General features: G+C 45.5%; 37 protein-coding genes and 1 pseudogene (1 of these 38 running past the window's edge). 12 read left to right on the top strand and 26 right to left on the bottom strand.

Features of this window, described 5'->3' with window-relative positions:
- Positions 1-701: 701 nt before the first annotated feature.
- The 3 genes from NDI35_RS14605 to infC all read right to left on the bottom strand — a co-directional run bounded on the left by NDI35_RS14605 (position 702) and on the right by infC (position 5,038).
- Complete coding sequence (locus NDI35_RS14605; protein WP_015176146.1) at positions 702-1,178, bottom strand: Crp/Fnr family transcriptional regulator; 477 nt, start codon at positions 1,176-1,178, stop codon at positions 702-704.
- A 171-nt stretch (positions 1,179-1,349) separates the two neighbouring features.
- The gene (locus NDI35_RS14610; protein ID WP_445313372.1) at positions 1,350-4,394 is read right to left on the bottom strand and encodes a HEAT repeat domain-containing protein; all 3,045 of its coding nucleotides are present in this window, start codon (positions 4,392-4,394) and stop codon (positions 1,350-1,352) included.
- Positions 4,395-4,501: 107 nt separating this feature from the next.
- Positions 4,502-5,038 carry a translation initiation factor IF-3 gene (infC, locus tag NDI35_RS14615; RefSeq protein WP_006635262.1) on the bottom strand — a complete coding sequence of 179 codons (537 nt, stop codon included), beginning with the start codon at positions 5,036-5,038 and terminating at the stop codon, positions 4,502-4,504.
- Between the two features lie 417 nt (positions 5,039-5,455).
- Here infC and NDI35_RS14620 point away from each other — a divergent pair, with 417 nt between their 5' ends.
- Positions 5,456-6,478 carry an alpha/beta fold hydrolase gene (locus NDI35_RS14620; RefSeq protein ID WP_445313373.1) on the top strand — a complete coding sequence of 341 codons (1,023 nt, stop codon included), beginning with the start codon at positions 5,456-5,458 and terminating at the stop codon, positions 6,476-6,478.
- Positions 6,479-6,957: 479 nt separating this feature from the next.
- Positions 6,958-7,293 carry a hypothetical protein gene (locus NDI35_RS14625; protein WP_445313374.1) on the top strand — a complete coding sequence of 112 codons (336 nt, stop codon included), beginning with the start codon at positions 6,958-6,960 and terminating at the stop codon, positions 7,291-7,293.
- 488 nt (positions 7,294-7,781) lie between these two features.
- Here NDI35_RS14625 and NDI35_RS14630 read toward each other — a convergent pair whose 3' ends face one another.
- The gene (locus NDI35_RS14630; RefSeq protein WP_278187159.1) at positions 7,782-7,913 is read right to left on the bottom strand and encodes a hypothetical protein; all 132 of its coding nucleotides are present in this window, start codon (positions 7,911-7,913) and stop codon (positions 7,782-7,784) included.
- Between NDI35_RS14630 and NDI35_RS14635 the strand changes: the two genes are divergently transcribed.
- From NDI35_RS14635 to NDI35_RS14645, 3 genes are all read left to right on the top strand, one after another.
- Positions 7,902-9,695, top strand: coding sequence for an N-acetylmuramoyl-L-alanine amidase (locus tag NDI35_RS14635; protein WP_445313375.1), 1,794 nt, complete (start codon positions 7,902-7,904; stop codon positions 9,693-9,695). The two genes, NDI35_RS14630 and NDI35_RS14635, sit on opposite strands and share 12 nt — an antisense overlap.
- A 137-nt stretch (positions 9,696-9,832) precedes the next feature.
- Positions 9,833-10,693 (top strand): glutamate racemase, encoded by an 861-nt coding sequence (murI, locus tag NDI35_RS14640; protein WP_333142909.1) that lies wholly within the window; start codon positions 9,833-9,835, stop codon positions 10,691-10,693.
- Positions 10,694-10,873: 180 nt separating this feature from the next.
- Entirely contained in the window at positions 10,874-11,425 is a 552-nt protein-coding gene (locus NDI35_RS14645; RefSeq protein ID WP_445313376.1) for an NYN domain-containing protein, read from the top strand.
- A gap of 573 nt (positions 11,426-11,998) precedes the next feature.
- Here NDI35_RS14645 and NDI35_RS14650 read toward each other — a convergent pair.
- From NDI35_RS14650 to NDI35_RS14660, 3 genes are all read right to left on the bottom strand, one after another.
- Positions 11,999-13,702, bottom strand: coding sequence for an NAD(P)/FAD-dependent oxidoreductase (locus NDI35_RS14650; protein ID WP_445313377.1), 1,704 nt, complete (start codon positions 13,700-13,702; stop codon positions 11,999-12,001).
- Between the two features lie 105 nt (positions 13,703-13,807).
- Positions 13,808-14,149, bottom strand: a complete 342-nt coding sequence (locus tag NDI35_RS14655; RefSeq protein ID WP_445313378.1) for a hypothetical protein — start codon at positions 14,147-14,149, stop codon at positions 13,808-13,810.
- 84 nt (positions 14,150-14,233) lie between these two features.
- Positions 14,234-14,977, bottom strand: a complete 744-nt coding sequence (locus NDI35_RS14660; protein ID WP_445313379.1) for a hypothetical protein — start codon at positions 14,975-14,977, stop codon at positions 14,234-14,236.
- 509 nt (positions 14,978-15,486) lie between these two features.
- Here NDI35_RS14660 and NDI35_RS14665 point away from each other — a divergent pair.
- Positions 15,487-21,375: an ATP-binding sensor histidine kinase gene (locus NDI35_RS14665; RefSeq protein ID WP_445313380.1), complete on the top strand. Its 5,889-nt coding sequence runs from the start codon at positions 15,487-15,489 to the stop codon at positions 21,373-21,375.
- A gap of 121 nt (positions 21,376-21,496) precedes the next feature.
- Here the strand turns inward: NDI35_RS14665 and NDI35_RS14670 are convergent, their stop codons facing one another.
- From NDI35_RS14670 to NDI35_RS14680, 3 genes are all read right to left on the bottom strand, one after another.
- Positions 21,497-22,702: a glycosyltransferase family 2 protein gene (locus tag NDI35_RS14670; RefSeq protein WP_445313381.1), complete on the bottom strand. Its 1,206-nt coding sequence runs from the start codon at positions 22,700-22,702 to the stop codon at positions 21,497-21,499.
- Between the two features lie 532 nt (positions 22,703-23,234).
- A complete protein-coding gene (locus NDI35_RS14675; protein ID WP_445313382.1) occupies positions 23,235-24,866 on the bottom strand; it encodes a polysaccharide biosynthesis protein in 1,632 nt (543 codons plus the stop codon).
- 570 nt (positions 24,867-25,436) lie between these two features.
- On the bottom strand, positions 25,437-26,723 hold the full coding sequence (locus tag NDI35_RS14680) for a type IV pilus twitching motility protein PilT (RefSeq protein ID WP_445313383.1): 1,287 nt from the start codon (positions 26,721-26,723) through the stop codon (positions 25,437-25,439).
- A 289-nt stretch (positions 26,724-27,012) separates the two neighbouring features.
- On the opposite strand from NDI35_RS14680, the gene NDI35_RS14685 reads away from it, so the two are divergent.
- The gene (locus NDI35_RS14685) at positions 27,013-28,182 is read left to right on the top strand and encodes a DUF58 domain-containing protein (RefSeq protein ID WP_445313384.1); all 1,170 of its coding nucleotides are present in this window, start codon (positions 27,013-27,015) and stop codon (positions 28,180-28,182) included.
- A 205-nt stretch (positions 28,183-28,387) separates the two neighbouring features.
- Here NDI35_RS14685 and minE read toward each other — a convergent pair whose 3' ends face one another.
- From minE to minC, 3 genes are all read right to left on the bottom strand, one after another.
- Positions 28,388-28,759 (bottom strand): cell division topological specificity factor MinE, encoded by a 372-nt coding sequence (gene minE, locus NDI35_RS14690; protein ID WP_333069141.1) that lies wholly within the window; start codon positions 28,757-28,759, stop codon positions 28,388-28,390.
- Between the two features lie 216 nt (positions 28,760-28,975).
- A complete protein-coding gene (gene minD / locus NDI35_RS14695) occupies positions 28,976-29,782 on the bottom strand; it encodes a septum site-determining protein MinD (RefSeq protein ID WP_190737982.1) in 807 nt (268 codons plus the stop codon).
- Between the two features lie 309 nt (positions 29,783-30,091).
- Positions 30,092-30,895: a septum site-determining protein MinC gene (minC, locus tag NDI35_RS14700; protein ID WP_172190818.1), complete on the bottom strand. Its 804-nt coding sequence runs from the start codon at positions 30,893-30,895 to the stop codon at positions 30,092-30,094.
- A 315-nt stretch (positions 30,896-31,210) separates the two neighbouring features.
- Here minC and NDI35_RS14705 point away from each other — a divergent pair, with 315 nt between their 5' ends.
- From NDI35_RS14705 to NDI35_RS14715, 3 genes and pseudogenes are all read left to right on the top strand, one after another.
- A complete protein-coding gene (locus tag NDI35_RS14705) occupies positions 31,211-32,140 on the top strand; it encodes an ADP-ribosylglycohydrolase family protein (protein WP_445313385.1) in 930 nt (309 codons plus the stop codon).
- Between the two features lie 102 nt (positions 32,141-32,242).
- A pseudogene (locus NDI35_RS14710) lies at positions 32,243-32,773 on the top strand (hypothetical protein).
- A 280-nt stretch (positions 32,774-33,053) separates the two neighbouring features.
- Positions 33,054-34,784, top strand: a complete 1,731-nt coding sequence (locus NDI35_RS14715) for an NAD(P)H-quinone oxidoreductase subunit 4 (protein WP_445313386.1) — start codon at positions 33,054-33,056, stop codon at positions 34,782-34,784.
- A gap of 67 nt (positions 34,785-34,851) precedes the next feature.
- Here the strand turns inward: NDI35_RS14715 and NDI35_RS14720 are convergent, their stop codons facing one another.
- The 4 genes from NDI35_RS14720 to NDI35_RS14735 form a co-directional block, all read right to left on the bottom strand.
- Positions 34,852-36,474: an NB-ARC domain-containing protein gene (locus NDI35_RS14720; protein WP_445313387.1), complete on the bottom strand. Its 1,623-nt coding sequence runs from the start codon at positions 36,472-36,474 to the stop codon at positions 34,852-34,854.
- 447 nt (positions 36,475-36,921) lie between these two features.
- Entirely contained in the window at positions 36,922-38,886 is a 1,965-nt protein-coding gene (locus NDI35_RS14725; protein ID WP_445313388.1) for an ABC transporter ATP-binding protein/permease, read from the bottom strand.
- Positions 38,887-39,107: 221 nt separating this feature from the next.
- Entirely contained in the window at positions 39,108-39,947 is an 840-nt protein-coding gene (locus tag NDI35_RS14730; protein ID WP_445313389.1) for a DUF1361 domain-containing protein, read from the bottom strand.
- A gap of 261 nt (positions 39,948-40,208) precedes the next feature.
- On the bottom strand, positions 40,209-44,867 hold the full coding sequence (locus tag NDI35_RS14735) for a PAS domain S-box protein (RefSeq protein ID WP_445313390.1): 4,659 nt from the start codon (positions 44,865-44,867) through the stop codon (positions 40,209-40,211).
- 452 nt (positions 44,868-45,319) lie between these two features.
- Between NDI35_RS14735 and NDI35_RS14740 the strand changes: the two genes are divergently transcribed.
- A complete protein-coding gene (locus NDI35_RS14740) occupies positions 45,320-46,687 on the top strand; it encodes a TldD/PmbA family protein (RefSeq protein ID WP_445313391.1) in 1,368 nt (455 codons plus the stop codon).
- 256 nt (positions 46,688-46,943) lie between these two features.
- Here NDI35_RS14740 and NDI35_RS14745 read toward each other — a convergent pair whose 3' ends face one another.
- From NDI35_RS14745 to bioF, 7 genes are all read right to left on the bottom strand, one after another.
- On the bottom strand, positions 46,944-48,335 hold the full coding sequence (locus tag NDI35_RS14745; RefSeq protein ID WP_445313392.1) for a sensor histidine kinase: 1,392 nt from the start codon (positions 48,333-48,335) through the stop codon (positions 46,944-46,946).
- 157 nt (positions 48,336-48,492) lie between these two features.
- Positions 48,493-49,830 (bottom strand): sensor histidine kinase, encoded by a 1,338-nt coding sequence (locus NDI35_RS14750; protein ID WP_445313393.1) that lies wholly within the window; start codon positions 49,828-49,830, stop codon positions 48,493-48,495.
- 152 nt (positions 49,831-49,982) lie between these two features.
- Positions 49,983-50,354, bottom strand: a complete 372-nt coding sequence (locus NDI35_RS14755; protein ID WP_445313394.1) for a response regulator — start codon at positions 50,352-50,354, stop codon at positions 49,983-49,985.
- A 4-nt stretch (positions 50,355-50,358) separates the two neighbouring features.
- On the bottom strand, positions 50,359-53,289 hold the full coding sequence (locus tag NDI35_RS14760; RefSeq protein WP_445313395.1) for an ATP-binding protein: 2,931 nt from the start codon (positions 53,287-53,289) through the stop codon (positions 50,359-50,361).
- A 432-nt stretch (positions 53,290-53,721) separates the two neighbouring features.
- Positions 53,722-53,928, bottom strand: coding sequence for a hypothetical protein (locus NDI35_RS14765; RefSeq protein WP_445313396.1), 207 nt, complete (start codon positions 53,926-53,928; stop codon positions 53,722-53,724).
- Positions 53,929-54,396: 468 nt separating this feature from the next.
- Positions 54,397-54,546, bottom strand: coding sequence for an arginine synthesis PII-interacting regulator PirA (pirA, locus tag NDI35_RS14770; RefSeq protein WP_172185012.1), 150 nt, complete (start codon positions 54,544-54,546; stop codon positions 54,397-54,399).
- Between the two features lie 313 nt (positions 54,547-54,859).
- Positions 54,860-56,032, bottom strand: coding sequence for an 8-amino-7-oxononanoate synthase (gene bioF / locus NDI35_RS14775; protein WP_445313397.1), 1,173 nt, complete (start codon positions 56,030-56,032; stop codon positions 54,860-54,862).
- Positions 56,033-56,098: 66 nt separating this feature from the next.
- On the opposite strand from bioF, the gene NDI35_RS14780 reads away from it, so the two are divergent.
- A complete protein-coding gene (locus tag NDI35_RS14780) occupies positions 56,099-57,034 on the top strand; it encodes an exopolyphosphatase (RefSeq protein WP_445313398.1) in 936 nt (311 codons plus the stop codon).
- Positions 57,035-57,157: 123 nt separating this feature from the next.
- On the opposite strand, the gene NDI35_RS14785 is transcribed toward NDI35_RS14780, so the two are convergent.
- Both NDI35_RS14785 and NDI35_RS14790 read right to left on the bottom strand, forming a co-directional pair.
- Positions 57,158-57,391: a hypothetical protein gene (locus tag NDI35_RS14785; RefSeq protein WP_445313399.1), complete on the bottom strand. Its 234-nt coding sequence runs from the start codon at positions 57,389-57,391 to the stop codon at positions 57,158-57,160.
- Positions 57,392-57,402: 11 nt separating this feature from the next.
- Positions 57,403-57,671 carry the 3' end of a glycosyltransferase family 4 protein gene (locus NDI35_RS14790; RefSeq protein ID WP_445313400.1) on the bottom strand. Its footprint extends 853 nt past the window's final position, so only the last 269 of its 1,122 coding nucleotides appear in the window; its start codon lies off the right edge, out of view; it ends in the stop codon at positions 57,403-57,405.

Consider the following 57,671-nt stretch of genomic DNA (forward strand, 5'->3'; position numbering starts at 1 on the left):
TGGGTAGAATCCATGATGGGCTTAGTTCGCAATAAGCAGTCATTTTATCAGAGGGGACTAAAAGCTATAAAGCTTATAGGGCAACCGCTTTAGCTTCGTTGTCGCCCCCTGAACTGTAAAACCCGAGGATATAACCTATACGGTTGTCAAGGATCACCTAACCAATTAATTTCCTTGATGATTTTAATAGCTTTGGCCATGACGGAGGCCGGGCTACGAGAAAAAACAACTCAGCTTCAAGGACAGAAAAAATATGTGTATCGTCCTCAAGAGAAAGGTAGAAATAGGAGAAGACATAGCACGTTTTGGATGTGTTTATAGGCGTGAAAATTGGTTAATTGCCCATGACTGCTGTCGTGAGTGGCTAGCATCTATGATGAATTTAGTTCGCATTCGCAACAATTAGCAGTCATTTTACCAGAGGGGGTACAGAGCTATAAAGCTGATAAAGCAACAACTTTAGCCTCGTTGTCGCCCCCGGAAGCGGGTCGGCTTAAGCACTGTCGTTATGGTCAGTCGGCACAGAGAATCCTGGAAGGAAACCACTACGGAAATTCAATTCTATCTGAGCAGTTTAGAAGCTCCGGCTAAACGACACAACCAAGAGATTCGTTCTCATTGGACGGTGGAAAATAGTTTACAGAATATAAATTGTGCAGAATTACCGATCAACTAAAAACACAATTCCCACTTCCCCAATTTCATCGCATTTCAGGAACTCTCACAGTCTCTGTAGGAGGCATAATTGCCTCTTTAGCATTCAACTTTTGATTCAACTCCCGAATCCGGCGCGACAGCAAACGAATAATATTCACAGCAATTCCTGGCGTTTCATCAATCGCATCGTATAGCTGCATTTGAGTCAGCATCAAACACTCGGATTGTTCGAGAGTAGAAATAGAAGCCGATCGAGGTTCTGCATCAAACAGCGACATTTCCCCGAAACAAGCCCCCGCTTTCAACTGTGCCAAATCCCGATCGCCTATATGCACGCGCACCGTTCCCGATACCAAAATATAGAGCGATCGACCTTCTTGTCCTTCCGTAAAAATCCTGTGCTTGGAAGGAAACGAAAGTTCATCCATTACCGATGCTAGACGCACGAGAAAATCATCCCGCAGTTCCTTAAAAATCGGAACCTCCCTCACAAACAATAGGCGTTCGACGCTGGTTAACATAATGAGATGCAATGATTAATTTAAACTTAAACAAAGGAAGAGGAATTGGGCATTGGGCATTGGGCATTGGGCATTGGGCATTGGGTATTGGGCATTGGGCATTGGGCATAGTTTCTTTTTGTTCCCTCTTCCCTCTTCCTTCTTCCCTCTTCCTTCTTCCTTCTTCCTTCTTTACCTTTTTCCCCCAGTACCCAACTCTGCCATCATCTCTTCAACTTGAGCGGATACCAAATTATCGGGGTCATTTTGCAGCCTGGGCAACAATTCGACCAAAGCCCGTGGCGAGGCTATTTTCAAATAGGCTAACACTGCTTCGCGGACAAAACCCGTCGGGTGCTGCAGACAGACGAGAGTTTGTTGAGCCGTAAGACTCCAGCGCGCTTCTCTCGCCAAGTGAAAGCAGCAGGCCAAGGCCCAATCCGAAAGGAAGTGGCGCAATTCTAGCAAGCGGCGCAAACGATCGCTAGGGGCTAGAGGTTTGTAAACCATCAATTCCGAGAGGTTGCTCAATTTTTCTCTTTCCGAGTGTTGATCTAACAAATTGATGAGCGATCGCTTCCTAGCTATATCCACAGTATTATCGAGAATTTCCAATCCCCTAGCAACCAAAGAAGGTTGGCCAGAAGCGATGTTGAAAGCAGCGGCTTGTACCGTGTCCAGCGGATAAAGAAACTTCATCAGCAAAAAACACCGCTCCCTAGCATCAGCTTCCAACCCCGCCAGAGCCCGCTGCAACAATTGAGCCGTATCGTTCCCCGGTTCCCGGGCGCTGTGGGCATCTCGCTCTGAGAAATTGCCGTAGCTTGTTACCCCAGACAAATCTACCAGACCTGCATAAATTTGACCGATAAACATCAACTCCTGTTCGATAAGAGTTTCCAAGCCGCTACGGCCGATGCGGTCTAGAACCCCTTCTATCCCCGCTTCCGAAGGCATTTTTAACAGAATGCGGAGGATATTGCGCCTCGTCGTTCCCCAAGCCGTCATCAAATTGCTCACCAAAATGTCGATCGCCTCCGCAGTCCCAATTTGACCCAGAGCCGTCCAAGCTTGCAACCTGACCAAATCCGACTTGTGGATATCCTCAGCCAAATACACGAGCAAAGGAATGGCGTCGTTGTGAAGTTTGACTATAGCTTGCAAAGCCGCTTCCCTAGTCGATTTGTAACCAAGTCCGCGCAGCAGCGAAGGATAATATTCTTCCGAATGAGTAGATGAAATCACGTCTAGCAGCGCGCAGCGCACTCGCAGAGATTCATCTTGCAACAGATTGGGGATATGCAGCCGCAGTCCTTGCAAATAATCAGCTTCTCCCAGAGCCCGAGTCCCCATAACACGTTCCCGCTCTTGCTTGTGTGTCAGCATTTGCCGCAGCGTATTAGTAGCCTCTGCCTTTTGCTGGCGATCGCCCCTTCTCATAATTAAAGCAGCCGCCGTACCCCGCACCACCGGATCGACCGTCGGCTGCAAGTAAGGCCGCAAGCTCTCAATATTCGGTTCAGCTTCCGTCAGCCAGATGTAGCGCAAAGCCAAGGCCAGAACCTCCGGTGGCAATGATTGCTGCGAAAGTGTGCGGACAGATTCTAAATATGCGGGGTTCGGGTGTTGCAGCATCGTTTCCAAGCTCTGGCGCTGCAAACCAGGGGACAGCGTATCGAGGAGGGGAGCCAGAACTTCTCCGACATTTTTGGGGTCTATTTGCGTCAAGAGTTCTATGCAAGAGCGCTTTTCATCTTCCCCCCCCGGCTTTTGTAGAGTTTCCACCACTGCGCGCTTGAGCGCTTTGAGGTCAACGTCTGTGACGCCCAAGCGCCCCCGCTCCGCACTTTTGACCAACAAGCCCACGTATTGAGAGCGGATCAGCCATACGACAAACACCCACAACAGTGCCAATATTACGATCGCGCCAATAAATATCAAGCTTTGCTGGTCGTGAAATACACTTTCGTCTTCCTGGGGGAGTATCTTGCCTGTCACCCACAGCATAATCAGGATGCCTACTCCTGTAGCTCCGCAGGACAAAGGTTCGCCCACACCGTTGACCAAAGTTTGAATTCCCGATCGAATATTGTCGGGAATCGGTTGAAATAACACCGGGCTAACGGTTTCCAAAAGCGTGTAGTGAAGCAGTTCGTCTAAAAATCTCAGCAATATCAGCCCGATAAACACAGATACTAGCTGGCCCAGAGATGCTCCTATGGTCAGCACCCCGAGTATAGCGATGCCCGCCGGCAAAATCATCGCCGTCACAAATACACCGATTCTTTCCACCAACCTGCTCGAAGCGAACCACTGAGTCGCCACTTGAAACAGACCTTGTATGCCTTCATAAATGCCCAGGAAGCTAGCGATCCAGCTAGCTCCGTCCCCAGGGTTTTGGTATTCTAACTGGCTGTAGAATTGGAAATCTACCAGCACGTAGACGACTTCTGCGAGGATAAAGAAACTGACTAGAGGTACGGCGTATTTTTGGAGCGGGCCTGTAACTTTGCGGGCGGTAAATTCTTCTTGGTCGTCGTCTTCGTCGTCATCGGTCCAGTGAGCCGTTTCCGGGAATGCTTGGCTGTATTTTTCCGTGAGGTAGTAGAGCAACACCGAGCCTGTCGCCACCATCAACCCCGATATGAGGGTAACGTTTTTGAGTCCGACTACGTACAGCAAAACAGGCAGAGAAAATCCGCTGACTACTCCAGCTACTAAATAGCCGCTACTGACTAGCGGATAGGTGCGCTTGATTTCTCTAATATTAAACAGTTGATTGGAAGTGATAGAAGTATTAAGGTCGTTGAGGACATAGCAAGCTTCTACCCACAGCCACATCAAAAAAATAGTAATAAAAGCGATGCTGACGCCAGCTATCTTAATATTTTCGTAGCCGATGCCGAATCGAAACAAAAATAGCGGTATCGACATCATTGCCAGAACAACCACTACGGTGCGCCTTAGCGGCAGGATTTTTTGCAGCCACGAGTAGACAAATCCCAAGCCAGAACCGATAAACGCGCTGGCTATGTAAATCCAGGGCATTTTGTCTGCACCAAATTCATCTAGAAAAAGACCTACTGTGCTGAGTTCCAGCCAGATCAGCCCGACGGAGGTTAGAGTGTAGACTAGGAACATCAGTACGGTTCGCTCTACTTCTTCCGATCGCAGGTTGAGCGATCGTAGCACTCCTTGTCTTACTCCCGCCGAACCGCTGATTTGAAAATTTTCCATGCAGCGTTGATTTCCCTGTGTGGTAGCTTATTCCTGACTAACTTCGGAAGTCATCAGCTATCAGTCACCAGTTTATGACTGATGACTGCTTACTAATGACTATCTATTTATACTTTCTTCGGCGATAGCAGCATCATCATACTGCGTCCTTCTTTTTTGGGGGCTTGCTGCACTTCTGCGATTTCCTGCAAATCTGTGGCCATGCGCTTAAGCAAGTCCTCTGCTAGGTTGCTGTGTTGGATTTCCCGACCTCTGAACATGATCGTGGCTTTTACTTTGTCCCCAGATTTGATAAAGCGGTCTGCTAGTTTGAGGCGCACTTGGTAGTCGTGTTCTTCAATTTTGTAGCGCATCTTCACTTCTTTAACATCCGCAGTGTGCTGCTTCCGCTTTGCTTCTCGCGCTTTCTTTTCCTGCTCGAATTTGTACTTCCCATAGTCCATTACCCGGCATACGGGCGGGTCAGCTTTGTCGCTGACAAGTACGAGATCGAGTTCTTTTTCTTCTGCCAGGCGCAGCGCTTCTGCAGGCGTCAATATCCCTAGTTGCGCGCCGTCGGTATCGATTACCCGGATTTTGGGGTATCGAATATTTTCGTTGATCTGGGGTAGGTTGCGATTTTGTCTTCTTTCAATCACAGGCATGAATGGTTTTACAAGCAGTAGTTTAATAGCGAAGCTTCTTGATAGTTACAGGTTTGAGCGGTCAATATTTCACGATTGACGATCGAACTGTTTTATAAGGTGTTACCCTTACCGGACGTACTACCGCGCCCTGTCTCCCCTCCGCTAAAGCCTTGGGGAATATTTGGACGATCGTAAATGAATTCTTACAATACTTGCTATTCTACTCAGTCTGGCTGAGTTTCTGCCTAGTTTTATTTTAACTTCACACACGATCGCCCGCCCGAAGGTCAAAGTGATGACAAAACCGTCAAAAATTCAGGGTAAAAGCTTAAGGATGAGGTAAAACGGCTTTTCTCAGCCCATCTCCCCCGGTCTGGCAAGTCCCCCAAGTCGTCTGATTTGCCTTGTAGAATAGGTATAAGCAAGTGTAAATTTATGTTGCGAGCTGAGGCAAAATTGACAAATTCTCTGCTGTGGCACCAACGGGTGGGAACTCAACGAGACTGGATGTGGCGGGGTTGGCAAACTCGCTACACTTATTTGCGGCCCGATGGGGTACGAAATCAAGGCGGGCTGGAATTTCAAGATTCTGCGGCCGAACCAAAGGCCCCGCGCGCATCGGGAACGCCGATTATTTTACTCCACGGGTTTGGAGCTTCGATCGGTCACTGGCGACAAAATCTCGCCCAACTCGCCGAAAACCAAACCGTTTACGCCTTGGATTTGTTAGGGTTTGGCGCTTCCCAAAAAGCTCCGATCGACTACTCTGTGTCTTTGTGGGTCGATCAAGTTTATGATTTTTGGGTGAATTTTATCAGAGAGCCGGTAGTCTTGGCAGGAAACTCGATCGGCTCCCTGATTTGTCTGGCCGTGGCCGCGGCTCACCCGGATATGGTGGCCGGCACGGTGATGATTAGCCTCCCAGACCCCTCTGTGCGAGCCGAGGCGGTGCCCCGATGGCTGCTACCGGCGATCGAAGCTGTTGAAAGTTTGTTTGTTTCTCCGATCGTACTCAGGCCTCTGTTTTATTTAGCCCGCAAGCCTTCCTTTGTCCGCCGCTGGGTTGGCTTTGCCTACTCCAACCCCGAAGCTGTTACCGACGAATTAGTGGAAATTCTAGCAGGGCCAGCGGCCGATCGGGGAGCAGCCCGCGCCTTCTGCGCCTTATTTAAAGCTGTAGGCAGTTCAAAATTTTGCCCCAGTGTCAAGATTGTGATGCGAAATTTAACGATCCCCATGCTGTTAATTTGGGGCAAACAAGACCGGATGATTCCCCCTCGGTTCGCCCGACCCCACCAATTTGTCGAATGCAATCCCAAATATGTAGAGCTAGTAGAATTAGACAATGCGGGTCACTGTCCCCAGGATGAATGCCCGGAACAAGTAAATCAAGCAATTTTGAACTGGATGAGCCGGAATTTTGTACCTATGGGCGAAAGCAAATTGCAGCACTGTTGATTAGACATGGGGCCCTGGATTACTAAGGTAAAAAAATAACTTCCAGGTATCGATCCCGCTCCAAAATAAATTTGCTAGAACTCGATCCCCCTGGTGGTATGGTATAGCAGATGTTGAAGGCGATAGCGACGAAGCGGATCTGGTAAAAAGAAGTCCTGCAAGAAGGCGCAATCAACCGCTTAAATTTCAAAAATTAAGAACGTTCTTACCGTCAGGGCGGTTGCTATATTACAAAACTTCCCTATCTTGAGAGTCAGTCGATTTGAGGTTCAAGATTGACTCTCCAGCCGCTATCTAGAGGCTTGAGCTAACCTAAACCACTTGTTTGCTGTGAACGACTCCTGCTCGAAAGTAAGTCTCCGTCTTTCTGTGATGTCATGTATCTACTGTTATTGATGGCCCCTTTTTTTAGAAGCTCAGAGATTGACACAATCACCAAGATAGTGTATCTTCTCTAACTGGTAGTACACATCCAAGTTATGCAGTTAGTCGAAAGGCAAGTCATTAAACCAAATCACAGGTTTTACCCAGAAGCCGATCGATTGTCCTTGCTGTCCAACAAACTTTACAACTGCGATAACTATATCTACGGTCAAAACTTTTTCTCAGGTCAACCAACCAATGCTCTGGGTGTCGATCGTTCACTCCAAAAGAGTCTAAAGGACAAAGCATTTCCCGCCCAAGAAACACACAAAACTCTCCCGTTACTGCTGAAAACATGGACTAGCTATCATAGTGTCAAATTGTGTCAAATTGGCGGGCGCGATCCCGATCGCCCCACTAAGTTTCAAGCAGCAACGAAAATCCCTGATTAAAAAATTCAGAAAAAAAGATAGCAGGGGCGATATGTAGTTGTATTTAACTGTCAATGTGTTAGCAAAAAAGCTTTTCCCAAAGAATATGTCAGTTTGTCTGGGAGTAACATTTGGCCACCTGGAAAAGTTACCTAAATCTTGAAAATCCGGATTGTTCGCGAGGTAAGTTGTTAAGTTATTGAGGTAGTTTAGGAAAAGTTAGAACAAAACGCAAGTGTAAAGCGGATTATAACCCTTGCCGTAACGAGCTTCGCCAACATTCAAGAGCTATGAAACCCCTCCCTGGAAGAACGGTAAAATTGCTACCTTCTAACTTGTACCTTCTAGCTTCAAGAAACACCTTGTTTCTTGCTCCTAAAAATCAATACCTTCCCTTGTGCCAACAATCTTTCAGTCTGCTTATAACCGATCGCCCCCAAGTATAGGGGAAAGTTCAAAAATGCCGGTATCTGGCATTTTGGAGCCTCTTAACGCATAAAAAAGTCAATTTAGCCAACAACTGACGGCCCCCGTGCCCCCGGTCTGCTGGCGGCTAACTGCTGAAAGCCGATCGGGCAAGCAGCGCCCTTCCAGCTTTTGGCAGTAACGCAAACGAGGAAAAAACTGTCGTGAAATTCCACTGGCTACTACCGAGTTTCTTAAGTGTATTTTTGCTCGCCGGAGCCGCCGAAGCAGCTAGACTGCAATCTTGGCGGTTTGATGCTTCAGAGAACCGGCTTTACATTACAACAGACGGGGGAGTACAACCCAAGGCTCAACTGATTTTCAACCCGATGCGGTTGGTAATCGACTTACCGGGGACGAGTCTGGGTCGTCCCTCGGTCAGCAAACCCCTCTCAGGGGCGATCGAATCGGTGCGGGTAGGGCAGTTTGACAACGATACGACCAGAATTGTGGTCGAGATCAGAGACGGGTTTACTATAGACCCTCAGCAAGTAAAATTCCGGGGGATTTCTCCGAGCGAGTGGACAGTGGATTTGCCAACGCCGGTGCGGGGAGAAACTCAAAATCCGATTTCAGATCCGGGGGGAGAAAGGTTATCGGTTGAATCTTCAGCACCCCAAGCCCAGTCGGCAGAGGCGACTGTAGTTCAGAACGTTCAGGCGACGGCGGACGGTTTTTTAGTCCGCACAGTGGGCGGTCGCCCCCAAATTAATTTTCAACAAAGTCGGGCTGGGGACATCGCCACCCTCGATATTGAAGGAGCTAGTGTAGCTCCTGGCCTAAGCAGCCAACAGCCTCAAACCAACGGTCAGCACGGGGTTGACAAGATTGAAGTCCGGCAACTACCAACAGACCCGCCCGTTACCCGCGTGACTTTGCGGATGAAGAATTCTAATACTCAGTGGCGGGCTTCTGTGAGCAATTTGGGCGGGGTTGTGCTATTGCCTGGAGGTGCAGTACGACAGCCCTCGGTTTCCCGTCGCGTGACTGTAGATCCTCCGGCTAGACAAGCTCAAGGAAATTTAGCGAGAGTTCAGTCAATTGATTTAGCCAGTAACGGCACGCAACTGGTGGTGAGAACTGACCGCCAAGTCTCCTATACCAGCGGCTGGGACCAGGGGTCGAGAGCTTACTGGATCAGGATCGCCTCTGGTGTCCTAACGGGGGAAATTCCTCAGCTCGATGCCAACAGTCCTGTATCGTTTACAGCCAGCCAAGAAGACTCGGAGACTGTGGTGATTTGGGTGCAGCCGCGATCAGGGGTAGAGGTAGGCAGGGTGACGAGGCCGAGTCCGCAGTTGCTTTCTTTGCAGTTGCGATCGAATGCTAGCGCGCAGCAACCTTTGACTCGCACTCCCAATTTGTCGCCTTTGCCGAGAAGGACTTTCGGAAACGACGATTTGCCCCAAGCTTCTAACCGCCGGGCCGTAGTAGCGATCGATCCTGGTCACGGCGGCCGCGATCCGGGGGCAGTCGGGATTCAGGGCATTCAGGAGAAGGAAATTGTTTTGGATATCTCGTTTCAGGTGGCGAGGCTGCTGGAACAGCAGGGCGTGCAGGTGGTGATGACTCGGACTGACGACAGCGAAATCGACCTGGAACCGAGAGTTTCTTTGGCGGAACGGGTGAATGCTACTTTGTTTGTAAGCATTCACGCTAATGCGATTAATATGAGTCGGCCGGATATTAGCGGGATTGAGACTTATTATTTCAATAACGGTCAAGATTTGGCGAGGGTGATTCACGCCAGTATTTTGGAGGGGACGGGGGCGACTGACCGCCGGGTGCGACAGGCGAGATTTTATGTTTTGAGAAAGACTTCTATGCCTTCTGTTTTGCTGGAGGTGGGTTTTGTCACGGGTGCTGAAGATGCTGCTAGGCTTTCTGACCCAGCTTACCGCAGTCAAATGGCGGCTTCGATCGCTCGCGGCATTTTGCTTTATCTTCAACAAAGATAATATATTGCCGGAGGGATTGGTAATTCGGCATTGGTAATTGGTAATTGGTAATTGGTAATTTTTCCTGATGACTGATGACTGAGGGCTGATGGCTGGTGCCTGCTGACTATTGACAACCGACTATTGACAATTAACAAATGACAACAGACTCTGGACAACAAAGAATCGGTATTTTTGACAGCGGCGTGGGCGGTTTGACTGTTTTGACCCAGTTGTACCGACAATTGCCCAACGAATCGATACTTTATTTTGGAGATACGGCGCGGCTGCCTTACGGCACTCGCACGCCGTCAGAAATTGTGGAGTTTGTCCGCGAAATTATGGCCTGGTTGGTGGAACAGGATGTGAAAATGGTCATTATGGCCTGCAACACCAGTTCTGCTTTGGCGATGGAGATGGTGCAGGCTGAATTTGATATCCCGGTGCTGGGAGTAATTCTGCCGGGGGCGCAGGCTGCGGTGCAGCAAGGCAAGCGGATCGGGGTCATCGCAACTCCTGCTACGGCTGCTAGCAATGCTTATCGAAATGCGATTTTGGAGATGGACGATTCTTGCCTGGTGTGGCAGGTTAGCTGTCCGGCTTTTGTGCCGCTGGTGGAGCAAAACCGGATTCACGACCCTTATACTTGTGAGGTGGCTCGGGAATATTTGGCTCCTTTGATTCAGCAGCGCATCGATACGCTGATTTACGGCTGCACTCATTATCCGCTGTTGGCTCCTGTGCTTCGCTCGCTTTTGCCTGCTGGGGTGACATTGATCGATCCTGCGGTACGGGTGGTGGCTGCTGCAGCCAGAGAATTGGAGCTTTTGGGGCTGCGGAATCCTGGTACTGCGCTACCGACTCGTTTTTGCGTGAGCGGGCCCCCGCAGCAGTTTGCGGAGTTGTCGGTGCAGTGGCTCGGTTGTACTCCTGCTGTTGAGAAAATATCCCTGCCGACAGTTGTACGTAGCGAAGCGGGGCGTAAGCCATCGCCCGTATCGTTGGAATCTGCCGAATAAGCCGGAAAATTTATCCGTTAATCTAACCCCCCAAAACTCAGGTAAATCTGGGTCTGGGGGGTTTAATTATTGCGATGTAACCTAGCAATTACACATCAATAGGTAATATTATTGAACAAAAGCTTTGATGAACAATGCAAATAATGTCCTATACGTGCTGGAGCTCTTCAGCCTTGAACCATGTCACCCTATGTATCACAAGCAGTTTTACTTGTAGACGGCTATAACATAATTGGACTTTGGCCTCGACTTCGAGAGAAGCGCGATCGCGACGAACTCGAAACAGCTCGCCGCGAGTTGATTGAGGTTTTAGTTAACTACAGCGCCGTTCAAGATTTTGAGGCCAGGCTGGTGTTTGACGCGCACTATCGAGATACTCCCGGCGTTAAAGAAATTATTACTAAAAATTTATCGGTGCACTACACTGACTTCGGTCAGACAGCAGATACTTATATTGAAAAATCTTGTGCTAGTTTGCGCTACGAGTTGCGGGTCAAAGGCAAAGGCCGCATGATTGTCGCCACCTCAGACCGAGCGCAGCAATTGACCGTAGTTGGCTACGGTGCCGAATGGATGTCCGCCGAACAACTAGCGGCTGACGTAGAATCCACTGCCCGCCGCAGCGAGCGCCAGCACAAATCCCGCAAACACAACTCCAGTCGCTTTCTCGCCAATTCCCTCGATCCCGAATCCCAGCAGCGCCTCGCCAAGTTGAGAATGGGGCTGCATTAGCTGCTGAAACCCTCTTGCTGTATGACAAAAAAAAAGTTTGTCAAAGGCCTTGCCAAATCGAGTAAGTTCAGCTATTGTTAGTAAATGTGGGTAACAAAAACCCCCAATCCTCGGTAGCTCAGTGGCAGAGCGGTCGGCTGTAATGAATCCAAGCCTTTGGAATTAACCAAAAGCCCTAGTGACATAGCAGCTCTATCCGGTAACGGATACTGAAAAATCGGGTGAATTCAAGGAAACCGCAGCACTTCGGGTGGCGGCAATCTTGAGCCAAGTCTGGCGAAAGGCAGCGGTTACGATCGCAAGTAGCCGGAAAGGTGCAGAGACTAGAGATGAGGAGCCTAACCAATAAATCTCATAGCGCCTGACATCCGACGACAGATCACAAACATGATTTGTAGGGATGATGAAATAGTCCGCCCCCTTCGGAAACGTTGGGATAAGTGTAACCGATTGGTCGTAGGTTCAAATCCTACCCGGGGAGTTAGTAAAAGTCTGAAGCTGGAAAATTCCAGCTTCAGACTTTTTGTTTTTTAAGATTTGAGATTGTTTGGAGTCAACCTTTCTGGTAGCGCCTTAATTCACATCGCTGTGAGTGTGAATTAACTCACCTTCCATAGGTATGGAAATATTCAACTTAGACAACTCCGGGTTTAATACCGCCTTGACAATACCAGAACTCACCATCACCTCCAAACAACCAAGGGCTTGATGAAGAGCTACTCGAGCGTGTTGCACAGAAAAACGCTCTCCAAACACCAGTACCAACTGCCGATAAATTTGTTCAATGTACTGAGTGCGGCTCAAAATGTCAATCAGCAAACCGTATAAACCTGTAATAGGCAAGCGCTGACCGTTCTTCACATAACACTTGATCTTGCTAATTTTACCAGCATCATAAACAGCTACAAACTCAACTTCCGCATCCAATAAATCTAACTGAAATACATTGTAGGCCGAAAGTAGCCAGGGAACCTCCTGCTGTGAGAAGCGTTGCATCACCTGTTTCATAGAACCCAAATCAAATCCAGCAATCACAGCTTGACCCAAAATATCATTCGTGAATCCGCCTTGAGCCAACCACTGAAAAGCTTTTTCCGGGCTTAAATTCAACCCAGAATCCCGCGCGATTTCCCTAGAATGCTCTTGTAAATCAGTGAATTGACCGTTAGCAGCGTACCAGTAATCGGCGAAGCGAATATGCTGTTGCACTCGGCGTCGTTGATTCCCATCGTATTGAGTTTTCAGCCAGTTAGCCTCGTGCTTCTGCTGCTCTAGTTCCAAAATTGTGTAAGCCACTTCACGGGCACCAGTGTGAGCTAAAGTCATGCCAGCAGCTAAAATTGGATCAGCAAAACCTGCCGCTTCTCCCACCAAAAACCAGTTTTCTCCTACTGTTCTATCAGCCAAAAATGACCAATCTTTTGTAGTTTCAATCTTTCCGGTACTGGTAGCATTAGCGATTAACTTGCTGATGCGGGGTTCGCTGTTGAGTGCTTGAGAGTATATATCCTCTGGCCGCTGTTTCATCTGCTTGTAATGTTCCGCAGGGCAAATAAAGCCGATACTGGTGCGAGTGGGGCCCAAGGGAATAAACCAAATCCAGCCGTGACTCAAACTCATTACCTGTACGCGGGTGCCACCAACGCCAATTTCATCTGCCCATTCAGCGTTTGTCCAGTAATCCCAGATAGCGATATTTTGCAACCGCGTCGGGCAGTGTGTTTCAATGCCTAACACTCGCCGCAACACGCCGATGTGGCCGGAGGCGTCGATGTAGTAGCGGGCAGTTATTTGTTCTTGCCGCAGGTGCAGGGCGGTAATGCGATCGCCCTCTGTATCTACTTTAACAACGGGCGTTTCTTCTCTTACTAAGCATCCCACTTCTTCCGCGTGACGCAGCAAAATTTCATCATATTTTGCTCGATCGACTTGGAAAGCAGTTTGCCGTCTCTGCCCCTCAAATTTAGCAGGACGCTGCTCATCTTTAAACTGTTCAGGCTTGATAAAATTAAAATCCCAAGGATGCGGATCTGTTCCCCAGCGATAGGTAGCACCGATTTTAATTGGAAAGTCGGCTGCTTCTACTTTGTCCCAACATCCCATTTCTTGAAGCACATCACTAATTTGAGGTAATTGACTTTCCCCAACATGATCGCGAGGAAATTTTTCTTTTTCTAGGATTAGAACACTCAGATTGGGATTATATTTCTTGATCAGAGTGCCAGCAGTGGTTCCAGCGGGGCCGCCGCCGACAATAACAACGTCGTAATGGCTCATATCAAATAGAGATAGTAGATGCTACTTTTGGACATTGAAGAGACAAATGTATGACTGTTCAGCCTCGTCGGAACCAGCGAGGCTGAAATTTGTTTGCAAGAGGTTTTATCCGACTGCTAGTTTTTCCTCTTCCGGTATGTGAGAAGTGTGGGAAATATCCAAATTCTCAGTCCAAGTATGAGCAATATCCAAATTCTCAGTCCAAGTATGAGCAATATCCAAATTCTCAGTCCAAGTATGAGCAATATCCAAATTCTCAGTCCAAGTATGAGCAATATCCAAATTCTCAGTCCAAGTATGAGCAATATCCAAATTCTCAGTCCAAGTATGAGCAATATCCAAATTCTCAGTCCAAGTATGAGCAATATCCAAATTCTCAGTCCAAGTATGAATAAGAGTCGGTTCTAGCTCATTGATTGGATTTGAATTGCTATTCAATTCTGACATGATTTCTCTCCTTCTAAGTAATAAATTTGATCTAATTCTAAGATGGATATGGTTCTAAAACTTGAAAACTTTACATCTCGTAAGCTACGCAGCTTTTAAAGGTTGCAAAATATCGCGGGGTTTGGCAAAAGGTTGCTCAAAGCTATGGGTTTTTGCATAAACCAGAAGCTCATCCGTCAGTTCCGTGAAAACTTCAAACAAGTTATCAACTATCTTAACAGCCTCTTGACGGGTTTCCTCTGACAGTTGTATGTTTTTAATCAATTGATCTACTTCCGGCGTTCCTGTAGTATGACCTGTTTCCACTGCTAAATGAAAACAGCCAAAATAAAGAAACTCCTTTTGAGTAATTGTTCGTAATTCTTGAGCAATAGGTGCCGCCGTTGAGAAGAACACATTACCAGTTGCTTCTATCACTTCCAGAATGGCTAGCTTAGTAATAGGACTAGCCCCAAAAGCGGCTCGAAAAATTTGATGTGATACCCAACGCGCTCCCTTTGTTTCTTCATTCCACAGAAAATTCAAAGCATCGCTAAACTTCACAGATATGTCAATACCCAGTGTTTCCAAATCTTGCAAAAACCACAACCAGTGATGATCGTCCTCATAAGTATGATTGTTGACTATTGCCTGAAGTGGATCGTTGGTTGGTTCTTCTCGGAACACATACTTGTTAAATTCACCAAAACTCATCACGAAAGGAGAAACACAGGGAGCAAAAGCGAGGCGTTGTCTGGGGTCTATACTTGTGTCTCGCATAAACTCAAATAGCCCAGATTTAGCAAATTCTTGCTTCTTGTTTTCAATCAATGCTAGGACTTCTTCCATTGCGATGCACCTAATGATGAAAAGATGCTAGCAAGTTCATCACTCTGCATTTGTGATCTAAATCATGCTGGTTTATGATGCACGTCATATTAGATTGTATTATCGATCGCCTAAACCAGCGTTTTCCAGCCCCGGGTGTCCCATTTTTTCTTGGTGACAAGGCTCAAATATTTAGCTAAATTTTGAAGTTATAAGGATTTGTCTGTCATGTGTGCGATCGACATCACAGAATTTGTTACAATATTGTAATCAACTCAGTGATGTGTCCGACCGTACATGATTAAGTCAAAGTTCCAACCAGATGTTCTGCTGTCCGCCCCTCCATGCCATTTCAAAGTTTAGGCATCTCCCTATCTAAAAAATCCCTGACTAATTACTGGTATTTTAAAATAGATTCAGTATTAAAAAATACCCCATATATAAAAACACTTAAGTACCGTACGCCCGATAGTCGCTCGAAATCAAGCAAAATGTTTACCCAAAATTTAGTCATAGATAGAATAAAACCCATGAATGCAATTCCCGGTTACAGAATCACAGAAATTGTTCAACTTGGTGTCAAGTCGATTATTTATCGCGGAGTCCGGGAATCGGATAGAGCGTCAGTCATTATTAAAACACTCAATACCGAGTACCCCACAAGAGAAGAAATTACTCGTTTGAGACATGAATACAAAATTAGCTCGAATCTCCCAGTTGAAGGGATTGTCAAACCCCATAGCTTAGAAAAATATAACAACAGTTTCGCTCTGATCTTAGAAGATTGTGGCGGTCAATCTCTCAAGCACCATCAAGCGGGTAAAAGCATTAAACTTCCGAAGTTTTTGCCACTGGCTATTCAACTGGTTCAGACTCTCGGAGAAGTGCATCAAAACCAGATTATTCATAAAGATATAAAACCCTCAAATATTATCATCACACCAGATTTGGAAAAAGTAAAAATCACTGATTTTAGTATGGCAACGCGCCTATCTAGAGAGATTCACCAAAATAGCAATACCACCGCGCTAGAAGGTACTCTAGCCTATATATCGCCAGAGCAAACTGGTCGAATGAACCGCGACCTCGACTACCGAACTGACTTTTATTCTCTAGGCATCACGTTTTATGAAATGCTTACAGGAGAGTTACCCTTTAATTCAACCGACCCCTTAGAATTAATTCACAGCCACATTGCTGTGACGCCAGTTCCTCCCCATCAGTTAAAAAAGGAAGTCCCCCTGGTAGTTTCATCTATTGTGATGAAACTATTAGCTAAAAATGCCGAAGACCGATATCAAAGTGCCTTTGGAGTAAAATCCGACCTGGAAAATTGTCTAACCCAGCTACAAACTACTGACAAAATAGTAAATTTTATTCCAGGGACACTTGACAAATCAGGTCAATTTTTGATTCCCCAAAAACTCTACGGTCGCACACAAGAAGTCGCTGATTTGATGGCATCTTTCGAGCGAGTCAGTTGGGGACAAACGGAGATGGTGTTGGTAAGCGGTTACTCAGGTATCGGTAAAACCTCAGTTGTCAGTGAAATTAAAAAACCAATTGTACGGCAGCGGGGTTATTTTATTGCTGGCAAATTTGACCAGTTTAAGCGGGATATTCCTTATGCTGCAATAACTCAAGCGTTTGAGTCATTGATGCAGCAGTTATTCACAAAAAGCTCAGAAGATTTGGGACTTTGGAAAGAAAAGCTTTTGTCAAGGCTGGGTAATAACGGTGCAATTATTATTGATGTTGTTCCTTCTCTCGAACTAATCATTGGTTCGCAGCCGGCTGTTCCACAATTGGGGCCGACAGAATCTCAAAATAGCTTTAATCGATTGTTCAAAGAATTCTTGAAGGTGTTTGCCCAAGCAGAACACCCCTTAGTTCTATTTCTGGATGATTTGCAATGGGCAGATTTAGCTTCCTTAAAATTGATTCAGGAACTGGTAACAGACTTGGAGAGCCGATATTTTTTACTAATAGGGGCCTATCGAGATAACGAAGTAAATTCGACTCATCCTTTAGTTCAAACTGTAGAAAAAATTCAAGAGACTGCTGCTGCTGTGCATCACATTATCCTCCCATGTTTAGAGTTGAGCAGCGTCAGTGAGCTAGTTGGGGATACTTTGGGTAATCCAACCGAAAACTTAAAGTGTTTGACAGAGTTAATTTTTAATAAAACGGGCGGAAATCCATTTTTTATAACTCAACTGCTCTCAACTATTCACTCAGAACAACTGTTAGTTTTTGATTTCACTGTTGGTGCATGGCAGTGGGATATAACGGAAATTGAAGCGGCTGGCATTGCAGATTACAATGTCGTTGAATTAGTTGCTCGGAATCTTCAACAATTGCCGGAGCCGACGCAGCAAGTATTAAAATTAGCTGCTTGTATGGGCAACCATTTTAATTTAGACAATTTGGCAAGTGTTACGGAAAAATCCGGCTCGGAAACGGCGGCAGATTTATGGGATGCGCTTCAAGCTGGTTTAATTTTGCCAATGAGCGATGCTTACAAAATCCCCCTGGTTGAGGACATCGACTCCGGGTGGCCAGGGCATGGGGATGGAGTTGCGAGTCGCGCTCAATACGCAATATCTTACAGGTTTTTGCACGATCGCGTACAACAAGCCGCCTATTCTCTGATCCCTGACTGTGATAAAAAACAAACCCACTTAAAAGTCGGCACCCTGCTACTGCATTCAACTCCAGCATCGGATATAGCAGAAAATATATTTGATATTGTCAACCAACTCAATATCGGGGTGGAATTCATTACCAATCAAGAAAAGCGAGATGAACTAGCTAACTTTAATCTTATAGCGGGCAAAAAAGCTAAGAGTTCTGCCGCCTATGAAGCAGCGTTCAAATATTTTAATGTAGGTCGAGAACTTCTACCCGACCGAGCTTGGCATAGTCACTATGATTTAATCATGGAACTCCATGCCGAAGCGCTGGAGTCCTCCTATATAAATACCGATTTTGATGGGGCTTTTCAGCTCTCAGAGATTATTATAGCACGCGCCCAAAATTTGCTCAATAAAATAAAAGTTTACGAGCTAAAAGTTTTTTTCTACTTCAATCAAAATCAATCCCAAACTTCCATAGATATAGCTATCGAAGCTTTAAAAATGCTGGGAGTCTATATCCCTAAGAAACCAACTAAGTTAAATATTTTTCTAGAGTTGATACGGACAAAACTAGCTTTAAGAAATCATCAGATTGAGGATTTATTAAAACTGCCACCAATGACTGACGCTAATAAAATTGTGGCTCTACGGATTTTAACGAATATGAGTCCGGCCGCTTTTGTAGCAGCACCCGAAATATTCCCGCTGATCATATTTAAAATGGTTACTCTTTCTCTTAAATACGGGAATGCGCCACTGTCTAGTTTTGGGTATGCAAACTATGGTGTGATCCACTGTGGAGTGTTAGGTGATATGGATTCTGGATACCGATACGGTCAAATGGCTCAGGCACTTTTAGAGCGATTCCACACCAAGTTGCGCCACTCTCAAATTTCACTACCTTTTAATGCTATGATTCGTCACTGGTCTGAGGGTTGCAGAGCAAGTTGTACAGGTTTAATTGAGGGTATTGAGAGCGGACTAGAAACCGGAGATATCAACAATGCTTGTTACTGTGCCAGTTTTTACAGCAATTATATATTTTTGAGTGGCGAACCTTTGAACTCCGTGGAGACGAAGCAGAGTCAATATATTCAAATGTTGGTGAATTATCAGAATAAATTCATGATGAACCATAGCAGAGTGGGGGCGCAAGTTGTTTTAAATTTACAAGGTAAAACAGCTAATCCTTGCCTGTTAGTTGGCGAAAGATTTAATGAAGAGATGATGCTCCCAACCTTAAGAGAGAGTAAAAATAACCTGGTAATATTTGTAATATATTTGTCGAAATTATGGCTAAATTATGTATTTAAAAATTATGTAGAAGCCGTAGAAAATGCCAGGACAGCCTCAAGTTACTCTGAGGCTGCAATGAGCATGATGTATATTCCGCTCCACAATTTTTACTATTCCCTAGCGCTGCTAGCGTTGTATCCCACCCTTACCAAAAATGAACAGAAAAAACATTTAAAACAAGTGACTTCACTGCAAAAAAAAATGAAGCATTGGGCTGTGAGTTCTCCGGGAAATTATCAGCATAAATATGACTTAGTAGAGGCGGAGAAAGCGCGAGTATTGAGAGAATATGAAAAAGCTGCTCTGTATTATGACCGAGCGGTGAAAGGAGCATCGAAGAATGAATACATCCACGAAGAAGCTCTAGCCAATGAACTAGCTGCAGAATTTTATCTAGCTAACGGTCGAAATAAAGTGGCTCAGACTTATCTGATAGATGCTTACTACGGCTATATTCACTGGGGAGCAACCGCCAAGGTAAAACATTTGGAGTCACAGTATCCGATCTCTTTAGCCCCTACATCGATGGGAAAAGCCAGCGCCGAGCGAACTATTACTAATACTAATTGTAGCACGAGCAGCAGTCACAGCAGTTTATTAGATTTGACAACGGTTGTTAAAGCATCTCAAGCGCTAGCTAGTGAAATTGTGTTGGACAAGTTGTTAGAAAAGTTAATGAAAATGGCGATCGAGAATGCTGGTGCCCAAAAAGGTTTTCTTCTGATGCCCCAGGAAGGAAAATTGCGGATTAAAGCAGCGGCATCCGTGGAGTATTCGGATGTTGCAGTTGAACAATGCCCTAGAGTATCTCCTGCAGAGGTTTTGCCAATAACGGTGATTAATTATGTTGAAAAAACGCACTTAGATGTAGTTTTAAGTCAGGCTGCTAGAGAAGGTCTATTTACAGACGACCCCTATATTAAAAGGCAGCAAGTGAAATCTGCGCTTTGTACTCCTATTCTGAATCAAAGCAAACTCGTAGGTCTCCTTTATCTGGAAAATAATTTAGCTACTGAAGCGTTTTCTCCAACTAGGTTGGAGGTTTTGAAAATTCTTTCTTCCCAAGCTGCTATTTCTCTAGAAAATGCGGTACTTGTTGCTAATTTGTCGGAGGCTAAGGAACAGTTGGAGGATTATTCGCGGACCTTGGAGGTGAGAGTAGAAGAGCGCACGCAGGAATTAAAGACTAAAGAAGCTAAGCTGCAAGAAGCTCAAAAACTGGCGCACCTCGGCAACTGGGAATTTGATTTGGAGGGGGATAAATTAACTTGGTCTGAGGAAGTATTCCGAATTTTTGGCCTTGACCCTAAACTACCAGAACCCACTCTTTTGGAACACAAGAAGCAAATTCATCCAGATGACCTAAAGTTGTGGTTAGAGGCAGTAGAGCAGATTAGTCGGTTAGGAAATCCTTGCGAGTATGAGATGAGAATTTTGCGCGCTAATGGAGCTGTCAGATATATTTATGTTAAGGCGCAAGCTATTTTGGATGGCGGTAAGGTGATTAAGTTATTTGGGACCATACAGGACATTACGGATCGCAAGTTAGCGGAGGATGCTTTGCGACTGTCTGAGGGGCAATTGAGAGAAAAAGCGACACAATTAGAAGTTACTTTGTCCGAATTACGCTCGACGCAGACTCAACTAATTCAAACGGAAAAAATGTCTTCTTTGGGGCAGTTAGTGGCGGGGGTTGCTCACGAAATCAATAATCCGATTAATTTCATTTATGGCAATGTTCTCCATGCTAACGATTATAGCTCGGATTTGCTGGGATTGATTGAGCTTTATCAGGAGTCTTACCCGAATGCTAATCCTGACATTGTTGCTAAAACAGAAGATATTGACCTCGCTTTTATTCAAGAAGATTTACCCAAAATTCTCAAATCAATGCAGGTTGGGGTCGATCGCGTTCGCAATATTGTGCTGTCGCTGCGGAATTTCTCACGCCTCGATGAAGCCGAGATGAAACCAGTGGATATTCACTCCGGGATTGATTCGACTCTGCTAATTTTGCAGCACAGGTTGAAAAAGGATGCACTCGGACATGGCGTTGAGGTAGTTAAAGAGTACGGTCAACTGCCGAAGGTAAATTGTTATGCTTCTGGGTTAAATCAGGTGTTTATGAATATTTTGAGCAATGCAATTGATGCAGTGGAGTTAGCAGTTGGGCGACCGGAGACAACTGCAAAACTAGAAAATCCTTTATCTCCAATCTTTGAGCGAAAGATTAAGATTCGGACTGAGGTATGCGACAAAAACTTGGTGAGAATTTATATTGCTGATAATGGTCGGGGGATGACGGAGGAAGTACGATCGCGAATATTTGACCCTTTCTTTACTACAAAAGCGGTGGGCCAAGGTACCGGTTTAGGGTTGAGTATCAGTTATCAGATTGTAGTAGAGAAACACGGCGGGAAGTTAATGTGCTTTTCCGCGCCCGGTGAGGGGGCTGAGTTTGTGATTGAAATTCCCGTGAAGCAGTGAAGTTTTTTTTATAAGATTTTTTTAACCGCAGATGAACGCCGATGAACGTAGCTCCAATTCTATCTGCGTTCATCTGTATTTCTCGGCTGATATCTGCGGTTAAAACTTCTCAATCTAAATATTAAACATCGCGTTCTGTTCGCACCCATTTGGTTTGCCGTTTCAGGAGAAAACCTAGATACAAAGGGATTTTCCAAAGGATGTAAAAAGGTACAGATAAAAGAGTTGAGCCAGAAATATTGGCACGGCCGAATTTTGCCCAAGCGCCGACAATTGAAAGTAAAATCAGCAATCCTTGTACTGCTAACAAGACGGCTGGAATTGGGGATGTTCCCAAAATTGCTGCTAGTAAGGAGGCGGCAAAAGCAGCTAGCCAGATAGCGACTAAAAGCGATAGGGGAGGTACGGATAAGTCGAGGGCGATCGCCAATAAGTCAAAACGTTTTTGCTCCACTGAAGCTGCTGTCAGGCGGGGAGTTTGAGTTAACAATGTCTGTATGTGACCGTGTTCCCATCTGGTTCTTTGACTTTTAGCTGCTTGCTGCTGCTGTGGCAAACACCCGGTGACGTTGGCTTCGGGGCAGAATACTGTTGGGTGTCCGGCGATCGCCAAATCCAAACTCATCTGCATATCTTCAACAATATTGCTGCTAGCTAGGGAAACCGCTCGAATTATCGACCAGGGAAAAGCCATGCCAGTACCTGTTAGTAATGATGGGAATCCTAACTTTTTTAATCCACTGGGACGGACTAAGTTTTTCACAAGAAAGGCTAAAGCAGAAATGGAATCTTTCGGAGTAGGATTTGGTGGCTGTTCCATGAGATAAGTTGCTTGCACTGGTCTTTGTTCAGCAACTGCAACCCTGGCTAATTTTTCTATAGAGTCTGGCTGACAGATGCAGTCTGCGTCAACCATGATGACTACTTCGGGGGGGTCGGATTCGATCGACTGCAAGCCAAAATCCAGTGCGTATCCTTTGCCCTTGCGTTGTGTGTCTTGGCGCTCGATCGCACTTGCACCGCAGTTCCGGGCGATTTCTGCCGTGGCGTCCGTGCAGTTGTCAGCAATCACTAACAGGCGGTCTTGAGGTGTTAGCTGTGGCAATATGGTGGAGATGGTGGCGGCAATTCCTGCTGCTTCGTTGTAAGCGGGAATTAAAACTGCTACTTTGGGGCGGGGCGCTTTGGTTTCCGCTGTGGGGTCGAAGCCGGAGAAGAAAGCTGCACTGCATTCTAGAAATAGAACTGCAACGGGAATTAGAAGGATCAGGGCGATCGCCAATAGCACAACATCAATCAATAAGAACAGTAGCTGATTAATTTCCACAATTCTAGTACCTTAATTTAATTTTATTGTTTGCGTTCATTGAGTTTATTTAATCTAATTGCACCTTTGTTAACTCACAGCGCCACTCTATCTCAATTATTATTATATCATGCCCGCAAAAAATCACCAGTTTCACCTTTTTTGTGAGGACTTAACTCCTCCTAAAACTACTAGGACGATCGTCCTCACTACAAATTAATTTGATGGTGGTTGTTCGAGCCGACATAATATTATATCATGTCGCTTCTGACAATGTTAAGTCTATCAATTTAATTAAATTTAAAACAAGCCCACATTGGAGAAACCTGGTTTCTAAAAGAAACCAGGTTTCGGGGTGTTCTGTTTTTAATCAACTAAACACTTAGCCGATGTTTAACATCTAATCCGGTTCCATCGGAATAATAAAATCGAGTGAACAGTCAACCGTCAACAGTCAACAATCATTTCGCTCGTGCAACCGGAATTGATATAACTCATCTCCTGTGGGTGGGCAGTCACCCAGCAATCTCCAAACTCAAAACTTATGTTCAAGCTACGCTGCATCGGGGATAGCAACAGGTTCAGATTTTTTGCTGGTGAACTGTGCGGGGGGTGCAAATTCTCTTAGATATCTCGACAGCGATCGCAAATATCCCACTTCTGCTTGAATCAACTCCAGGGTAGAAAGACTCTCAACTAAGTCATCAAACTCATCTGCCGTAACTCCAGCGCTGTGCAAGACTTCTTGGTTAAGCCGCCCGCAGATTCCTTGCAGGAGGAGTTGGATAATCTCGCTATAGTCAGTGATTTCCGTTCCGTAACCTTGCAATTTCTTGGGATTGATTCCCCATTGCAAAATCTTCAACAACTCTTCAGGGGCACTCCACGCAAAAGAGGAAGCAATCACTTCTTTTTCCGCTGCGACAAGAGCGTGCTTGATTTGCACTTCGGGGAAATCTGGATCGATGATTAAGCTTTCCAGCTTCGACACTTGTTTATCTAACACAGGCAAAGAAAAAGGAGCTAATTCTACACTCACCATGTCGCCAGTATCGTTAATACTTCTAAAAGGATCTTCCAACACATTAATTAGGAGATGAATGTCTGTAGGTTTTTTCCAGTCAAACTGTCCAAGAAAAAACGGTTCTTCGTATCCCGGCAAAAGTCCTTGAAAATAAATCGGCAGATTTTTGCCTGATTCAAGAATTTTATAAAGAGCTACTTCCAAGGTTTCTGTTGGCCAACCGAGATTACTCACGGCAACAAATTTCAGTTTTCCGGGAACGGACACAATCAGAGAATTCAGCAATAAATGTACGGCTTCAATAAGATTTTGAGCAGTTACGTAGCGGTGGGGAGCGTGAACGTTGACAGTTTTACCTTGCTCTACTTTTTTGGACATTTGCTCGCAGAACAAGCTATTTTCCAACATATGAGTAAAGCGAACCATCCCGTAAGTCACATCTCCTTCTTGAGCTGCTTTGGCAAATTGCCATTCGGCAAACTTCTTCGAGGCTGCGTAAACTTCGGTTGTAAAATATCGAGATGTTTTGCCTGTGGAAGAAAAGATGCAGTGTTCTACGCCGTATTCTTCGCAGAGTTGGATGACGTGTTTACATCCTAACAGGCTGGTTGTAACTGTTTCTCGGATTTTGATTTCAGCTAGTCCGGGTTGGCGCTGGGCTGCTAGGTGAAAAACAATTTCTGGTTTTTCTACCTCAAATATGTGTCTGAGCGCGTCGAGGTTGCGAATGTCAACGGCATAGAAAGTTACAGCACCTTCTTTGGTAAAAAGCGGGAGATTTTCTTCGGGGTTGTGACATCGGGCGTTGTCTGCGGAAATGATTTTAGTTGCGCCTAATTCGAGGAGTTTTGCGATCAAGAAACGACCGACACATCCTTCTCCTCCGGTGATGAAGATGGTTTTTCCTTTGATTTGGCTGCTGACTGCGGATGCGTATAGGTGAATAGTGCGACCGCGCACGTCGCTAAAAGGTTCGCTTTCTAATTGTCCGTCGGCTTGATAGGCTGCGATTAGCTGTGCGGTGAGAGTTTGGAGAGCCGCGAGGATTTCAGGATCTTGGGGTTCCGGGGAACCGGGCGGAACTAGCTGCTGGATGCGCTCAATTATTTCCGCTTTGCTGGCACCTTCAAACAGTTCTCTTTGGTTATATGCACTCTTCACTTTTTTTGCTCCTTTAAATTCTAGAAATACCGTTGCTGATAAGCGCGTTGTTAAACAAATTTTCGAGGGACAGAATCTTTAAAAGTCTGCTTGGTTTTAGGATTTTTTCGACGGAAAGCTACTTAATTGGAAAAACACGGCATCGGCTCTGCTTGTAGTTTTATTAAGCGCTTTTGTAACCTGCTTACTTCTGCGATCGGCAAATATCGGCAAAGTCGGAATGTTCTCTGTCCAAAATTTGTCACTACAACTATATACTTAAATGGCTGAGTGTTGGCAATACTCCGAACATATCTTTACTATTTCTTTGCAATAACCTACGAGTTTTCACGCAATTTTAAAGTTTATGTAAAGTAGGCTCTACGTTTAAAAAACTTAACAATACACTCGACATTATTGATTATAGCATTTTACTTTTTAATTAAAATGTATTTTTGGTTACTAAATATAGTTTAATTTTAAGTAAAAATACGCACAAAAGCCTTAATCAAATATTTCCGCCTGCTAAAAATCTTGTTACTTGATGGGTGGGGTAGTCCTGCAGTGCCTACCCCTGTATGTGTGCTGCTACTAGGCGCGAACGGTGCGTTCTTTTTTGCTGCCTTCAAAGCCACGAGCGTCGGCAACATCGTAGCCTCCTGTCCGCAAACGGCGGTCTAAATCGCTGGCTTCGGGAGAAATTTTTGCTGCTTCTTCGATCGTCACTCTGCCTTCAAGCACCAGTTTGTAAAGACCCTGGTTGATAATCTGCATTCCTTCGTAAGTATCATGTTCCATTAATCGGACAGCTTCATCATCAGCACCTTTCATCAAGTAATCGTGCATGGCAGGTGTATTCACCAAAATATCGTGAACTGCTACCCGACGGTTGTCAACTGTTGGCAGCAAAAGTTGGGCAATTACCGCTACTAAAGAATCGCAAATTTGAATCCGCATCGCCTGTTGTTCCTCGGGCGGGTAGAGGTTCAACAACCGATTAATAGCGTTAATGGCGCTGCGAGTGTGGAGAGTTCCCAATACTAAGTGACCAGTTTGAGCTGCTTGCAACGCTGTATTGATGGTAACGCGATCGCGCATTTCCCCAATCAGAATTACATCGGGATCTTCCCGCAAAACAGCCCGCAAAGCCTGCTGAAACTCGTGGGTATGCAAGCCGACTTCCCGCTGGCTGACTAAGCATTTTTTAGAGGGGTGAATGAATTCGATCGGGTCTTCAATTGTAACTACGTGCTTTTGCTCCATCTGGTTGAGGTGGTCGATCATCGCAGCTACGGTTGTCGATTTCCCCGAACCGGTAGGCCCTGTAACCAATATTAATCCCTGCGATCGCAAAATGATACTTTTGAAAACTTCTGGCAACCTCAAGGAATCGATAGTAGGTATTTCCAAACTAATCAACCGCAATACCATCGCACCGCCGCTGAGGGAATCAAAACAGTTTAGCCGACACCGCACGAAGCCAGGGTAAAAAATTGCTGAATCTAATTCCTTGGTAGTTGCAAACTGTTTTCGCTGTTCGGGGGTGAGAATTTCGGCTAGGTACTGTTCAAAAATTTCTGGCGTTACTTTGGGGTGGGCGGTTGCTACTTGCATCGCGCCACGAATCCGAAATCGAGGTACTTGGCCGACTCGAATGTGAATGTCGGAAGCCGAGACGCTATGGGCATCTCTGACCATTTGTTCGATCGTACTGACGGGTGTCTCGACAGGCCGCTGCTGCTGGGCAGGGGGGGGCGCACTCGGCGCAGGTGCAGGAGGTGGCGCGGGAGTTGCTGCCAAGGGCGGCGGCGGCGGCGGTGTTCGTCGGCGGGCTTGAGCCTCTGGTTGAACGGGTGTAGGATTGTTTAATGGGTTCATTTTTTTGTCTCCAGTCAGTCTATTTTAGATTTTAGATTTTAGATTTTAGATTTTAGATTTACTCCACAGATTAATCTAGGAGCAGGAACTAGAGTCTAAAATTTGGGGATCGACCCTGACTGAGTGTCGGGGGCTTGTGTCCGTTTTTGGGCGGGGTCAATGTAGATTTATTGCGAAAAAATGCCCGATTTCTAATCTTATCGCTCGCAGCTAATTCGGTGTTAAATGCTGAGAATATTTTACAATTAGGCTTGATGGGGCGATCGAGTAATTAACAATTTAAACTCCTATGAACATCGGTCACAAAATCGCTGACTGGCTCGAAAATCGTGCTGTTACCCCTGCCTACGCGGGTTGGCTGCTCTTGGGGATGACGGTTTTCTTTTTTGGGTCGGCGACTAATACAATGTCTGGGTGGCTGTACGTGCTCAGCGGTGGGGGTTTGGCGCTGTTGGGGGTAGCGGCGGTTTTGCCTGGAAAATCGCTCCGTTCCTTGGAAGTCCGTCGCCGCCCGATCGAACCGGTCAGTGCGGGCGATCAAATCACCGTTGAACTAGAAATCGAAAATCGCGCCCGCGAACCTAAGACTCTGTTGCAAGTGGTAGACATCTTGCCATTTGTATTGGGAGAACCCGTCGTCCGCCCGATCGAAGTCATAGAGCCTAACAGTATATACAGGGATACATACTATTTAGAAGTGCGGCAGCGCGGGGTCTATCGGTGGCAAGAGGTAAACTTGAGGACGGCGGCACCTTTAGGGTTGTTTTGGTGCCGACGCAGCCGCCCAGTCAAAGCGGTGGCGGTTGTGTATCCACAAGTTTTGCCGTTGAGCACTTGTCCTTTGATCGATCGCATCGGTCAAGAAGACAGTCCGCAATTTTACAATCGCAGTCGATCGCAAGCTGCTACCGAAGGCCTCACCCGCAACCTGAGACCTTACCGCCACGGAGATCCCACCCGCCTGATTCACTGGCGCACCAGCGCCCGCTACGGAGAACTGCGGGTGAGAGAGTTAGAAGTTGCAGCCGGCGGTCAAGAAATTATTATTGCTCTCGACAGCGCTGCGACGTGGCAGCCAGAAGAATTTGAACGAGCCGTGACAGTAGCTGCGTCTCTTTACTTCTATGCTAGCAAGCGCCTGTTAAACGTCAAACTTTGGACTGCCGGGACTGGACTCGTATCGGGGAACCGGGTAGTTTTGGAAACTTTAGCGGCGGTTAATGCTGGGGAAGATGCGGTTGAGGGTCGGTCGAAACTGCCGATAATTTGGCTGACTCAAAACTCTGCAAGTTTAAGCACTCTTTCCGTAGGAAGCCGCTGGGTACTCTGGCCGAGTGCGACTGCTGAAACAGGCGAAAAAATGTTAGTCAAACAGGATTTACCTGGTTTGAAAATTCGCTCTGACCGACCGTTAGAACTTCAGTTACAAGATACTCTGGAAAGAGCGATTAGTTATTAAGATAGTCCCCGCAAGCTTTTCTGGAAAGAGCGATTAGTTATAAAGATTAACTTCATGAGTTTTTAGGTATCAGAAACTTTTTCTCTTTTAAATCACATATTTTGGGCGGCCTAAGAGTGCCCACCACAATATTTTAATTCTAGAGAGATAGTTTAATTTAAATGGCGATCAAACTCTTTGCCTGACAATAAAATCTCAATCCCTATCACTCTCTCGTGTCGGGCAGAGTTTCGACTACATACTCCGGTACATATTCTGGTCGATTTTCGGATCTATTTGGGGGCAAATTCTGGGGCAAATTCTCCGGTGGATGTTCCAGTCTGACGCGCCGGATCGGGAGATTTGCAATCAGTGCTGTGGCCCGCTGGTCACTCTCCAGCGAGAACTCAGACCCGGTGGTATCGATTTCCACGTAGCGAGACACCACCTCTAGAATTTCTCGGCGCATCGACTCAACCATTTCTGGGCTGAGTTCTGAGCGGTCGTGGGCTAGAACCAGTTTGAGGCGCCGTTTTACCTCGTCGCGGCTGTTGTCAGGGGTGCGCGGGAAAAGTCGTTCGAGAAGTGTGTGTATCATGGGTCGGGCTGGTTTGTCAAGGGTTAGGCATAGAAAAGGTCATACCATTTTCGATTTTCGATTTTCGATTTTCGATTGGGGAATTACTGATTCCCGTCTGGTTTGGAGCTGGTTTACAGTTTCATTCTTTTTGGGAACTGGTGTCACTGGGGGAAAATTTGGGCTAGTTTTTGTGATGCGGTCGCTGCTGTTAAAGATCGATCGCCAATAACCACATCACATAATTTTAGTATTTAAGAACTTGCGGAGGCGAGTAAAGAAGTTTTCCCGACGGGGATTGAGATCTAGAAAATCAACTTTTTCGCCTTCTAAGCGGCGGGCAATATTGTCGAAGGCAGTTCCAGCTAAAGAGGCCGTTTCCGACAATACTAATGGTTCGCCTCGGTTGGTGGAAACGATGACGCGCTCGTCGTCGGGAACGACGCCTAACAGCGAAATGGCGAGGATTTCCCGCACGTCTTGCACCGACATCATATCATTTGCCAGCACCATTGCGGGTCTGATCCGGTTGACGATCAGGTTGATTTTCTTGACGTTGTTGGCTTCCAGCAGGCCGATGACTCGATCGGCATCGCGGACAGCAGCGATTTCGGGAGTGGTGACAATTATCCCTTCTTGAGCCGGGGCGATCGCATTTTGAAAACCTTGTTCAATTCCAGCAGGAGAGTCGATCAAAATATAGTCGTATTTTGCTCCCAACATCCCCACAAGCTGCTTCATTTGCTCAGCGCTGATGGCATCTTTCATCCGAGTTTGGGCAGCCGGCAACAGCACCAAGCGCGGCTGCCGCTTGTCTTTCACCAAAGCTTGCTCTAATCTGCACTCTCCAGCGAGAACTTCTAATGCCGTGTAAACAATCCGATTTTCTAAGCCCAGCAGCAAGTCTAAATTTCTGAGACCGAAATCGGCATCAATTACGGCAACGTTTCGTCCCCGCTTAGCTAAAGCCATGCCGAGATTGGCTGTGGAGGTCGTTTTTCCTACCCCGCCTTTCCCTGATGTAACAACAATAATGCGAGCCATAAGCGATTTTAGATTTATTGGGAATTGGTGATTGGGAATTAGTAATTGGGAATTAGTAATTGGGAATTGGTAATTGATAATTGGCAATTATTCTTTGGGAATTTTGCAGTAATCTGTTATTCAGTGAATTAACTCAACACTCAATATTCTCCTTGTTCTACTAATTATCTATGAATTTGCACTGATTTAAAAAATCGTCTTTTAGTGACTGATTTACCCAAGGCAAAAATGATCGAGTGCAGGCTTAAAGAGAAATAGTATTAACAATTACCCATTAACAATGACCAATTACCAATTACCAATTATTGATTACTCATTACCCCCAACTAACTGCGATTTGTCAAAATCAGAGGCTCTACCGATCCGAATCCCTTGAGGCGTCACGTAGGCGACTTCCGGGAAAAACTGAGCGGGTGAGGTTTCAGGGCCTCTGGCAACATACTTAGCAATCCTAATCACCATCGGCTCCATCTGCAAGGTCATAATCACGCTTTTGGTGTTGCCACCGGCACCGGCGTGCACGACTCCCCGCAAACGGCCCCAAACTAGGATATCGCCTCCGGCTATGACTGATCCGCCTGGATTTACGTCTCCCAAAAGTACGACGGTGCCCGGATGGCGAATTTCTACGCCCGATCGCACTGTCATCTGCAAATATAAAGGTTCCGCCAGCGATTGCGGTTTTTCAGCGGCGGCTTTATTCAGGGAAGAAACCGGAGGCTGCTGTTCTACACAATAGCCTGCCGTAGCTGCGGCAACGGCGGTTTGGCGGCGACTGGTGTGGACTCGTTTGAGTTGCAGTTCCACTTCCGAGAGGGCAGAGGCTATCTCTTGCAGTTGGCGGATATCTAAAAGTCGATCGTTCCCCATCAATTGTACTTCTGCGTTAGGCTGCCAAAAGCGTTCTCCTGCATTCAGCCTGACTTTTAGCTGCTGCCAAAGTTCAGTCCAAGTCGAGGCCGTGGCTGTTGCGGGTTCGCTGTTGGTTTCTGGGGGGAGTAGCAACAGTAGCTGTCCATCTTCTGTCTTGAGTCGGACTTGCAACTCTAAGCTGACTTCGGGTGTTGATTGAGGGGCGGCAGCAGCGGCTGCGGCGGAGGCATCGGGTGTCATGGGACAGTTTGATCTCGGGTAGGGACAGGTTAACATCAATATTAGCCTGACTCGTCTTTTGCCTCAGCATTTGGGGAAAAAGTCTTGTTTTTTTATTTTTAACGGCAGCTAGGGCAATTCTATTTCGTTTGTGAACAAGATTTTGTTTTAATGAACCGCAGAGGGCGCAGAGAACACAGAGAAAGAGAATTAAGAGAAGAGAGAATGAGAGAATTTGACAAGTTTGGCATCGATTGTTATACAGGCAGGTAAGATGCAGAGAGAAATGGTTTTGAATTCACTAGCGCTTACTAATTATTAATTTTCAATTACGTTATGCAGCAAATAGAACATTATCGCGGCAGTCTTCTCGGTTTAGCAGTTGGCGATGCTCTCGGAACAACTTTAGAGTTCTGTCGCCCCGGAACGTTTGCGCCTATTAACGATATGGTTGGCGGCGGCCCGTTTCGACTGCAACCGGGCGAGTGGACGGACGATACTTCGATGGCGCTTTGTTTGGCTGAAAGTTTGATTGAGAAACAAGGTTTCGATCCAGTCCATCAGTTAGAAACATATTTGCGGTGGAGTACAGACGGACATTTGAGCAGCACTGGTGAATGTTTTGATATTGGCAATACGGTTCAACAAGCACTTTGGGAGTTTAAAAATACAGGAAAACCTTTCTGTGGTTCTACGGATGCTGGGACTGCTGGAAATGGTTCGATTATGCGCTTGGCTCCCGTGCCTTTGTTTTATGCTAAAAATCCTTTGGAAGTAATAGAAAAATCTGGACAAAGTTCGAGAACTACTCACGGTGCTGCTACTTGTGTGGATGCTTGCCGCTATTTTGGTGCTTTAATTTCGGGGGCCGTGAATGGAGTTGCTAAAGATGTGTTGCTTTCGGAAAGATATTGTCCGATTTCTGGATATTGGGCAGAAAATCCGTTGGTGGCAGAGATTGATGAGATTGCGGCGGGTTCTTTTAAACTGCGACAACCTCCTGAAATTAAGGGTACGGGTTATGTTGTCAAGTCTTTGGAGGCGGCGCTGTGGGCTTTTTACAACAGTGATTCTTTTGCTGAAGGCTGTTTGTTGGCTGTGAATTTGGGCGACGATGCGGATACTACTGGTGCGGTTTACGGACAATTGGCGGGGGCTTTTTACGGAGAATCTGGTATACCGGAAAAATGGATCTCGCAATTAGTCGATCGCACTTTAATTGCATCTTTTGGCGATCGGCTTTTGACTCTATCTAGATCACTCTGAATACTTTTATCAGTTTTCCACCTTCTTTGTTTTTACAATAACTAGCAACTTGAGTTAATATAGATAAATTTAGACAAACATTTCTGGTTGAGGGTTAATACAATGGTACTCGAAGCCCCGTCTATCAAAGCCAAACAAACCGTCACCGGGGAACCCCTACCAGCTAACTTCGTATTACCCGACGCTCCTGTCGAAAATATTTAACAACCTTCTCTCGCCGCTGGTCTCACCGATGCACTGGGAACCGCAGGATGTATCCAGCCAGAAATGCTGATTGCCTCTAATTTAGGGCTAGTCGCCACAGTCAATAAAAAGATTGTTGTCAAAGCTCCAGACTGGTTTTATGTGCCGCAAGTGCATCCTCTAGCAGAGGGGGTAATTCGCCGTAGTTATACTCCTAATACTGATGGTGCTAATGTGGCGATCGTGATGGAGTTTCTCTCGGAAGCATAGCAAACCATGAACTGGCTGCCCTGGTGGGATGAGCGAGGTAATTTGTTGCTGTGGAGTTCAGAACAAGCTGAGCAAGAAAGGCAAAGGGCTGAGCAACAAAGGCAAAGGGCTCAACAACAAAGTCAAAGGGCTGAACGATTGGCGGCTAAGTTGCGCGAATTGGGAGTTGATCCAGATTGAAAGCTAATTTACGATCGCCCTTAATACACAGAACTTATCCAACCCTCTACCAGAATAGGCGCAACCACAGGCAGATTGCGCCTACAAAACGCTATATTTTTTTGTGCGTAAGCCCTGAATCGAAAATCAAAAATCAAAAATCCATTGACGTGTGTAGCAATTCGTGATATTATCCTCCGCATTTATCTCGATATAAAAAATATTTATGAATAAATCTTAAGTTTTAATTAAACTTAGTATTATAATTTTGGTAACTTCCAACTAAGTATTTATTCTCAATATGGTAGCGGATCAATTTCCTTGGCTGACCGCAATTGTCATCCTACCCCTGCTAGCTTCCCTCGCCATCCCTTTTCTGCCCGATACAGACGGCAAAACCATTCGCTGGTATGCCCTAGGCGTAGGTATTGCAGATTTTGTATTAATGTGCTGGGTGTTTTGGACTCATTACGATCCAAGCATCTCTACTTTCCAAATCGTAGAGCAATATTCCTGGATACCTTCTTTAGGCCTCAACTGGTCTGTTTCCGTGGACGGACTGTCAGTTCCGTTGGTACTTTTGGCGGGATTGGTGACGACACTATCAATCTTTGCAGCCTGGGAAGTCGATCGCAAGCCACGACTCTTTTACTTCCTGATGCTGGTGATGTACTCCGCACAAATAGGAGTGTTCGTCGCCCAAGACATCATGCTGCTGTTCATTGTCTGGGAACTAGAACTAATTCCGGTGTACCTGCTAATCTCGATTTGGGGCGGACAAAACCGCCGCTACGCAGCTACCAAATTCTTGATTTACACCGCGGGCGCTTCCATCTTTATATTGATAGCTGCCTTAGCAATGGCATTCTACGGCGGAGGCACCCCCACCTTCGACATGGTAGAACTAGGCTTGAAGGACTACCCCCTAGGTTTAGAATTATTCCTTTATGCCGGATTGTTAATTGCCTTCGGTGTGAAACTGGCGATTTTCCCCTTCCACACTTGGCTACCTGATGCCCACGGTGAAGCATCTTCTCCCGTGTCGATGATTCTGGCCGGCGTATTGCTGAAAATGGGCGGATACGGACTGATTCGTCTGAATTTGGAACTTCTTCCCCAAGCACACGTTTACTTTGCACCGATTATGGCGGTGCTCGGCGTGGTCAACATTATCTACGGCGCGCTGAATTCCTTCGGCCAATCGAACATGAAGCGCCGCCTAGCAAATTCGTCGATTTCTCACATGGGATTCGTGTTGTTGGGTATTGCTTCCTTCACGGATTTGGGAATCAACGGGGCGCTGTTGCAAATGATTTCCCACGGTTTAATCGCCTCAGTATTGTTTTTCCTGGCTGGCGTTACTTACGATCGCACCCATACAATGATCATGGACGAGATGGGCGAGATTGGGAAAGTCATGCCGAAAGTGTTTGCCTTGTTTACCGCAGGCGCGATGGCATCTTTGGCACTCCCCGGAATGAGCGGTTTTGCTAGCGAACTCTCAGTGTTTGTGGGCGTCGCAACTAGCGATATGTACAGCGGTTCTTTCCGGGCGGTGACAGTGTTCCTGGCGGCAGTGGGACTGATTTTGACGCCGATTTATTTGCTCTCGATGCTGCGGCAGTTATTTTACAACTGTGGGAGACTAGCGGCTTGCGACCTTGAGGATCTAAATTTGCAGAATCAGAGAAACAATCTGGATGAAGCGGTTTGTTTTGGTAATAGTTGCGTTTTGCCTGGTGATGCACCGTTTATTGATGCTAAACCTCGGGAAGTGGCGATCGCATTTTGCTTTTTGATACCGATTGTCGGCATTGGTTTTTATCCCAACATGGCGATGCAAGTCTACGATGCCAAGACTGTCGCAGTCAACGCAGAAGTCCGCCAATCTTACATCCAAATTGCTCAACAAAATCCTCGGATTTATGCGAATCAACTTTTGGTTCCCAAAATTGCCCAAGCTCAAAAATCGCCTGCTTTGGGTAAAATTACAGGATCTGAATCTGCATCGGTTTTGGGCATTGTCAAATAATTTTATCGAATTCTGTTTTTGTTGAAAATTCGGCGATCGCTTTTATCAAAGGGCGATCGCTTTTTTCTTATCGCTGAATTTCTGAAATAATCTGCGCCAGATTCTCCCTAGCATATCCCACCTCAAGAATCGATTTATCCTCCAGATCAGAGGCAACTTTCTTCAAGATATTTAGCGGTTCTTCAAAGCCTGTCGTCTTCACAAACAACACTTGCAACCGATTTTTTACTAATGCTAAAATAGAGCTAATTGGCTCGCATTTATCCCCTTTCCGTTTAGCAATGTTGATACTCAATTTGTGAGTTTTTAACAGCCGCATTCTTTCTATTCCTTGGGTCTTAACCGTCTCCAAAACCTCCCCTCGAATCTGATCGACTAATCTGTCGGTCACATATTGCACGATCAAAGGCTGAAGCATAAAAACAGTTTCCCCGCCCTCACTAATTTTGTCAATCAGCGAGCGACGACCCAGAGAATCGAGATTTTTCAGCAAATCTGAAAGCGATGAATTGACCAACATCTGCTCTCGTAAAGTCGCCAGGGCAATCGGGCTTTGAGCAATAGCAATCCAGTAGGCAATCTCTTGTTCTGAACTCGACATTCTATCGAACTGCTGCGCCAGCAAATTGCTGATATGTTCTTCAATAAATAACGCCGTTGCTTCCAAAAGCTTTAAAACATTTCCCTCGAAAAACTCGTTAATTGTTGTCGCTACAATCTTTAATGCTAACAGATTGCCTCCGTACCTGGATAACAAGATTTCCAACTCTTGATCTTGAGGCGACAAACCTTTTTCTTGGAAAATTTCCCGCGCTATTTCCTCGGAAATAGCAGGTTTTAAAGACCGCACTTTTTCTCCCGCCAGCAAAGCCAGTTCTGTAGGTTCTTCCGAACTAACTAGCAGTAAACAGCTATTGTGATTGACCTCACACAGCCGCACAATTAAATCTCGATATCCTTCGCAGCCTTCCCGGTAGTGTCCCGCTAATTCTTCTGGTCTGAGAATCGCTTCAAAATCGTCTAAAATTACCAGACAGCGGTGTTTCCGCAGATACTCGACCAATCGCGAAATTTTGCTGTTGAGGTCGATGGGCACATCGGGTTTTTGTTGGTTAGAAAAAAGTTGAATTAAGCTTCCTAGGAAGTCGGATGGTGCTGGTGTCGATCGCAGCGATCGCCAAATCACAACATCAAACTCATTCTGTACCTGTTTTGCCAACTGCACCGACAGAGTTGTTTTGCCGCTACCAGCCAAACCCAGCAGCGCTACCAGGCGACAATTATCTGATACAATCCACTGCTTTAAAGTAGTTAATTCTTCAGTCCGTCCGTAAAAAACCGAAACATCCGGTGCTTGGCCCCAATCTTCCTGTCGGTGTCCAATCGCCACCTTCAATAGAGAGCCTTTACCTCGACTAAAATCGCTCGTTCCCTGATCGGTGTGGTATGAAAACAGCAACTGATGCCTCAATTCCGAAAGCTTTCCAGGGCCGTTCCCCCCGATCTGAAACTTTTTGTAAACTTCGCCGAGTCTTTTGCGAACGGCGATGTCGCTAATGCCAAGCTTTGTGGCGATCGTCGCTGTAGATTGGCCGTCGAGAGCCATAAACACAGTTTCTAATTCGGCATCTGTGACACCGCGCTGTTTGGCGATCGTTTGCACAAAGTTTTGAGGAATCGGAGTAGTCAAGGTAGGAATCTCGCCTATACTAAAAATCTATCTTCTATTATATTGTGTGAGTTCTCGTGGGAGAGCAATTGAATCGCATCTACAAACGTTCAGCTTGCTTTTTGTTTTTTGGGCATTGTTAGATATTTATACCCAATTATCGATTGTGATATAAGTTGGAAAAAATGCAACTCTCAGTCAGTGATCCAAACCCATACACCATCAGTCATTCCCAATTATTCAATTAATCTATTATTTAATTATTTAATTATTTAATCTAAAATGGTATGAGGAACGGGGAGTTTATCGCCATACATTGTTGCTGTTTCCTACCCGTATAACCTATTGTAGGATGGGTAGAGACACGGCGATTAATTTATAGCACCAAACCATCAAGCTCCAACCGCACCACAACCCACCGCGAACCAACAACGGGGTAAATTCACAATTCCTGAAAGCAGTGCTGTATCAGCTAAAAACCTTCATACTAGCGCGGTAATCTTCCGTCGAAACCAGCCGCCAACCCCCATCGCCCAAAAGTTCCAAAACCTGCTGGTGATATTGCAACAAACTCATTCTGTGGCCTACACTCACAAAAGTAGTTTTAGTGGCTTTTAATTGCTCGTATAAATGTTGCTCGTTTTTCAAATCCAAAGCACTTGTTGCCTCATCCAAAATAGCATATCGCGGTTCCGTTAACAACAATCTAGCAAAAGCTAAACGCTGCTGTTCTCCCAGCGACAAAATTTCAGCCCAATCTAAATCCGCATCAAAACCGCCCAATCTGTCCGGCAAATCTGCTAAGTTTACTGATGCCAAAACCTGGCGCAATTTTTCCTCATCAACCTCGCTGCTGGTATTGGGATACAAAAGTTGCGATCGCAAACTACCCAAAATCATATAAGGACGCTGCGGCAAAAATAGCATTTCCCCTAATTCCGGCCGCGCCAAACGCCCCGTTCCCGCGTCCCACAAACCCGCAAGTGCCCGCAGCAAAGAACTCTTCCCAGCACCGCTTTGACCCGCAATTAACAGTCCTTCCCCTGGCGACACGGCTACCGACACATCGCTAATTAAAGTCTTTTGATGTTTGGGAGTATCTAAAGTAACGTGTTCCAGTGTCAATTGCGAACTTATAACTGTATCGATTGTTCTGAAGTCTAGTTTTACAGCACTTTTTTCATCTCTTAGAGCCTCATTAAATGTGGCTAAACGATTAATCCCCGCTGCAAAAAAACTCAAGCTTTCAATCCTATATACAACCAAAGAAAATGCTTCTGAAACCTGACGAAAAGCAAATTCAGCTTGAGTGATATCGCCGTATCTTATCTCACCAGCAAAGTATAGAGAAGCCAGGAATAAAGAGGGGATAATATAAGTTGCATATCTATAGCTAACTCTAAAATATCCCAGATTCCGCTGCCAACCAATTAGGAAATTAAAGTTCCGAACTGCTGCTAAAAATCGGTGTTTTACCTGAACCGATTCCTGTGCTTCTCCCCGGTAAAAAGCAATTGATTCTGCATTATCCCGAATGTGAACCAATCCATAGCGAAAGTCAGCCTCTGTGGAGAGCTGATTGAAGTTCAAAAATATCAACCTTTTGCCAAAAAGTATCATGACTGTCGTGCCAAAGACAGCGTAAATAATTAGTCCGATCGAAAGACCTTTGGAAATAGACCACAGAATGCCTGTAAAAGAAATAATATCGATAACTGCCTCCAATATCAGCAGCAAAAACTCTAAACTTGTCCTAGTGAAAGATTTGATATCTTCAGCAATCCGCTGGTCGGGATTGTCGATTTTCTTCGGAGAATTGATTTCGTAATAAGCGCGGTTTTGAAAATAACTCCCCAGGAAACTATCAGTCATCCACTCTCGCCAGTATAATCCCAGTTTATCTTGGGTATACTCGTAAATAACAACTATCGGGGTAGCGATAATAAAAACTCCAGCATAAACCCACATAAACCGCCAAAAAGTAATCTGATCTTTTTCAGCCAGCGCTGTCGTGAAAAAATTACTAATATAGCTAATAATTACGTTAATTCCGCTAACAGACAGCGACAAAAATACCAGCAGAGCTAACATGCTCCACTGTTTCCAGCGCGGTATCAACTTGCTTCTAAAAAAGACAAAAGCAGCTAGCGGGAGGATTAGCATTAAACCAACGATCGCAATTTTCGGTGAGTAGATAATTCCTTTGACTAAAGTAGCTAAACCAGCCGCAACTCCATTAAAAGCCTCTGGAAATAAGACTTGAGTACCCAAACATACAGCGCTGACGAACACAAACATCGCAGCGAAGAGAAATATCAACAACAGCGCTACTAATCCTAAAAAGATTCTGCCTCCTCCAGGCTCTACAGGATAAAAGTAAGGTTGAGCAATCGCAATAAATCTCTGCCACAACTGACGGTCAAATCGATTCATCTTTGCTGTTTACAAAACTACTTTGACTGTTCTAACATATCAAGTATTGTGACAAAATGCAGCAGTAATTTATTTGGGAGTTTGGCGAAAAAATTTGTCTCACCCACAGACGGAAACTTGTTTTCCGAGTGAACGGGTGGGAAGAAAAAATTGAGGAGATTAGTTCAAGCTCTTAGATTCATCTGTTGAATCAATTCTTTAATCTCAAATCTCAAATCGCTCTAGCTGGAAGAAGTTGCGCTATCGCGGGTCAAGTCCGACTGCAATCTACTGCTGTAAAATCGTTGGCTAATCCCTAAAATTACTTGTTTCATTAGCCAATACAAAACAGCAATTACTACAAAAGTGACAGCCATTACTAAAACCGGACGCTTGCCAATCAAATCGTTCATTACGCTGTTAACCAGCGCATCGGGGTTAGTCAGAATGTCCCAAGTGTTGAAGCGGATAAATCGCCCTAAATAAATTCCGATCGCCGAAAGTGCGTGTATAGTTATCTCCGTTGCCAGGATAAATCTACTCAAACCCTGTTGCTTCAAATAGTAGCCCAAATTCATCACCGACAGCACGTAAGCCCCAAACCCGGCTAGCATAAACGCTAGATACTGCGGGATCAAAGCTAGAGTCACAATCCACACCGAGTTACCCTCTTTAATCTGGCGGATCAGGTGAATGATATCAGTTAAAACGTAGGGTGCATTGGGTAAAAATGCGATAAACCAGAAAAAACCGCCCCACCACCGGAGAGAGCGAACTCCGCGCTGCCGCAGTACCCAGATGTCTACAGCCATCAGTGCCAGTGTAATCGCGATCGCCCCCAAAACGTAAGTTTTGCCCACATCTTGCACTATGTGCCTCAGATAGGCAAAAACAGGGCGCGTACTGGACAAAAAAGTAGCGCCCAGGAGAAAGCCCGTACCCCACAGCAGCCAGCGCGATCGAGGTTTGCGGAACAGCCAAAAACTCAGGGCCAGCGGTACTAAACCCAAAAACAAATTCCAAGACATCCAGCGGACATTGTGTCCCATTGCTTGCAGGGCTTCCAGGATTAATCCCATCATGTCAATTTTTATACAATTAAAGGTTTGATGCAGCACCGCTTCGTTAGCAGCTTCAGTCTATTTTAGTCGTTAACTTGTAGGGTGCGTCAGCCTCTGGCTCCGGGCGCTGCGCCTGAAAATCAGGATCTGCTGATGCACCGTACCACTGTGGAGTCAATCTAAAATCTAAAATCTAAAATCGACTGACGCACCATACCACTGCGGAGTCAATCTAAAATCTAAAATCTAAAATCTAAAATCTAAAATCGACTGACGCCCCTACTATTTATACACTTTGTCGATCGGAATCTCAATCTTAAAAGTTGTTCCGCATCCTATGGACGAAATACAGTCAATCTTGCCCTTGTGCTTTTCCACAACAATCGAGTGCGCGATAGACATTCCCAACCCCGTACCTTTCCCCACAGCTTTTGTAGTAAAAAACGGGTTAAAAATGCGATCGACTATCCCCTCGGGAATGCCCGTACCGTTGTCGGAAATTTCTACTCTAACAGTGTTCTGGGGGGTTACACCCGTGGAAATAGCAATCCGTCCACTCTTTGTCTCTGATTGTGGAACCGATAACTGGTGATATCGTTCTTCAATAGCATCAATTCCATTAGCAATAATATTCATAAACACCTGATTCAGTTGGCTCGCATAGCACTCCACCAGTGGCAGTTTTCCAAACTCCTTAATTACTTCAATTTCCGGGTGGTTGTCCCGACTCTTCAAGCGGTGCTGCAAAATTAACAAAGTGCTTTCAATCCCCACGTGAATATCGACCGGCTTCATTGCGGATTCATCCAGCCGCGAGAAATTTCTGAGGGACAACACAATTTGCCTGATGCGCTCGGTTCCTACCTGCATTGAACCCACAAGTTTTCTTAAATCCTCTGCCATGAAGTCCAAATCAATCTCTTGAATGCGATCGACAATTTTTGAATTTGGTTCGGGATACTCGTGTTCGTAAAGAGTCACCAGATCGAGCAACTCTTTAGTATACTGGTTGAGATAATCAATGTTAGCGTGAATGAAGTTAACGGGATTATTAATTTCGTGAGCGATGCCGGCAACTAATTGCCCCAAAGAAGACATTTTTTCAGTTTGAATGAGCTGAGTTTGAGTAGAGCGCAAGTCCAGCAGCGCTGACTCTAAATCTCGAGCTTTTTCTCTTTCTCGTTCCTCGCTTTGTCGCAGTGCTTCCTCTGCTTGCTTGCGAGTCGTAATATCCTGGGAAACTCCAATTATTACCTTAGTCTGACCATCCGCATTCCTACTAAAAATAGTATCCCGACTTTGCAGCCACAACAATTGACCGTCGGCTGCCTGTACCCGGTACTCAATTTCCCTAGTTTCGCCATCTTCAATTCCTGCAAAGCTCGCGTGATGTTTCAGAATTTTAGGCAAATCTTCGGGGTGTATTAACTGAGGCATGAGTGACGAATCCATCGCTGTAATTTCGTCGCTGGTATAGCCCAAAAGCGCTAACATTGAAGTATTAGTGTAGATATTCCGCTGTTCTTCCAAGTCGTAGAGATACAAAATACCGGGAGTAGCTGATGCTACTTTTTGAATGAACTGCTGGCTTTCTTGCAAAGCTAATTCAGCTTGTTTGCGATCGGTAACATCAACGGCGATGCCGTCCCAAAGAATATCGCCGTTGTCTTTAGCTTCAGGACGCGAATTTATCTGAAACCAACGAATGTTGCCGGAAGGTAGCACCATCCGTCCTTCCCACTGCCAAGGTTGCAGAGTTAGGGCTGAAATAGCACCAGATTCCTCATAATTTTGGCTGTCTTCGGGATGAATCAAATCTGTTACCAAAGCCGCATTTTTCAGAACATCTTCTGGTTCTAACTCAAAAAGTTCTCGGCAAGCAGCACTTATGTAAGGAAAACAGAAAGAGCCATCTGGACACAACAAAAATTGATAAATGATTCCCGGCAAATTAGCGGACAGCTTTTGGAATCTTGCCTCGCTTTCCCGCAGTGCTTCCTCTGCTTGTTTGCGCTCCGTAATGTCAGTAATTGAACCCACCATGCGGACGGGTTTTCCAGATGCCTCCCACAAAGCTTGTCCCCGACTCAATATCCATTTGTAAGCGCTGTTGTAGCACCAGCAGCGGTATTCGACGATGTAATGTGGCGTTTTCTTGTTTAAATGGTCTTGGAGAGCTTGCATTACTAAGGCTAAATCGTCGGGATGCGTGCCCCTGTTCAATTCGTCAAAGTAATCGAGAATCGGGCTGTGTTCGTCGTATCCGGTGATTTCCTTAAATCTATCGGACAGGAATAGTTCCCCTGTTTGCAAGTTCCAGTCCCAAATGCCGTCGTTGTTGCCTTTGAGTGCTAACTGCCAGCGTTCTTCAGTTTGCATCAATTGAGCTGTTCTCTGTTTGACTCTATTTTCTAGTTCTTGATTGAGTTGTTTGAGACTTTCTTCTGCCTGGTTGCGTTCGATCGCAATTCCTGCTAAGTGTATGATTGCTTCTATCAATTGCAGCTCAAAAAAATGGGGATGGCGCGGTTGGGAATAATACATTCCAAAAGTTCCCAAAACTTGACCCTGAGATGAGAAAATAGGAGTAGACAAGCAAGCTCTAAGTCCAAAACTCAAGGCTAAATCTCGATAATTTTTCCACAAAGGATCGCTGGCAATATCTGTAACGAGCACCTGTTGGCGGCTAAAGGCAGCAGTGCCACAGGAACCGACATCCGGGCCGATGGCTATGCCATGAATAGCAGCATTGTAACTGTCGGGCAAATTGGGCGCGGCTCCGTGCAGTAAATGTTCGCCATCTGGAGCTAGAAGCAATATCGAACCCATGACATCTCTAGATTGCTGTTCGATAATTTTAACTAAAGTATTTAAAGTCTCGCCAAGAGTTGCGCCCTTAGCAATCATTTCTAAAATTTGTTTCTGACCGGTTAACCAATTTTCAGCTTGCTTGCGCTCCGTAATGTCGCGAGCCACCCACAGAACCGTTTTTTCTTTCATTGGCGAAATGGTAGCAGCAAACCACTTTTGTACGCTGGCAATTTCCAGGTTATATTCAAAAGTACAGGTTTGATTTGTAGCGAGGGCGGTGCGAATTTGCTCCATAAAAAAATCTGCCATTTCTGGAGCGAATAAATCGCTAATTTTTTGACCGACAAGTTCAGCAGGTGGTTTATATAAAAGTCCGGGATTTGTCGGGGCAATTTTCAGATAGCGTCCTTCAATATCAATCACAAAAATTACATCGCTCATTGCCGCAAACAAAGTCCGGAGTTCTGCTTCGGAAGCTTGCAGGGCAATTTCAGCCTGTTTGCGATCGCTAATGTCGCGCCCCACTCCTTGACACTCAATCAAGCTGCCCGTACTGTCAAAAATCCCCCGATTGGTCCACTGGTGCCAGCGAGTTTCCCCTGTTTCTAGAACGACCCGGTGTTCACAGGTAACGACGGGGTTTTCTAGGCTTAGAGAACTGAAACTGCGGCTGAGAATTTCTTGGTCTTCGGCCGGCATTAAGGGCATAAAAGTATGGCCCTCCAAATCCGATCGCGATTTATTGAAATAGCGGCAGTAGGCATCGTTGACAAAAGTCAAAACTCCGCTCGGCAAGAAACGGCAAATCAGTTCGGTTTGGTCTTCAATAATTGCCCGATAGCGAGATTCGCTATTAAGCAGCGCGGCTTCTGCTAAGACGCGATCGCTAATATCCGTCCCGATACAAAGCAGTCCTGCCAAATTTCCCTTCGCATCTAGTAAAGGTTTATTTGTCCACGCTATCCAGACTCTTTCTCCATTGCTGCGGATGTTTTCATTTTCGTTTTGGAAGGATTTTTCCGGCTGTGCCAAACAGTCTCGGATCATTGCCACCAGGTCACTTTCGGATAAATCTGTTTTCGGTATAATTGTGCCGATCGCACTTTTGCCGATAATTTCTGCTTCTGAATACCCGAAAAAAGTTTCAGCAAACTCGTTAAAAAAAGTAATCTTGCCTTCACTGTCTAACTGCACAATCATGCTGTTAGCATTCTCAACTAATTGCCGGTACTTAACTTCGCTCGATCGCAGCTTCACAGGGCCATACACCCAGCTAAACGCCACAACCCCGCTGAAAACAGCCAGCAAGGCGCCTCCAAAGATCAGCCACCCCCGAAACGGCGAATTCGCAGGCCATCCTCCCGCCGGAATTGCTGCCAACTGCCAGGAACCGTGCGGCAAAGTCACTTCCAGCAGCACGGGATTGTGCTGAAAAATTGACCCGTCACCGAAAAACACAGGGCCGGATGCTCCCTTCCCGTCTTTGCCCCGCAGAGCGTATTGCAGCTTCGCTGAGGAGTCATTGAGTCCTGCTTCCTCAATCAGGGAATTTTTGTCGATGATCAAACCTGTCAAGCCCCAGTAAACACCTGTTTCAGGCTCGGCGCCGGAGGGTGTGAGAAAAATCGGCGATCGGCTGATAAACGTCTCGTCCCCCTCCAATAATTTCACGGGCCCGGCTAGCAAAGTTTTTCTGGTGTAGATAACCTCTTTGACCATTTGCCGCTGTTCGGGTAGCGCCGTCAAGTCAACCCCGATCAGCGCTTCATTTCCCTCCCGTGGGTAAATGTAAGCGATCGTCGTGCCTTTAACTAAAGTTATGGCGCGGATGCCCGGTTGCTGTGCCACCAGAATTCTCGCCGTCGCTGTAAACTCAGCTTCGGTGATGTTTGGGTTGTTGGAAAGGTAAGCCCCCAAACCCCGCGTCAAAAATACGCGGGAATTCAAAGCGCCTTCCAGCTTAGAACGGACTGTGCTGAGGCGATCGAGGGTGCTAGCGCGGTTGTAGTGAAAAAAGCGTCGCTGTTCTGAGCGATCTAAAAGTCCAACTCCGACCAAAATTGCTATTGATGCCGAAATTGCTGCTAAATACGGTGAAATTTGGAATTTTTTCACCTTAAAGTATTCCATCTGTCGGCGGTTAAGGTATATTTTTTAGATCTTTAGATAGATTTAGTTTAGTTTGATTTCTCTAAGCCAATGCCAGATTTTCGGCATACCGGGCTTGTCCCAAGCGGGCGGGAGTTTGTTGTGTTCTAGGACGCCCGCCGAGCGTCGGCGATCGGCAAGCCTCTCATCATCAATTCTATGGAAAAAGTTTTAAATCTACAATCGACTCACCGAAAGAAATGTGGTCATAAGCCCCCGGATTCATTCTTTCGCAGGCTCAGGACGGATCAATCTAAAATCTAAAATCTAAAATCTAAAATTGGTTGACTCGTTTTTGCTCGGGTAGGGCGCGCCATGCTCCCGCACCACAGCGGTGGGGGAACGCGCACCCGAAAGACGGGAGTTATTAGCTAAAATAGGTTTAGCAATAATTTTTTTCAGCGCTACGCCGAATCATTCATAGGGGCAATTTGATGCAAGAACAGTTGATGGAAGCGATCGCACCTTACCGCGATCGCGTAGATTATCTAGAAGTTCGCCTCGAACAAAGCGAGTCAACTGCGATTAGTTTTCGCGGCCCTCAGTTAGATGCTGTCAACCGCAGTTTTAGTCTCGCCGGCGGCATCCGCGCCTGTCACAAAGGTGGCTGGAGTTTTGTAACTTTTAACGGTTTAGATGAATTAAAAGACCGCATTGAAGAAGCTGTAGTGCAGTCTCGCTTGGTTGGCAGCGAAAAAACTCTACTAGCAGATGTCACCCCGATTCAAGATTATGTAGCGGTGGAATTGGGCCGCGACCCGCGCTCTATTACTCTAGCCGAAAAGCGGAAATTGCTCGAATCTTACAATCAGTTGCTGTTAGATCATGACCCGCGAATTCAGACGACAATGGCAGGTTACAGCGACAGATTCGGTATTACTTATTTTGTGAATTCTCAAGGTACTTGCATCGCTCAAGAGCGCTTGGACGTGACCGGGCGTTTCGGAGCGATCGCCCGCGGGGAGGGCGGTGTCGTCCGCCAAGGGTTTGAGTCTATTCACTCGCGATCGGATTACGATGTCTTGACAAACATTGAAGATCGTGTTAAAAGTGCGGCAGTTCGAGCTGTGGGCCAACTAGAGGCAAAATCGGTGAAAGGCGGCCAGTATCCGGTGATTTTAGACCCTTATTTGTCGGGGGTTTTTATTCACGAAGCTTTCGGTCATTTGTCGGAAGCAGACGGCATTTACGAAAACCCGAAAATGCAGGAATTGTTGACTTTGGGCAAGCCTGTGGCGATCGAACAATTGAATGTAATTGACGACGCAACTGTGCCGGGATTGCCGGGAACTTTGAAATACGACGACGAAGGTGTGCCGGCTCAGTGCAAGCATTTAATTAAAAATGGAGTTTTAGCGGCTCGGATGCACAATCGCGAGACTGCGGGCAAAATGGGCGAAAGTCCGACGGGAAATGCCCGGGCTCTGAGCGCTACTTTTATGCCTTTGGTGCGGATGACTAATACTGCGATCGAGTCTGGCGAACATTCTTTTGACGAAATGGTTGCCGACATTGACGAAGGAGTTTATGCAGTGCGGATGTTGGGAGGACAAACCAACGGCGAAATGTTTACCTTTGCGGCGGCTCAAGGGTTCATGATTCGCGACGGCAAATTGGCTGAACCGGTGAGCGATGTCACTTTAAGCGGCAATGTATTTCAGACGTTAAAGGATATTGAGTCTATAGGAAACGACTCGGTTTATGCCTACGGCGGTTGCGGTAAAGGCGGTCAGAGCGGTCTACCCGTAAGCGTCGGCGGCCCCCATTTGCGGATTAAAAATGTCGTCGTCGGAGGAAGATAATCATTAGTCATTAGTCGTTAATTATTAGTTCAAAACTTACGCAACTGGCACATGGTGAAGGCGTGCTCGCGCCCTCACGCCTCACCTTAACCAGTCCGGGACACTGACAAGTTGACAAACCACTCAAAATCTACTATTGAGGGCTTCAGCTAGGTCGTTCGGTGTTTGGGGGACTTCAGAAATTACAGAGAAATTGGGGAAGTGCGATCGCGATTATAGACTTTACCAGACTTTGTTGATTTTTTTTTAATTCCCCTTAAGTTGCCTTCATCTCTATCCGATTATTCTGCCTAATCGGAATCTCAATCACAAATTCTGCACCTCGATCTGGCTGCGAAAAACACTTCAAATCTCCGCCGTGCTTCTCCACCACAATCTGATAGCTGATCGATAATCCCAAGCCCGTGCCATCACCCAGAGGTTTAGTTGTAAAAAAAGGATTAAACAGCCGATTTATTACATCGCTTGTCATTCCCGGGCCATTATCTTTAAAACAGATTCTTACCCAATCGCGATTCAGCAGAGAAGTAGCAATCGTAATCGTCCTAGGCTCGTTTTTAATTGGGTCAGGGCTGAGTTTTTTATCATAGTGATTCAAGGCATAAATGGCATTGCTTAGCAAATTCATAAATACCTGATTCAACTGACAGGCATAACATTCTATTTGTGGCAAATCTCCGTATTCTTTAATAACTTGAATAGACGAAGAATTCGGCTTAGCCTTGAGCTGACTCTGCAAAATTACTAGAGAGCTGTCGATTCCCTCGTGAATATTAACGGGTTTCATCTCAGCTTCGTCTAGGCGCGAGAAGTTCCGCAACGTCAGCACAATCTGACGAATACGTTCTGCCCCCAATTTCATCGAAGACAGCATTTTAGGCATATCCTCTTTGATAAATTCCAGCTCTATTTTCTCAATTAAAGCTTCGATTTCAGGGTAGTTATGGGCATCGTGCTCCTGGTAAAGTGTGATTAAACTCAATAGCTGATGAGTGTAATCATTGACATAACTTAAGTTGCCATAGATGAAGTTAACAGGATTATTAATTTCGTGGGCAATACCGGAAATTAGTTGTCCTAAGCTAGACATTTTCTCAGTCTGAATAAGCTGAGATTGGGTGCGCTGTAAATTTTGCAGTGCCAGTTCTAGTTGGATGGCTTTTTCTCGCTCTCGCGCTTCCGATTGCCGCAATTTCTCCTCTCTTTCTTGGCGGAAGCGCTCGTTTTCCTTTAGCTGCTGCACATGGCATAAAGTTTTGTTAATGGTAATTTCTAAATCCTGAAAATTTAAAGGCTTAATCAAAAAGTCAAAGGCCCCGCCATTCATCGCCTTTCTGATATTCCCCAAGTCGCCATAAGCAGATATAACTACTGTTTTGACCATAGTAACTAGCTCGTTAAGTTTCGCTAGCAAAGCCATACCATCCATGACTGGCATATTAATGTCTGTCAGGATAATATCTATATCCGGCTGCTCTCGCAACGTTGAAAGCGCTTCTACGCCATTGTGTGCAAAAAAAACTTGGTATTCTCCTGTGCGGATCTTTTGTCTAAATTTCTGGCAAATTAAAGATTCTAAATCAGGCTCGTCATCCACAAATAATATTTTAGCTGGCATATTGCGAGCCAGTGCGGTCGTAGGTGACATTTTTTGAACTCCTGGGATTCATTAACTTATCCGCCGAGTAATTTTTATCTACTTTACGTCCTATTATAGATTATTTCAGGAGTAATGAAAAGACTGGTTTCTGCAATGGCAAACCGGATGGCTAGAATAGGCTCTGAGTTTGGTAAAAGTCGATAGATTAGCTAAGGTTGAGTGTCGCCCTCGTTTGTCTGATTGGAATTTCAATCCAGAACTCTGTTCCCTGCCCCACCTCTGAAAAACACTTCAATGCGCCCCCATGCTTCTCCTGTACAATTTGGTAGCTGATATAGAGACCCAAACCAGTACCCTCACCTACAGGCTTAGTAGTAAAAAATGGTTCAAAAATACGGTCTTTCACCTCGGCGGTCATTCCCGGCCCATTGTCCAGAATTTGAATGACGACACGGGATTGTTCCTCTAGCAGAAAAGTGCGAATAGTAATGGCCAGCGGGCAAGCGCGGATGTCCTCTAGTGACCGTTGTTTGTTGTACTCCTTCAAAGCATCAATCGCATTAGAAAGGATGTTGATAAACACCTGGTTTACTTCTGCAGCATAGCATTCGACTAAAGGCAGAGCGCTGTAGTCCTCGATCACTTGAATCTCTGGACGCGCTGCCCTTGTGTGAAGTCGATTCTGCAAAATCATCAGGCTGCTTTTTATCCCCTCGTGAATGTCAACAGGCTTTATGTGAGCTTCATCCAACCTTGAGAAGTTACGCAAAGACAAAACAACCTTCTGAATGCGGTCAACACCCCCTTTCATTGAAGCCAGAATTGCGGGTAAATCTGCTATCAGAAATTCCAAATCTATGGCTTCGATTTCAGTTTGAATCTCCGAACAGGGAGGAGTGTACTGCTGCTGATAGAGATGCAGCAGATGCAGTAGGTCTTGGATATAATCACTGACGTGGCTGATATTGCCGTAGATAAAGTTGACGGGGTTATTGATTTCATGGGCAATCCCCGCAACCACTTGACCCAAAGAAGACATTTTTGCGGTCTGAATCAGTTGAGCTTGGGTCTTTTGTAGGTCTTGCATACAGTTCTGTAAATGCTGAGCTTCTTCTCTAGCGTGAGCTTCTGACTCCCGCAAGCGCAGATTTTCTTTTAACTGTTGCACCTCGCGCAGCGTTTTGTTGAGGGTAATTTCTAAATCCTGAAAATCTATTGGCTTGGTTAGAAAGTCAAAAGCACCGAAGTTCATCGCATTTCTTATATTTTTCAGGTCGCCATAGGCTGATATAACTATTGTTTTGAAAGGGAGGTTTATCTGGTTAAGTTTAGAGAGTAAAGTCAGGCCATCCATTTCAGGCATATTAAGATCGGTCACTACTATATCTACATCCGGGTATTCTTTCAATTTTTCCAGCGCTTGTACGCCATTGTGGGCAAAAAAAAGCTGCCATTTTTCGGCGCGGATTCTTTTCCTAAATCGCTGGGAAAGTAGAGATTCTAAATCTGGTTCATCATCCACAAACATTATTTTTGCTGACATATTAATTTTTCAGTTACTCTTAAAACTCATAAAGATTTAGCGTTCCAGAAGAACATAAGGAAAATGCAAGCGAGCAATTTTAACTCGACTGAGGTACTGCTTTCAATTACCAATTACTCATTACCAATTACTAAATATGTTTCCTTGTAAATTTACTCCAAGTTGAGTATTTTATTTTTGAGTGTATCAAAATTAACAGGCTTAGTAATATAGTCATCAGCTCCATAAGCCATTGCGGTTTGGTAATTTCTCTCATCTCCATAAGCCGTAATCATAAAAACTTTCAAAGCGGGAAACTTTTCTTTGAGAACCCTAAGCAGTTCGATCCCATTCATTCCTGGCATATTAATATCCGATAAAATCAAGACAATAGACGCTTCATCCTGGTTTTCTAAGTATTTCAAAGCTGACTCTGCAGACAGGCAAAAATGAAATTGAATTTGCCCTGCTTTGATTTCTTTCCTAAATTTCTGCTTGAACAGTGACTGAATATCTTCCTCGTCGTCTACCACCATTACTTTCATTTTTTTACTCCTTAATTTCGGCTGTTTTTTTGTGCAAGGTAATTATAAACTCTGTGTATTTCCCTACTTCTGTTTCGACTTTGAGTTCTCCTCGATGTTGCTGGACGATAACATCCTGACTGATAGACAGACCTAGACCAGTACCTTCGGCTGGTGGTTTTGTAGTAAAAAAGGGATTGAAAATTTTATCGAGTACCTCGGGTTTTATACCTGAGCCATTATCGCGAATGCGGATTTCAATCGCGTCACCAAGATTTCGAGTTCTCACGTCAAGCAGCGGTGAAAATTCTTCTCCCATTTCTTGCTGCTTTTTATAGGCTGCATAGCAAGCATTGCTAATAATGTTAAGAAAAACCCTGCCGATGTCTTGTGGCACGACCTCTACTTCGCCTATGTCATTGTCATAGTCGGTTTCTATGGTAATGTTAAAAGCAGCTTCCTTCGCTCGCATCCCGTGATAGGCTAGATTGATATATTCGGCTAATAAACTATTTATATCTGTAGCTTCCCAGTGACCGCTTTGTCCCCTCGAATGCAAAAGCATATTGCCAACGATTTTGTCTGCTCTTTGACCGTGTTGATTTATTTTTTTAAGATTAGCTGTGAGATCGGTTAATAGCTCGGCAATATCCTCACTGGTTTCGGGATCTAAACGTTCTGCTTGATTTTCAATTTTTTCAAACAGTTCTTCTGTTAATTCAGCAGAAAGTTCTGAGAAATTGTTGACAAAGTTTAAGGGGTTTCTGATTTCGTGGGCAATGCCTGCGGTTAAACTGCCCAGAGAAGCTAGTTTTTCTTGGACAACAATTTGATTTTGCATAGCTCTGAGATTTGCTTCTATCCGCTGGCGCTCTTCAATCTCATTTTGCAATTGCTGTACAGTATGGGTGAGTTCAGATGTACGCTCCTCGACTTTGATTTCTAGTTCCTCATTAGCTTTTTGCAGTGATTCTTGGGCTTGCTTGCGATCGGTGATATCGCGCACGATCGCCACATATTCTTGGAGATCCTGATTGGAAAGAGAAGCTTGTTGAGAGAATCGGTTTGAGATAGCAACTTCCAGGATGCGCGAGTTTCCATCGGGTAAGTTGAGGGTGTGTTCGCTGCGACTGAGCCACTGCTCTGGCTGAGCCGCTAATCCGGGTAGTAATTTGTTCAGGTAAGACCCAATTAGCCTTGTAATATCTATTCCGAAGAGGCTTTCAGCAGCGGGATTAGTCTGACGAATTACACCTTTTCCATCCAGCACTACAATAGCATCTAGGGCAATGGTAAAAAGCTGTTCTGCTCCCTCTCGTGCCTCGTCCATTAAGACAACCTGGGATAGGCTCGTCCAACAGGCAACGGCTACCCCGACAAAGGTGATACTCAACACTAGCACTACCAAAAGATTAGAGGCAAGACTTGAGTTAGCCTCTAAGGGGATACCAAACAACCAGCCGACCGTAGCGGCGCTAGAAATCAGTAAAATCACGACTACAACCTGAAACGCTACAAAATCTGGTATCAAGCTCTTGCGCTGTTGCCGATAACGCTGAATCCACCATTCTGGATGAAACGGTGCAAGGGGAATGCGACGGATAGCCGCATCCACTACGAAAACAACCGCAGGAAACAGGAACCCAATCAGCACATCTTCCTGACTCCAAGCTAAGCTTCCAACCAGCAACACCACACCATCAAATATCAAGAAGCCTAATGCCAACCAAGGCCATCGCACTTCTGGAGAGCCTCGCCGCAGCCAGAGTCCGAGATTGAGTGACATCAACATTACGACGAAGCCAACAGAACCAATCACCAATAGCCGAGTTAGATCTATCCAAAGTAAAGCGATCAAATTAATTAAAACGCAAAATATCAAGCCCGGTTGCAGAACACCTCGTCGGGAAACTATCGCAAACACGGGTGCAACATATCCATCTAAAGCGAGTTGGTACAACATTCGTGGAGAGTTAGAAACCGCAGTGGCGCAAGCTAGAAAACAGCTTGAAGCCAGCAACAGTGTCACGATTAATGAAGCTGACGGGCCCCAAAATGGTACGGCGGCTGCTAATAAATTCTTAAATGAGTCTTCCCCCAGTCCTTCAGCGGTGGCTAAGCGCATCAGTACCCAGGAGTTGGCTAGAAATATGGGAACAATTAGTGCAGCAGCTAAGTTCAGAAACCGCAAAGTTTCACTGGGACGACGGCTGTCGGCGACAAAGGAAGAAGCTGTTTCGCAGGCGCAAGTAGCGTAGAGCGCGAAGCACGACCACTTAGCCCAGTCCACAAAGGTTAAGGTTGGCCAACTGCTGGGGAAAAGTCCGGGACTCTCTGGAGATAAAGCTAACCATCCCATCCCTTGAATGCCAAACACCAGTAGAAATCCAATTGCTGGGAACACGAAAAATGCGTGCAGTATTCCTAGAGCGCGAGTGCCGCTAAATGCCACTATATAAGCGATCAGTGTGAATCCCACTATGAGAATTGTTCTGGGACACGGAATGCCCAAGGGTTCCAGGTTAGCTTGGATGAGGTCTGTGATGACGATCGCATTCACTGATGGATATACTACCCAACTCAGGAAGTAAGCGAAGGCCGCATAGCGACCCAGAGAGGGATAGTTCCTCAGTAGCCTGGTGATATAGTTGGGTGTTCCTCCGGACATTTCTGGCCAATGTTCCCCTAAGCGTTTCACTTGCAGGTTCAGGATTACTCCTAACAGCACGGCGGGCAGCCAGACAAAAATTGCATTTGGGCCCAGAGCGGCGTACATTGGTGGTGCAATTGTTACCCATGCGATATGACCGCTCAGGCCAAAGCCCCAGGTTTCAACAGAACTCAGGGTTCTCTGGAGACGCATGGGCGATCGCCTACTAAAATTTTCTGTTGGGGAAGGCTGAGTTGGTTCTGAGTAGTAGCCGTTTTCCGGCTGGTGTCGGATGTCTGTCGCCATCAATTTTACCTATATATTTTTTGGATATTGCAGTCGCTACCCGATGTTTAGCTTTATAGCTCTCAAATTTTTATTGTTAAGTATGGTTCCTAGTCTTAAATTTTGGCCAAGCTGCCTTTCCTAGTCAACCAGGAAAATCTATCTCAATCCATCTTCAATATTATCTTATTACATTTTATTTCTAACTTCTGAGTGTTGCTAATTTCGTGTTCTTTTAGCCATGCCGTTGATGGCTTCGCCTAACCCGTTGGGTATTTAGGGACTTCAGGCATTACAGAGAAATTGGGCAGGATTTACGCAACTGTCACACCTTTGTGTACCAGCACCGAAATATTAGACAATAAATATCGGAACCTTGGCAAGTTTTAGTTGCTCAATTAAATAATTTGATAGCAGCCGTGTTTAATTTGATATATTGTTTGACGAGTTTTATCAGCTAAACTTTTGAGCGCCTACCCCACGCAACTTCATGCCAAGCAATATGATTTCGGGGAATTCTAGCTTGACGGCACTGGCAATATTCTCTCCCGTTAGTTGCTTGAGTTCCCTAGGAAATTGCTCACTTTTCAAACGAATAGCACACAGTTTTTGTACGTCCTTCATGCTGGCTTGAGTTTGGTGGTTAGTCGCGACTGTCAACTTTTTAGTGCTCCGAACTGGTTAAGGTGATGGGTGACGGCGTGATCACGCCTCACCATGTGCCAGTTTCGTAAGCCCTATAGTTATTAGTAGGGTGCGCCTCGGCGCAATTTACTACTATAGAAAGTGTTAAAAATACAAGGAATGCAGTTTAAGTCCTGTTCTTGCTTTTTCCCTCTTCCTTTTGACTTCATAACTTACGCAAAAAATGGTTGAATCGGCTATTGGTAGAGTATCTGTGGGCCGAGGCGCACTCTACAGATAGAGTTTGTGCGTCCACCAAGACTGTTCCTTCCTCCTTCTTTCTTCTTCCTTCTCAATAAAAAACCCCGGTTTCTTGAAGAAACCGGGGTTTTTCCTACCAACTCAGAGAGGAGTCAAAACTTCACAGGTAGCGGTTGCCGGAATTCTGCATTTCTCGCACAACCCTCTAAACCAAACTACGGGCAAATTCTAGTTGCAGCTTCTTTAAAGCTGTCTCATTTCCTCTTCAAGCACCCGAACCAAATCTTGGTTCCCACTGGATCTCGCTACTTCTATGCGGTGCATCAGTTGCTTGTGAATGTTAGCGCGGTGGGTTTCTGCTACTTTTTTTACGTTTTGACGATTTGTGTTCATGGTGGACGTTCCTTATATAAAATTTGGTGTACCTGCTACTTTTCCAATATAGCGCTAAATTCCAAAAAGTATCTAAATTTACAAAAAATTTACAGTTGTTGACCGCTCGACCAAACTCCTGTATAAGATTGGTCATAAGTCAATAGCGATATCTTGACAATCAAAAAAAAAAGGCAGAACGCTAGAGCTGCCAAAGGACGAAAGCTAGAGCTGGAAAAGCCTAGAGCAGCAGAAGGCAGAAGGCAGAAGTTGAAATTCTCCCCATCTCACAACATTTACTCCCAGGGTAAGGTATTTATGACGTACCCAACATTTACTCAAAACTCACAACTTGCTTCAGCGCCTCTACCAATTGCTGAAGGTGTGCGAGCTCGTGAGTTGCCATCAGCGAAATCCGAATTCGACTGACACTTACAGTCGGAGGCCGAATCGCCGGAGCAAAAATACCCATGTCCTTGAGTTTGCTCCCTACTGTTAAAGCTGCCGCTGCATTTTTTAACGGAAGACTGAAAATTGGGGAGAGGGAATTGCTAATTGGTAATTGGTGATTGGTAATCGCGCAATATTTGAAAGTTCCGATATTTTGTCGCAACCGAACTCGGCGTTCTGGTTCTTGCTGTACAATCCTCACAGCTTCCAAAGCAGCCGCCGCATCAGCAGGCGTCAATGCTGTAGTATAAATCCAAGTCGCAGCTCGATTACGCAGAAAATCAATTAAAGCAGCAGAGCCCGCAACGTAACCACCTAAACTTCCCAAAGCTTTGCTGAGTGTCCCCACTTGAATCAGTGGTGTTCCCGTACACCCGAAATGTTCTGCACAACCGGCACCGCTAGCACCGAAAACTCCTGTAGCGTGAGCTTCATCTACTAATACCATGCAGTTAAAGGTTTCGGCCACAGCCAACAACTGCGGTAGCGGACACAAGTCCCCATCCATGCTAAAGACGCTATCGGTAATAATTAAACACTTGCGGTATCGGGCGCGATTTTGCTCTAGCTTTGCCTTTAAATCCTCAAGATTGCAGTGACTGTACTCTAGGGCAGTTGCACCGCTGAGTGTGGCACCGTTTTTCAGGCTCGAATGGTTGTACTTGTCAGATAATATCAAATCGCGCTTGCCGACAACGGATGCGATCGCCCCTAAATTCGCCAAATATCCCGAACTAAATACTAAAGCATCTTCAGTTTGTTTTAAATTAGCAATACCCAGTTCTAGCTGTCGGTGCAAATCGCGGTGTCCGCTGACCAACCTCGAACCCGTCGCACCCGTACCAAATTCCTTAGTGGCAGCCATAGCAGCTTGAATTAACCTGTCATCGCCGGCAAGTCCGAGATAATCGTTGCTGGCAAAGTTAATCAGGCTCTGGCCTGATAACTTTACCACAGGCCCGGGGCAACTATCGATCGATCGTGGCGATCGATACCAATCGGCACTGCGAACTGTGTCCAGGGCCTTCTCTATCCAAGCGTAAGGGTCTGCGTTCATATTGGAAAGCGATCGGGTAATACGTTATATTAGCTGGTGATCAGTTCCTCCCTATCACAGAAGCATATGCCACTCACTAAAAAATACAGATTAGTCACCCGCAGCGATTTTGACGGTCTTGTCTGTGCCGTTTTGCTCAAAGAACTCGATATGATCGACGAGATTAAATTCGTGCATCCTAAAGATATGCAGGATGGGAAAATCGAAATAACAAATAACGATATTAGCACCAATTTACCCTATGTTGAGGGAGTTCATCTAGCTTTCGATCACCATTTCAGCGAAACTCTTAGACACGAGAAAATCAAAATTAACCACATCATCGATCCCTATGCAGCTTCTGCAGCTAGGGTACTGTACAAATATTATGGAGGCAAAGCAAAGTTTCCTGATATTTCTGAGGCGATGATGGCGGCAGTTGACAAATCAGATTCCGCTCAATTTGCCCAAGAAGAGGTTTTGCATCCGCAAGAATGGGTGTTATTAAACTTCATAATGGACGCCCGAACAGGCTTAGGAAGGTTTAAAGACTTTACGGTCTCCAATTATCAGTTAATGATGCAGTTAATCGATTACTGCAAAAATCATACCATCGATGAAATTTTGCAGCTTCCTGATGTAAAAGAAAGAGTAGACCTCTACTTCGAGCAAGAAGAAAAATTTAAAGAGCAAATACAGAGATGCGCCAAAGTTTATAATAATTTAGTTGTTTTGGATTTGCGTAACGAAGAGGTGATTTATGCGGGGAATCGTTTTGTAATTTATGCTTTGTTCCCCGATTGCAATATATCGATTCACGTACTTTGGGGACTGAAACAACAAAATACTGTTTTCGCAGTTGGCAAGTCAATCTTTAACAAAACTTCTAAAACTAATATTGGGGAGTTAATGTTAAGATATGGCGGCGGTGGGCACCAGAATGCCGGAACTTGTCAGATTGAGAACGATAAAGCTAGTCAAGTTTTAAAAGAGTTAATTGCCCAGATCGAGCAAAATGGTTAAATTGGCTTTATCTTTTTTGCAGTCAGGACTTGAGTCTTTGATTATTTATTTTAATTTTCAGCACTAAAGTCCTTACTACAAACAGGGATTTTTAGGACTGAAGTCCTTACTGCAAACGGGAGTTTAGTCCTCAAGGTTTTGAGCTGACGGGTTCTGAACATTGAGATTTTCGGAACAGTTGCCTTTGACTGGTGGCAAATGGTCTACCAAACCCATATCAAAAGCGATATCCGGCAACTCATCAGCGTTATATTTTCCTGGCTCAAACAATCGCCCGGGAGTAAAACAAGGCTGTTTCAATCGTACCATTTCCCCCGGTGAAAACATTCCCCTAAACATTTTGCGTTCGAGTCCCATAATTTCGGCTCCTAAAACAATTCTCGCATTAATTTTAGCAATTTTTGAGCGGCAGCTTCCCAATTAAATAAATCCGCCGTCTCTCTAGCTTTTTGAGCTACATGAAAACGCATCGGGTCTTCAACAATTTTTCGCAACTGTTCGCGAACAGACTGAACATTTGGTTCTGCCCAATGAGGAGCATTTCTGATTTCTAGATACTGAGTATCGTAACACTTTCCGACGGGAATTAGAGCGTAAGCAATGGGATAGCAGTTTTCAGCATTGGCGTACTCAGTCG

Origin of the sequence: Microcoleus vaginatus FACHB-2002, from assembly GCF_040004035.1 — a bacterium.
Taxonomy (GTDB): domain Bacteria; phylum Cyanobacteriota; class Cyanobacteriia; order Cyanobacteriales; family Microcoleaceae; genus Microcoleus; species Microcoleus vaginatus_C.

What these genes read in the sequence shown, in the direction of transcription:
- NDI35_RS14605 (WP_015176146.1), bottom strand. Translation starts at nt 1,178, where the DNA reads ATGTTAACCAGCGTCGAACGCCTATTGTTTGTGAGGGAGGTTCCGATT.
- NDI35_RS14610 (WP_445313372.1), bottom strand. Translation starts at nt 4,394, where the DNA reads ATGGAAAATTTTCAAATCAGCGGTTCGGCGGGAGTAAGACAAGGAGTG.
- infC (WP_006635262.1), bottom strand. Translation starts at nt 5,038, where the DNA reads ATGCCTGTGATTGAAAGAAGACAAAATCGCAACCTACCCCAGATCAAC.
- NDI35_RS14620 (WP_445313373.1), top strand. Translation starts at nt 5,456, where the DNA reads ATGTTGCGAGCTGAGGCAAAATTGACAAATTCTCTGCTGTGGCACCAA.
- NDI35_RS14625 (WP_445313374.1), top strand. Translation starts at nt 6,958, where the DNA reads ATGCAGTTAGTCGAAAGGCAAGTCATTAAACCAAATCACAGGTTTTAC.
- murI (WP_333142909.1), top strand. Translation starts at nt 9,833, where the DNA reads ATGACAACAGACTCTGGACAACAAAGAATCGGTATTTTTGACAGCGGC.
- NDI35_RS14645 (WP_445313376.1), top strand. Translation starts at nt 10,874, where the DNA reads ATGTCACCCTATGTATCACAAGCAGTTTTACTTGTAGACGGCTATAAC.
- NDI35_RS14650 (WP_445313377.1), bottom strand. Translation starts at nt 13,702, where the DNA reads ATGAGCCATTACGACGTTGTTATTGTCGGCGGCGGCCCCGCTGGAACC.
- NDI35_RS14655 (WP_445313378.1), bottom strand. Translation starts at nt 14,149, where the DNA reads ATGTCAGAATTGAATAGCAATTCAAATCCAATCAATGAGCTAGAACCG.
- NDI35_RS14660 (WP_445313379.1), bottom strand. Translation starts at nt 14,977, where the DNA reads ATGGAAGAAGTCCTAGCATTGATTGAAAACAAGAAGCAAGAATTTGCT.
- NDI35_RS14665 (WP_445313380.1), top strand. Translation starts at nt 15,487, where the DNA reads ATGAATGCAATTCCCGGTTACAGAATCACAGAAATTGTTCAACTTGGT.
- NDI35_RS14680 (WP_445313383.1), bottom strand. Translation starts at nt 26,723, where the DNA reads ATGAACCCATTAAACAATCCTACACCCGTTCAACCAGAGGCTCAAGCC.
- NDI35_RS14685 (WP_445313384.1), top strand. Translation starts at nt 27,013, where the DNA reads ATGAACATCGGTCACAAAATCGCTGACTGGCTCGAAAATCGTGCTGTT.
- minE (WP_333069141.1), bottom strand. Translation starts at nt 28,759, where the DNA reads ATGATACACACACTTCTCGAACGACTTTTCCCGCGCACCCCTGACAAC.
- minD (WP_190737982.1), bottom strand. Translation starts at nt 29,782, where the DNA reads ATGGCTCGCATTATTGTTGTTACATCAGGGAAAGGCGGGGTAGGAAAA.
- minC (WP_172190818.1), bottom strand. Translation starts at nt 30,895, where the DNA reads ATGACACCCGATGCCTCCGCCGCAGCCGCTGCTGCCGCCCCTCAATCA.
- NDI35_RS14705 (WP_445313385.1), top strand. Translation starts at nt 31,211, where the DNA reads ATGCAGCAAATAGAACATTATCGCGGCAGTCTTCTCGGTTTAGCAGTT.
- NDI35_RS14715 (WP_445313386.1), top strand. Translation starts at nt 33,054, where the DNA reads ATGGTAGCGGATCAATTTCCTTGGCTGACCGCAATTGTCATCCTACCC.
- NDI35_RS14725 (WP_445313388.1), bottom strand. Translation starts at nt 38,886, where the DNA reads ATGAATCGATTTGACCGTCAGTTGTGGCAGAGATTTATTGCGATTGCT.
- NDI35_RS14730 (WP_445313389.1), bottom strand. Translation starts at nt 39,947, where the DNA reads ATGATGGGATTAATCCTGGAAGCCCTGCAAGCAATGGGACACAATGTC.
- NDI35_RS14735 (WP_445313390.1), bottom strand. Translation starts at nt 44,867, where the DNA reads ATGGAATACTTTAAGGTGAAAAAATTCCAAATTTCACCGTATTTAGCA.
- NDI35_RS14740 (WP_445313391.1), top strand. Translation starts at nt 45,320, where the DNA reads ATGCAAGAACAGTTGATGGAAGCGATCGCACCTTACCGCGATCGCGTA.
- NDI35_RS14745 (WP_445313392.1), bottom strand. Translation starts at nt 48,335, where the DNA reads ATGTCACCTACGACCGCACTGGCTCGCAATATGCCAGCTAAAATATTA.
- NDI35_RS14750 (WP_445313393.1), bottom strand. Translation starts at nt 49,830, where the DNA reads ATGTCAGCAAAAATAATGTTTGTGGATGATGAACCAGATTTAGAATCT.
- NDI35_RS14755 (WP_445313394.1), bottom strand. Translation starts at nt 50,354, where the DNA reads ATGAAAGTAATGGTGGTAGACGACGAGGAAGATATTCAGTCACTGTTC.
- NDI35_RS14760 (WP_445313395.1), bottom strand. Translation starts at nt 53,289, where the DNA reads ATGGCGACAGACATCCGACACCAGCCGGAAAACGGCTACTACTCAGAA.
- pirA (WP_172185012.1), bottom strand. Translation starts at nt 54,546, where the DNA reads ATGAACACAAATCGTCAAAACGTAAAAAAAGTAGCAGAAACCCACCGC.
- bioF (WP_445313397.1), bottom strand. Translation starts at nt 56,032, where the DNA reads ATGAACGCAGACCCTTACGCTTGGATAGAGAAGGCCCTGGACACAGTT.
- NDI35_RS14780 (WP_445313398.1), top strand. Translation starts at nt 56,099, where the DNA reads ATGCCACTCACTAAAAAATACAGATTAGTCACCCGCAGCGATTTTGAC.
- NDI35_RS14785 (WP_445313399.1), bottom strand. Translation starts at nt 57,391, where the DNA reads ATGGGACTCGAACGCAAAATGTTTAGGGGAATGTTTTCACCGGGGGAA.